Here is a 57,671-nt window from a genome sequence, read left to right as displayed (position 1 = left end):
TGTGTTTCAGGCCCCTTCGGTGCGATTCTGCCAGCCGTGTTTGGCGAGAATGAATCGATTTCAAACTGCATTGTCGTTCAATCGGACCCTGCGCTTCAAAGCGTGTCTTCCAGCCGACAATTGACCAGCAGTTCCGCGATTGCCGCAGTGTTGGGCAAAGCAATCACGGTACAGATCAGTTCGGCCAGATCACCGGGCGCGATCATTTCATCGCGGGACACTTTGGTGACCTCCGAGGTCAGGTCGGTTTCGACGAAGCCGGGGCAGACGACGGTGGCGCGCACGCCATGATCCCAACCCGCCCGACGCGTCGCCTGATTCAGCGCCATCATCGCGAATTTCGTTGCGCCATAGGCGATGTTGTCATTCCGGATCCGCTTGCCCGACAACGACGACAGATTGACGATCCGCCCCGAACCCGAGGCTTTCAGATGCGGCAGGCAGGCGCGGGTCATGAACAGCGGGCCCTTGAAGTTGATCGCCCAAAGCGCATCCAGATCGGCCTCGTCCCCGTGTTCGATGGAAAAGCTGTTCGAGGCCCCGGCATTGTTGACCAAGCCGTCAATCCGCCCAAAGCGTTCGGCGGTCGCCTCGACCCAGGCAGAGTGGCTGGCCCGGTCTGCCGCATCATAGCGGGCGCACAACAGCCGGTCACCGGCCAGATCACCCAGATCGCTTGCCAGCGCCTCGGCGTCCCGCGCAGCGGCGCTGATTGAATATCCCTTCTTGTGCAAAAGCCGCGTCACTGCGCGTCCAATGCCACGGTTGGCGCCAGAAACCATGATCACCCGGCCTGTCGGATCAAGCATTTTGAACGTCCTTCCATTTTGCGCGACAGCGTAAGCGCCAGAGCGCTGCCCACAAGGCCACCGCCGACGATAACGACACCCGGCACGGACTCGGGCGCGCTCATGTCGCAAAACGCGACAGCGCGAAGGGCGCGGTATCGACGATGGGATTGCGCCCTGTGGCCAGTTCGGCCACCACCCGCCCGACGCCCGGGCCGATCCCGAACCCGTGCCCCGACAGCCCTGTCGCCACCCACAGCCCGGCGCATCCGGGCATCTCGTCGATGATCGGCAATTCATCCGGTGTCACGTCGATCATTCCCGCCCATGTCCCCGCGATTTGGATATTGCCCAGTTGCGGATGCAGCGCCTTGGCCGAGGTCAACATATTTCGGGCCAGCGCGGTGTTCGGGCCGGGATCAAGGACGCGGGTCCGCTCGAACGGCGATTCCTGATCCAGCGACCAGCGCCCATGCCCGAGATCGCCGAAAAACTCGGTTCCTGCGCGCAGTTGCATCGTATTCCAGCGCAGTTTCATCTGTGGGATATAGGCCCGGAAATGGCGAAACGCCGCCGGAATCAGATCAAAGCGCGCCGCATGGGTGCGCCCGATGGTATAGCCCCCATCGCCCCGTCGGCGCAGCGAAGCTGAGGTCGCACCCAGCCCGCCGGGGTGGATTTCCGGCCCCGGCGTGGTGCGCAGAACGGTCGAGCGGACGCCTAGTTGCGGAATGAAAATGCCCATGTTTTCAAGAAAGGTGCGCGACCAGGCGCCCCCGCCCAGGATCACCGAGTCACAGGCGATTGGACCGCGTTCAGTCACCACATGAGAGACCCGCCCGCCGCTGTGCTCGACACCGCGCGCCGCACAGCCTTCGATCACAATGGCTCCGGCTTCGCGCGCCAGACGCCCAAGGGCCGGCACCGCAAGGCCCGGTTCGGCGGTCATGTCCGAAGCGGTGTGGATCGCGCCCTTGAACCGCCTGTCGTCTCGTCCAAGCAGAGCGTCCGTTTCGGCCGACCCAAGCACTTTGCAGTCCAGCTGAAACCCGCGCGCGCTTTCGACCCAGTCGCGGCGCGCGGCGAATTCGGCATCGTCCATGGCAAGGTAAGTGGTGCCGACCACGGCCATTCGGATTTCTTTGGCGATCGGGGCGGCGATCGATTTCCACTCCCGCTCGCTCTCGATCATCAGGGGCAGTTCGATGGGGTCACGCCCCTGTTTGCGGATCCAGCCCCAGTTGCGCGAGGATTGTTCCGCAGCCACCCGGCCCTTTTCGACCAGAACCACCGACACTCCGGCGCGTGCCAGAAACAGCGCCGCCGTAACGCCGACAACGCCGCCGCCGATCACGACGACATCGGCTCTGGCGGGAAATGTGGCGTCAGGGTCTTGGGTTAGCAACATTCCGGCGGCTCCTTGGATGGTGTCGGCGCAGCGTGTTTCAGCGCCGACACCAAGTCAAGCGGCGGGTGTCAGTAGCCCCGCGCAGCGTCGGCCATATCCGGACAGGTGCCGGTTTCCGCAAAGATCTTGAGGTTGGCCGCAATCAGCCGACCACCCGTGGCGGCGTCGATCTGCGACGCAACGTGGGGGGTGACGGTGATAGCGGAATTCGCCCAGAACGCGTTGTCGGCCGGCAGCGGCTCTTGATGGAAAACGTCCAGCGTCGCCTGTTTGATCTGGCCTGACTCCAGTGCTGCAATCAAATCGCCGTCGACGAGATGGCCGCCGCGGGCGCAGTTGATGACGCAGGCACCCTTGGGCAGCTTGCCAAAAAGGTCGGCGTTCAGGATGCCCTTGGTCGAATCCGTCAAGGGCAGCAGGTTCACGAGGATTTCACAGCCCGACAGAAACGCATCCATTCCGTCGGCCCCGGCAAAGGTTTCGACGCCTTCAATGTCCTTGCCCGATTTCGACCAACCGCGCGCAGCAAACCCCAGCCCTGCCAGCGTCTTTGCCGCCGCAGCACCCAGATTGCCCAAGCCCATGACGCCGACCACACGGTTTGGCGCCACCGGCACAACGATAGCGTGCCAGTCCTTTTCGGCCTGCGCCTGCAACTGGCGCGGCATGTCGCGGTGATGGCGCAGCACATGCAGCGCCACATATTCGCGCATCCGCTGTGTCAGGTCGTCGCCCACGGTGCGGATGATCGGCACGCCTTTGGGCAGTTCCGGATCGGCCAGCACGTGGTCGATACCCGCGCCAATCGAAACAATCACCTCGAGATTCGGGAATCGGGCCATGTCGCCCGCGCGCGGACGCCAGACGACGGCGTGCTTGACAGCCGACGGATCTTCGATTTCATCAATCGCGGCAATATCCCAGCCGGGCAGAAGGCCTTGCAGCATTTCCACCCACCATTGGGTCTTATCTTGGGCGGGCAGGTAGACAGCGACGGTCATAAGTGATCCTTTAACTCGTGGTATTGGTGGAATTACGATGAATTTCAAACAGCTTGAAGCGTTCTATTGGCTCAGTCAGATCCAGAACTACCGCAGGACTGCTGAACGGCTGGGATTGACCCAACCGGCTGTTTCGGCGCGCATTCAGGGACTTGAAACCGATCTTGGCAAGACGCTGATCGACCGGGATGCGCCAGAATTTCGCCTGACCGACCAGGGGGTCGAGGTGGCGGAGTTTGCGCTCAGTTTTCTGCACCTGCGCGAGGCGATGACCGCCCGGCTTCAGGACAAGAAAAAGCGGCGCATTTCCATCGGTGTGGCGGGAATGGCGACGATCACATGGGGACCGGCGCTGCGCGACAGGGTAATGGCCGAACATCCTGACATCCTGCTGGATTTCTATTCCGCGTCCGATTTGCAACTTGGAAAGTTCATCGAGGCCGGCACATTGGATCTGGCCTTTACCGCCGGTGGCGAGCGCGCAAGGAACGCCCACTTTTCCGTGATTTACGATGTCGGATGGGTGGCGCGGCCCGATCTGATCGAGGGACAGATCCTGCCGATGACACCCGAAACCCTGCGCGATCTGCCGCTGGTGCTCTATCCGAAATCCTCGCCGTTGTTCAATCCGGTGGCCGAATACGTCGATGAAATGTCGACACGCCCCGCGCCCCGTCATTATGGCAACTCGTTGACAACCATCTGCGAGATGCTGCGCCTGGGCTATGGCGCCTCGGCGCTGTCCAAGGTCGCGCTGGAAGAAGACCTGTTGGCGGGCCGGTTGGTGGAGATTCCGGTGACCCGCCCGATCGCGCCGCTGAAAGTCACATGCAGCTATGTCAACCGGGCGCGGCGCAAGCAGGTGGGCACGATCCTTGAGATCGCCCAAGAGGTGGCGCAGGAGTGGTGCAAAGCCCACAGTCGCTACAGCACGTTCACCCACCTGCCCTGATCCTCAGCCGTTCAGCTTGGCGTTGACCATCTTTGTCGCGCCGGAGAGTTCGCCCAGATGGGTGCCCGCGCTGACTTTGGCCTCGGAGATGCGACCCCGTTCGGTCCTCGGCTCACCTTCGGCCAGAACCGCGTCCAGATCTTCTGGTGCGATAAACAGAACGCCGGAATCGTCGGCCAGAACCGCATAGCCGGGCAGAACCGCCGCGCCACCGATACTGACTGGCACGTTGAACCCACCGCCCGAGTTGTAAAGCCGCGTCGTCACCGGCGAAGGCCCGCGCGACCACATCGCGAAGCCCTGTTCTTCGACCTCAAGCGTGTCGGTGTGCGGGCCGTCGATGCAGGCGCCTTCCAGTCCCATCATCGCCGCCATCCGCGTGACACCCCCGCCCCAGCAGGCGTATTTGGTATCGCCCAGCCGGTCGACCGCCATGAAATAGCCCGGGCCGACCTCACTCAGACAGTGATGCAGCAGCGTGGAATCAAGTCCCGGAATCGCCAGTGTCACCACAGTGCCGGTAACCACCTTGCCCTTCAGCACCGGCTGAATCGCGGGTGCCGTAAAGCCGAAGTGATAAAAGTGACCGATGGTCGCGGTTTCCAGCTTTGCCAGACGATCCAGTTTGCTCTGGTCGATCTTCGGCGGCATCGGGTTCATTTTGTAAAAAAGATTGGTCATTATCAGTCCTATTGTTTTCCAAGAACGAGATCGGGAAGGAAGGTGGACACCGCTGGCACATAGGTCAGCAGGATCAGCACCACGATCAGCGGCACCAGCATCGGCAGAACCGCCATTGTCACTTTTTCAAACGGCACCCGGCCAACTTCGGACACGATGTACAGTCCGATGCCCATGGGCGGTGTCGCAATACCGATCAGCAGGCCCAGTTGGATGATGATGCCGAAATGCACCCGGTCGATACCATAGGCATCGATCAGCGGCAAAAGCGTCGGCACCAGGATCAGCTTGGCCGGCACACCTTCGACGACACAGCCGACGAGGATGATGAAAACCAGCAGCAGCCCAAGGAACACGTTGCGGTTGTCGGTCATCGAGAATGTCCACTCGGCCAGCTTTTGCGGCGTCTGGTCAATCGCCAGCAACCACCCCATCGCAATCGAGAAGGCGATGATGATCATGATAACCGCCGTCACCATGGCGGTATCGCTGAGCGCGTCGAAGAACCCCTTCCACGTCAGCTCCTTGTACCAGATGCCAAGGATGATGCAGTAAAGACAGGCCAGAACGCCCGCTTCGGTTGCCGTGACGAAACCAAACATGATCGACCCGAGGATGATCGCGGGTGCCATCAGGGCGGCAAAGCCGTGGCGTGCGGTATGGGTCACCTCTTGCACCGTGGCGCGTTTCTGGGTCGGGAAATCGCGGAACTCGGCAAGGATGCGCACATAGATCATCAGCGCCAGACCGACGATGAGACCGGGGATCAGCCCCGCCAGAAACATCCGTTCGATCGATTGCTGCGCAAGAAACGCATAGATCACCAGACCGATGGAGGGCGGAATAAGCGGCCCGATGACCGAGGACGCAACCGTGATCGCGGCGGCAAAGGCGGGTTTGTATCCGGCCTCGCGCATGGCCTTGATCTCGATCGCGCCAAGACCGGCGCAATCGGCGACGGCGGCCCCGGAAATGCCCGCAAAGATCATCGACGACAGCACGTTCACCTGTGCCAGCCCGGCCTTGAGATGTCCGACAAGCGCGTTGGCAAAGGCAAAGATGCGCCCGGTCACCCCGGTCACGTTCATCAGGTTGCCGGCCATGATAAAGAACGGCACGGCGGTCAGCGACGCCTTGTTCACCCCTTCCAGCATCTGCTGCGGGATAATCTGCAATGCGTTCGAGAAATCGGACGTCAGAAAGGTAAGAACAACAGCGGTACCGATCGCAATCGAGATCGGTACGCGCATCAGAATCAAGACAAGAAAGCTGCCGAACAGAATCCACGCCATCAATCAGGCCTCCGGGAGGTGGTCGGTGATGTTCTCGGGCATTCCGGCGGCCATCTTGGCCAAGTCCAGAATGGCGGTCCAGGCAACCAGAACCGTCGAGATCATCAAGGGAATAGAAAGCGCCAGACGCGGCAGTTCAAGGCCTTGGGGCAGGATCGCACCGTCGAACACACCGCGCGACGTGGCGATGACCGTGGGGACCTGTGAAATAAGAACACCGGTGACAAGAAGCGTGGCAGCATCGGTCAGAATACGGGTCAGGGCAAAACCCTTTGGGCCCAGCTTGTTGGCCAGAAAATCGACGCGCACGTCTTTCAGCCGGGCGTAGAGCGCGAAGAACCCAAAGAACGATAGCCAGACGAAGAATACCATCGTCCAGGGCCACATCCAGTAGAACGAAATGTCAAACGGACGAAGGACAATCGTCGCGGTGGTCAGCCCCAGCATCGCCAGCAGGCAGATATTCGAAAGCCACATGAACGCGCCACCCAACGACCAGTTGAACCGGTCAATCGCGTTGAGGGCCCGCGTGAGCGGACCCTCCGGCTGATATTCGTGCGGAGTCAATTCGGCGCTCGCGAGGATTCAATTGCCTCGACAAAGCCTTCGGGAAGTTCGCCCTTGGCGGCCATGTCATCGTAATAGACGCGCATCTTTTCAACCAGCGGGGCGGTGTCGATCACGGTATAGGTCGTGCCCGCAGCCTTCATCCGCTCGATCCCCTCGTCGGCAACCTTGAACATCAGGTCCTCGGAAAAGTCGCCGGTCTCGTCATAGGCTTTCATCAGGCCCGCGAGGGTGGCCTCGTCCAACTCGCCCAGCGCCTGTTCGTTGACCATAAAGCCGATCGACTGCCAGTATTCGTCATGGCGCGCGATATAGGGTGCGACCTCGTTGAAACGCATGGATTCAACCAGGGCGATGGGTGAATTCACCGCCTCGACGATGCCCTTGGAGATACCCTGATACACTTCGGTCCAAGGCAGCGTGATCACTTCGGCACCCAGAGTATCCCAGGTTTCGATGGCGACCTTGTTCTCATGCATCCGCAGTTTGATGTTCTTCATGTCGTCGGCCGAATTGACCGGCTTGTTCGACACCATCACCCGGAACGGCCCGCGCAACACGCGCGTCGGATCGCCCAGCGGGCGCACGCCTGCCTGTTCGGCTGCATGATCGAACCAGCCAGTGACGGTGTCCGACGCCATGAACCGCTTCCAATGATCGATATCGTCGAAGGCAAAAGCGGCAGAGGTCCAGGCCAGCGCCGGCTCCCATTTCTTCATATATCCGAAACCTTCGGCATAGATCTGGATGATATTGGCCTGCAGCTGCTCCAGAACCGCGTCTTCCTTGCCCAGCTGTTCGTTGGGAAAGACGTCGATCGTCAGTTCGCCGTTGGTGTATTCGTTGGTCAACTCGGAAAATTTATCGAACACTTTGCCTTCAGGGCTGTCCACCGGCATCTTGGTGGCCATGCGCCAGGTCGTTTCGGCCTGACCGGCGGCGGCAAAGGCAAACACCATGGCAGTGGCCAGGCTGAGTCTTGCAATCGTCTTCATGTCGTCTCTCCCCAGTAGGTTGTTGTAACTGCTTCAATACCTGCGCGACACCGCCGCGCCCTGTAAGTCATGCAAGCCCTGCGCGACGCCCATCTTCAATCAGGCAGAAATCAGGCAGGGCGCGCATTGTCAGTCGTGCAAGCCGCGCGCAACATGGTCGCGCACAAGACCCGCACCGATCTCGGCCAGCCGGGCAACCAGCTTTTCGCCGGTTTCGGCGCTGCTCAGGTTCGGATCACAATTATACGCGCCGGTTTCGGTGGCTTCCAGAGCCTCGATCGGCGCCTGAATGTTCACCCCATCATAGCGCAGAGTTGAAAAGCCGGACACTTCAAGCCCTTTGACCTTTGCTCCGGTCGGCGCCGGGCGGATCAAATCTGCACGCAGCAGATCAGGGTAAAAATGCAGCCCGACAGAGGTCAGCGGATCGCCACCGTGGCCGGACGATTTCTTTGCCTTCTCAGCACCGATCAGATCGGGCAGCAGCCCATAGGCGACCTGCCACAGATACATCGACGGAACGAACAACCCCGCCTTGTGACGCCAGCGCAGCGCGACCTCGGTGATCACCGGCACGTTGCCGCCATGACCGTTGACGATCATGATCTTGCGGATGCCGTGGCGGGTCAGACAGGCGAACATGTCGTCGATGATACCGGCCAGCGTGGCGTGGCTGATCGAGATACCGCCATGGCTCGAGTCGAAATAGTCGCGACCCCCGAACGGGATGACCGGTGCGACGAAAGTGGCGACACCATCGGCGCGGGCGGTTTTGGCGATTTCCAGCGCCACCAGATCGGCCGCAAGGTAATCCCCCATCGGCGCGTGGATGCCCTGATCCTCGAGCGATCCCATGGGAAGAAGCACGACGGCATCTTCCGTCAGGTTCTGGCGGGCTTCTTCAGATGTCAGTTCGGCCATGCGGATCTTGTCGATCATGGGTACGCTCCTGTTTGTTGTGCGTGAACGTTGGGGCATTGAAACGGTCGCGGGGGGTCCCCGTCCAATTCAAAAGCCTTGTCGAACGATAGATAAATTTATGCCGGCTCGGCTATCTTGACCGGCCCGGCCTTGATACAGGCCGCGCGCCAGCCATCCTCCTGGGGCGTCAGCGGCGGGACCGCCTGCGCACAAGCGGGTTCGGCAATCGGGCAGCGGGTACGGAATGGACAGCCGGATGGCGGGTTCATCGGGCTGGGCAGTTCGCCGGGCAACACCCGATCACCCAGTGCCGCATGACGCGGTTCCAGCGAGGGCGTCGATTCCAGCAGGGCGCGGGTATAGGGATGCGCGGGCGTGCCAAACACCTTGGCGGCCGGTCCTTCCTCGACGATGCGGCCAAGGTACATCACGACGATCCGGTTACACAGGTGGCGCACCACATGCAGGTCGTGACTGATGAACAGCATGGCAAGATCAAGATCCTGCCGCAGATCCATCAACAGGTTCACCACCTGCGCCTGAATCGACACGTCCAGCGCCGACACGGGTTCATCGGCGACAATGAAATCGGGACGTGTGGCAAGGGCACGGGCGATGGCAACACGCTGGCGCTGACCGCCGGAAAATTCGTGCGGACGACGGCGCACAGACTCGGGCGAGAGGCCCACCTGCTCGGTCAGGCGCAGCACCTCTTCGGCGATCTTGTCACTTGGGACGATATTGTGGATCCGCAAGCCGTCGGCGATCTGCGCGCCAACACTGCGGCGCGGATCAAGCGATCCGAACGGATCCTGAAACACCATCTGCATCCGACGCGCCAGCCTGCGCCGCTCGCCCCCCTTCACGTCGGCCAGATCGCGCCCGTCAAATTCAACCGAGCCGGTCGTGGGTGCATCAAGCCCCATCATCATCCGCCCCAGAGTGGATTTGCCGCAGCCCGACTCTCCGACCACGCCGAGGGTTTCGCCCCGCGCCACGGTCAGGTCGACATCGCGCACTGCCCAGACATCGCGCGGCCGGCCCAAGAGCCCCTGACGCATGGGGAAATTTCGGCCCAACCCGTGGGCCTGTACCAATGGTCCGGTCATCAGGTCACCTCCTCCCAGCGAATACAGCGGGTGCGCCGGTCGGGTGCCGGGCGTTCAATGTCGGGCATGGCGGCGGAACAGGCGGCGATCGCATGGTCACATCGGGGTGCAAAGCGGCAGCCCGGCGGCATGTTGTGCGGCGTCGGCACCGTGCCCGGAATCGCCACCAGCCGGTCGGCGCCGCCTTCGGGAACCGAAGCGATCAGCGCGGCGGTATAGGGGTGGCGCGGACGGGCAAACACCTGATCCACCGGCCCCTCTTCGACCACTTCACCGGCATACATCACCGTCACCTGATCGGCGATCTCGGCCACAACCGCCAGATCATGGGTGACAAAGATCAGCCCCATGCCTTCGGTTTCATCCTTCAGCGTCTGGAACAGGGTCAGGATCTGCGCCTGAATCGTCGGGTCAAGCGCGGTTGTCGGCTCGTCAGCGATCAGAAGACGGGGTTCATTCGCCACAGCCACCGCGATCATCGCCCGCTGCCGTTGCCCGCCCGAAAGCTCGTGCGGATAGGAACGAACCCGGCTTTCGGGATCGGGCAGACCGACCTGCCGCAGCAGGGCAACGACCCGCTTATTCAGCGCGGCATCGTCGATGTCATTATGCGCACGGATCGCCTCGCCCAACTGTTCACCGATACGCAAAACCGGGTTCAGCGCGGCAGCGGCATCCTGAAACACCATCGACACCTCGCGGCCCCGCAGGGTGCGGAACGCGTCTTCGTCCAGTTTGGACAGATCCACCTGTGTGCCATCGCGGGTGTTGAACAGAGCCCGCCCACCGCTGATGCTCAGAACGTCGGGCAACAGCCCGGTCAAGGCGAGACCCGTCAGCGTCTTGCCCGATCCGCTTTCGCCGACGATGGCGCGGGTTTCCCCCGGCATCACGGTAAAGGACACGCCGCGCACCAGTTCGATCATGCCGGTTTCGGCGTGCAGCCGGATCGACATGTCCTCGACCCGCAACAGGGCGTCAGCCTCGGCGGCGACCTTGGCAACAGGTGTCGGGGCCGGAGCATTGCGCCCACGACGCAGCCACAGCGCGCCACCGCCGGTCACTCCGCGGGGATCAAGTGCCGATTGCAGCCGGTCGCACAACAGATTGAAGGTCAGGATCGTGCCCGCCAGCGCCAGCGACGGCCAGACCAGCAACAGCCACTGCTGCTCCATCGCGCCCCGTGCGGCCCGGATCATCAACCCCCAGGACGGTGTCGGCGGCACAACCCCAAGTCCCAGAAAGCTGAGCCCGCTTTCGATCACCATCGCCGATGCAACGACCAGCGACATCTGCACCAGAAGCGGCGGCAGTATGTTGGGCAGCACGGTCCGCGCCAGAATCTGCACCGGATGGGCACCCATGGCGGTCTGCGCCGTGACAAAATCAAGCGACCGAACCTGCAAGGTCGCAGCATAGACCACCCGCGCATAGTTTGGCGTATAAAGCAGCGTCAGCGCCAGGATCAGCGGCCATGTCCCCGCCCCCAGAATCGTAACCACGAGCAGCGCCAGAAGCAGCGGCGGCAGGCACAGGATCACTTCGGAAAACCGGACGGTGATAACCTCGACGAAGCCACGAAAAAACCCGCCCAAAAGACCCAGCGTGGTGCCGATGACGGCAGCGGCCAGTGCCGAGCCGATGGCGATGAACAACGATGCCCGTCCGCCCCAGATCAGCCGCGACAACACGTCCCGCCCGAATTCATCCTGTCCAAGCCAATGTTCCGACGAGGGCGCCGAAAATCGCCCGGGGATGTCCATCAACCGGACATCGGCCAGCGGCAGGAACGGTGCCAGCAACACCAGCGCGGCGATGATGGCCGCAATTGCGGTCGGCAGGATCAGCTTGCGTTGCGCCCGGTTCATCGGCGCACCAGGCTGATGCGCGGATCAAGGGCTGCATTGATCACATCGACCAGCAGGTTCAGGAACACGAAAAGAATGGAAATAGTCATTACGATACCTACGACTTCGGGGTAATCCCGTGCATCGACCGCCGCGACAAGATACCCGGACAGGCCGGGCCAGTTGAACACGAACTCAACCAGAACCGTGCCACCGATCAGCGTGCCCATCTCAAGGCCCAGGATCGTCAGAACGGGGATCATCGCGTTGCGCACCACATGGCGGCGCAGAATACGCTTACGCGGCAGCCCCTTGGCGCGGGCGGTGCGCACATAGTCCCGTTGCAACACCTCCAGCACCGAAGCCCGGCTCATCCGCGTGATCACCGCCAGCAGCGACAGCGCGACGGTGCCCGCAGGCAAAAGCAACAACCGGATATGGCCGACAGGATCTTCGGAAAACGGAATAAAGCCCCCCGCCGGCATGATTTTCAGCTTTTGCGCGAAGATCAGGATCACCACCGTGCCCACCACGAAAACCGGTGTCGACAGTGCCGCCGAGGCGAAGAACGAAATCGCACCGTCGGCCCGGCCATTGGCATGGATCGCCGCATAGGTGCCAAGCGGCACGCCAATGCCCGTGGCGATCAGGGCGGCTGTCACGATCACCTCAAGGGTGCGGGGAAGCCGCTTGGCGATCTGTTCGACCACCGGCGCGCCGTCACGAAACGACACGCCGAGATCACCGGTGAGCACTCCGCCCAGATGGTCGATATATTGCTGCCAGATGGGCGCGTTCAGGCCCATCTTTTCTCGCAGCGCCGCAACTGCCGCCGGATCGGCGGCAATCGAACCCTGAGACAGCAGAAGTTCAGCCGGATCCCCGGGGATGAGGTGCAGCAGCAAAAACACTGCTGTCACCACCACCCAGACGAGAAACAGCGCGACGACGCTGCGATAAGCGATATATCTCAACATGATCCCCGATCAGCCCAGCATCGCGTCTTCCAGCGTGATGCCGGAATAGAAGGTCAGTTGCCCGGGCATGTTCGCAAAACCCGAAACCGAATTCCGCATCGCATAGCCCTGCGAACGCCAGGCCAACCCGACAATAGGAACCGTCTCGATTGCCGTTTCTTCAAGCCCGCGATAGATTTCCTTGCGGGTTTCATAATCAAACTCGGCCTGACCACGGGCAAAGGCTTCGGTGATTTCCGGAGTCTCCATACCAAAGCTCCGCACAAAGCTGTTGGGCAGTGATCCATCCAGAATATTGCTCAGACCGGCAGGATCGTTGTTGTTTGCCGTGGTGCCCATAACCGCCAGATCATAGGAACCTTCGTTGCCCTTCTGCACCCGGGATGACCATTCCGGCAGATCAAGTTGCGCATTGATGCCGATCATCGACAGATAGGCTTGGCAGACTTCGGCGGTCGACTGGTGCATTCCGTATTGCGCGGTCGACAGCATGGTGCAATCAAACCCATCCGGATAACCGGCTTCGGTCAGCAGTGCCTTGGCCTTTTCCGGGTCATAATCCCAGGCGTTGGCAAATTCGGGGTTATAGAACTCGGACTGTTCGGCAATCGGCAAATGCGCCAAGGGGCCACCACGTTCGAAGAATGCAGCGGCGACAATGTCTTCCCGCTTGATCGCATGGGCGACGGCGCGGCGCACCAATGGATTGTCAAAGGGCGCGCGGGTCGCGTTAAACGTCAGATACATGAAGGGACCGTCGCGGGTGTCCAGTTTAAGCTCTGGGTTTTCCTCGATCCGGGTCATCGACTGCCATGGGACATATTCGATCAGATCAACGTCTCCGGCCTCAAGCGCCGCAACCCGCAGGTTTTCATCGGCGTAAACCGTGGCCTCGATACCGTCGAGTTTCGGAAGGCCTTCTTTATAGTAATCCGGATTGGCAACCAGCGAGAGCGACACACCCCGGTCTTGCCCGGACAATTTGAAAGGACCGGCGCCGATCATCGTATCGCGCGGTTCACCCTTTTTGATCATCGGCATGTTGTAATGCGCGAACCAGCCGGGAAGAATGGCAAGAGGTTCAGCAGTGATCATCCGCACAGTCTTTGCATCCGGCGTTTCGACCGTGAGGATCTGAACCAGCTGCCCCTGAAAATAGGCCGCAGAATCGGCTTTCTGCCCTTCGGTCACGTTCCATGCGATATCTTCGGCGGTGACAGGCGATCCGTCGTGCCATTTGGCATCACGCAGCTTGAAGATCCATGCGCCGCTGTCATCCACTTCCCAGCTTTCGGCCAGTTCGCCGCGCATCTTGCCCTCGGCGTCATAGCTCAGAAGACCCCGGTGCATCAGCAGCTTGATCGTGCCCGCCGCCGTGCCGCTGGACGCCCAAGCATCAAAGCTGGGCGGATATGTGGACAGCGCAAAGCGCAATGTGCCGCCCTCTTGCGCGAAAAGCGCGCTTGGAGAGACAAAGGCAAGTCCCCCGGCAACGGCACCACTTGCGGCAAGAAATCCGCGGCGGTTCAGGTCATGTGTCATATGTGGTTCTCCTTGTTGAAGGCGGAACATTGTCTCTGTCCCATCCGGTTTTTTCGCGTTCTTTATTGACGCTGTGTCAGGTCATTCGGCGGCGATCTTCGCATCCTGAAGCGGCGCGCGCCCATGGCCCCCGCCACCGGGCGTCATGACCTCAAGCCATTCACCCGCCCGCAACGTCCCGCAACCGCGCTCAAAGGGTTGGGTTTCCGGGCCGGTGGAAAAGGCCCCGTGTCCGCCTTCGCCGCCGCCATCAAGCCCCCACGACCGGGACTGGGTGCGCGAGATATCGACGCGGACCATGCAGTCCTCGGTCGCGCGGTAAACCCGGCGCAGCCCCATACCGCCCCGGTGTCGCCCTTCTCCGCCCGACCCGTCGATCAGCTCGTAACGTTCAAGGATCAGGGGATATTCAAGTTCAAGCGCCTCGATCGGCAGGTTCGACGTATTGGTGACATGGACATGGATTCCGTCCAGCCCGTCACCGTCGGCCCGCGCCCCGCCACCACCGCCGATGGTTTCAAGGTAAACCCAGTAATTGCCTGCTTCAGGGCCGGTCTGGCGGGTGCCGGAAAACACAGCGACCGTGCAGGCCGAATTGGTGCAGGCCGAAACCCGGGTGGGTGCCGCCTGTGCCAGAGCGCCCAGAATAAGGTCTGCAACCCGTTGGCAGGTTTGCACCCGCCCATTCACCGCCGCCGGATGGGCACAGCTGACCACCGAACCCTGTGGCGCATTCACCGTGATCGCCCGCGCCAGCCCCGCATTGGGCAGGACCGTGGGATCAACCACCGATTTCACAATGTAGTATACGGTCGCAAGCAGCGCGGTGCGGGTCATGTTGATGCCCGAACGGACCTGCGGCGGCGCTTCGAAGTCCAGCGTGATATCGCCACCCTTGATGGTGATTTCCACCGCCAGTTGCAGCGGGTCGTCGAAATCCAGACTGTCGAACACATCTTCGAACCGCCAGCGCCCATCGGGCAGCGCCGACAGCCCGGCGCGCATCTTGCGCTCGGCATAGTCGAGCAGCGCCTCGCCCGAGGCAAGCACCGTATCGACTCCGTAACGGGCACAGAGATCGGTGAACCGCTGCACGCCCACCCGGTTTGCCGCCATCTGGGCGCGCAGATCAGACAGACGTTCGCGCGGCACCTGACAGTTCAGCAGGATCATGTCCTGCACGTCTTTTTGCAGCTCTGCGGCCCGGTACAGGCGGATCGGCGGAATCCGCAAACCCTCCTGATAGATATGCGCATGACCGCGATCCACGAAATCAGAGTGATGCGCGAGGTTCACCGTCCAGGCGACCAGCGTGCCGTCGATAAAGATCGGTTGCGCCAGAACGATATCGGGCAGGTGCGTTCCGCCGCCCTGATAGGCGTCATTGCCGACGAACACGTCACCCGGCCGCATTTCAGCCGGATCATGGGCAGCCAGAACCATCGGGATAAAATCAAGGAAGCTGCCCAGATGGATCGGGATATGTTCGGCCTGACACAGCGTGCGCCCCGCGCGGTCGAACAGCGCGGTGGAACAGTCGCGCCGCTCCTTGATGTTGGTGGAATAGGAGGCGCGCACCAGGGCCTCGCCGGTTTCCTCGACAATCGAGGACAGTGCCGCGCCGATCACTTCGACGGTAATGGGATCGAGGGTCATGCTCATTTGCCAAGCTCCAGGATCAGGTTGTCAAGCGTGTCGACCCGCACCGAGACTCCGGGTGGGATCAGCGTGGTGGTGTCCATCTGCTCGACGATGGCCGGGCCATTGAACGCCATGCCAGCGTGCAGCCTGTCTCGGGCATAGAGGGCGGTTTCGGTAAAAGCCCCGGTCTCGGGATACCACACTTCGCGGGCACCTGTCACGGCGCCCGAGGCATCGGCCGGGCCTTCCGCCACTTCGGGCAGCGCCGCCTTTTGCACCACGCCGGTTGCCTCAAGGCGGAAGGTGACGCAGTTGATCCGCTCGCCCTCGACCGCGAAACCGTAGCGGCGGGTATGGACCTCGTCAAAGGCACGTTTGAGTTGATCCAGAGCGGCCCCGTCCAGCGGGCCATCAGGCACTGCAATGGCCAGTTCGTGGTTCTGTCCTTCGTATCGCATGTCGATGCGGCGGGCCGTGCGCCGATCCTCGGGCGCGATTTCCTCATCCTCGAACCACGCCGCGCCTTCGGCATCGACAGCGTCCAGGGATGCAGCAATTCGGCTCAGCGCCTCGGGTTCAAGCGGCAAAAGCCGCGTCGTCGCGAAATCGGCGCGCAGGTCGGTCAGCAACAGACCCATGGCGCACAGGATGCCGGGGTTGCGCGGCACGATCACCTTTGCCATCCCCAATTCCTGCGCCAGACGCACCGCATGCAACGGCCCTGCCCCACCAAAGGCCATCAGCGCATAGGCCCGCGGATCATGGCCGCGCTGGACTGAAACGACCCTGATTGCCTTGGCCATATTGGCGCTGACCACTGACAGAATGCCCTGCGCGGTCTGCTCCAGCCCCATGCCCAGCTTCTCGGCCATCTGACCAATCGCCTCGACCGCCAGATCGCGGCGCACCTTCATCCGGCCATCCAGAAGATGGGTCGGGTTGAGGATTTGCAAAACGATATTGGCATCCGTCACCGTGGGCCGGGTGGCACCGCGCCCGTAACAGACCGGCCCGGGATCGGCACCGGCGCTTTCCGGCCCCACCTTGAGCAATCCGCCCGAGTCGATCGACGCGATCGAACCGCCGCCAGCCCCGACCGTGTGAATGTCCAGCATCGGCGCCTTGATCGGATAGCCGTGAACCGTGCTCTCGTTGGTCTGGGCGACATCGCCCCCGGCCATCAGCGCCACATCCGAAGACGTGCCGCCCATGTCGAAGGTGATGATATCGTCAAACCCGGCCCGCGTGCCGATGGCCCGGGCCGCCACCACGCCGGTGGATGGTCCGGACAACACCGCGCGCACCGGCGATTCAGCCGCCGCGTCAAACCGCACAACGCCGCCGTTCGACTGGGTCAGATGCGGTGCGACCGTCACCCCCATATCGACGAACCGGGGGGACAAGCGCGAGATATAGCGGCTCATGATCGGGCCGAGATAGGCGTTGACCGTGGCGGTCGAAAGCCGCTCGAACTCGCGGAACTCGGGCGCGATTTCGTGACTGGCGCAGATGAAGGCGTCGGGCATTTCCTGTGCAACGATGGCGCGGGCGGCCTTTTCGTGCGCCGGATTGACGAAGGAATAGAGAAAGCAGATCGCGACCGACCCGACACCCTTTTCGCGCATTTCCCGCGCCGCGGCGCGTACCGCATCTTCGTCCAGTTCGGTCGCGACTTCGCCGGTGTGCAACACCCGCTCGGCGACTCCAAACCGCAACTCGCGCGGCACCAGAGTGGTTGGCTTGCCCGCAAACAGATCATACAGGTCAGGGCGTTTCTGACGTCCGATCTCAAGCAAATCACGGAATCCGTCGGTGGTGATCAGACCCAGCTTGGCCCCCGCCCCGGTGATCAGCGCATTCGTTGCGACCGTTGTGCCATGCCCCAGATAGGCAACGGCGGCGGTGCGGTCTTCTTGCGCCAAACCACGGTTGGTCAGCCCTTCGTCGACCCCTTGGGCGATACCGCGTGATGGATCATCCGGGGTTGACGCGACCTTCCAGACCGAGATTTCACCGCTTGCCTCGTCGAAAAGACAGACATCTGTGAATGTCCCACCCGAATCGACACCGACACGCCATGAATTTCCCCGGCCTTGCGACGAACCGGACGATTGAGCCACATCCTTCATCGCGTTTTCCCCATATTGCAGGTCGAAATCGGATCGATTGATGGCATGGCCTACGTCTCCTTGCTTTCGCACCCAGAAGTTGACCCAGAGGACACTCTGTCACAGTATCGGGTCCAATCTAAAAGTTTTTTTTCCAACAAGAACTTTCTGATTTGTCCCGCAGGTCCCGCTTCAGGCAGGCTGCGCCCTGAATTCGCGCGAAAGGCAGCAATGCAATGACAGACCTTCCCTTCACCTGCGAAAAGTCGCCTGCCTCGGGCAAAGGCGGCATGGTGGTGACGAACCATCCGCGCGCCTCGGCTGCGGGGTACGAGATTCTGGCCGCTGGCGGCAATGCCGTTGATGCCGCCGTCGGATCTCTGCTGGCGCTTTGCGTAGTCGAGCCGATGATGGTGGGCATCGCCGGGGGCGGGTTGGCCCATGTGCGGATGGCTGATGGACAGCATGTGGTTTACGACGGAATGGCCCATGGCCCCGCCGCAACCCACCCCGAAATATATCAACCCGTATCCGACGTGCCGCCAGACCACATGGAAACGGTCGGCCGACGCTCGGCTTTGGGGCCGTCAGCCGTGGCCGTTCCGGGAAACCTTGCCGCCTGGTGCCGGATGCAGGCCGATCACGGCGCGTTGCCGTTCGCCGACGTGATCGCCCCGGCGATCAATCTGGCAAGACGCGGATTCGCTGTCACGCCCTATCTGTCGGGCGCGATCAGTGACGCCGCCAAAGACATGTCGCAGGACCGCACGATTGCCGATCTGTTGTTGCCCGATGGCACACCGCTGGCCACCGGCGACCGTCTGGTGCAGGGCGATTTTGCCGAGGCCCTGCGCGAGATCGAAACCGGCGGCGCCGCAGCCCTGCACGGTGGCCCTCTGGGTGCTGCGATGGCCGACAGGATCGCCACAGGGGACGATGACGCCGGTTGGCTGACCCTTGCCGATCTGCGCGATTACAAGGTTCAACTGCGTGAGCCGATCACCGGAACCTATCGCGGTTATGACGTCATCGGCCCGCCGCCGCCCGCATCGTCGGGGGTGCATATCGCTCAGATGCTGAACATCCTAGAATCCTTCGACGTAAAGGGCCTCGGGTTTGGCAGCGCCGAGGGGCTGCATCTGATGGCCGAGGTGATCCGCATCGGCTTTGAAGACCGGCGCGCGGCCAGCGGTGATCCGGATTTCATCGATGTCCCGGTGGCGAAACTGATCTCCAAGGAATACGGTGCCGAGTGTCTGGCCCGCCTGCGCGATGTGGCCACCCCTGCCCGCGTTCAGGGCGGATATGAAAGCCGCGACACCACGCATATTACTGTCGCCGACCGGCACGGCAACGTAGTGGCGGCCACCCATACGATCAACGGCATCTTTGGTGCCCGCTTCATGGTGCCCGGCACCGGGATCATCCCCAACAACTATATGATGAACTTTGACCCCCATCCCGGACGTGCGCTGTCGGTGGCTCCGGGCAAGCGGGTGCCGACATCCATGGCCCCGATGATCGTGATGCAGGACGGCGCGTTGCGCTGGGCCTTGGGTCTGCCCGGGGGGTTGCGGATCTTCCCCTCGGCGTTGCAGTCCATCGTCAACCTGATCGATCATGGCATGACGCTGCAACAGGCGATCGAGGCACCGCGGATCTGGACCGAGGGGTATCACATGGAGATAGAAAAAGCGTTTGCGCCAAAAGAACCAGCATTGGTCGCCAAGGGCCATGAGGTGCGCCAGATGCCCCATGTCGGCGGCGGGATGAACGCCATCGCCTTTCACAAGGACGGCACTTTGGAGGGCGCGGCCTGCTGGCGCGCCGATGGCACGGTCGCAGCACTTGGCGGCGGACAGGCACGTCCCGGCATCCGGTTCTGGCCCGACCGTGCGCCTGAAACTCCGAAAACCGACAAGGCATGAGTGGGCAGCGTCGCTGCGCCAACGCCGCCCGGCCGGTCCGTTTTGCCGTGGTCTCCGCGCCGTCGGGGGCTGCCCCTTGATTCCCCGCACCACGAGTGGTCTGAACACCCGAAATCACCCTCTCGCAACATGCAGGGCCCCATGAACGCCCCACTTCGCCCGTCGCCCGAAACCGCTACTGCCGCCTTTGTCGCTGGCCTGAACGCCGTCGGCTGGAACGGCACGATCCGCACCGACCGCGCGGCGCGCGTTGTGCTTTCGACCGATAACAGCATCTATCAGCGCTTACCCCAGGCAGTGATAGAACCGCGCGACATCGCCGCGATGGCCGTCGCCATGACGCTTGCCGCTAAGCACGGCGTCGCGATCACGGCGCGGGGCGGCGGCACCGGCACCAACGGGCAATCCCTGACCGACGCGGTGGTGATGGACTGTTCGCGCCACCTGAACCGGATCATTGAAATTGACGCCGAAACCGGGGTGGCCGTGATCGAGCCGGGTGTCGTGCTGGACCAGTTGAACGCCGTCGCAAGGCCGCTGGGCTGGATGTGTGGCCCGACCGTTTCCACCGCGACCCGGGCAACATTGGGTGGCATGGTATCGACCGATGCTTCGGGCAAGGGATCGCGCCGGTTCGGGCGCACATCGGATCATCTGGAGTGCGCCGAGGTGATCTGGTCGGACGGCAGCCGCGACACCCTGCGCGATCTGCGCCCCGATGAATTGGACGCGGTGGCGAACAAAGGTGGCACTCTGGGCCGCCTTATCACGCTGCTGCGCGATGATCTGCCCGCTCATTCCGATGAAATCGACCGGGTGTTTCCGGCGATGAACCGGGGGCTGACCGGGTTCAACCTGAAACAGGTGCAGCGGGCCGATGGCGGGCTTGCGCTGACCCGGCTTCTGGCAGGCTCCGAAGGCACATTGGCGCTGATCGGCCGGATCACCCTGCGCCTGTCACGAGTGCCGCTTCATAAGGGGGCGGCGGTAATCGGTTACAGCGATTGCGACGCCGCGTTGCGTGCGGTGCCCGATCTTCTGGTGGCCGACCCGGATGCGATTGAATTTCTGGATGATAAAGTGCTGCGTCTCGGGCGCGGCGCGGCAGTCTGGGAGGCCGTCGCGCCGATTCTGGGTGATCTTGCGAACGCTGGCGGGCTGCTGTTCGCCGAAGTATCGGGCGAAACCCCCGAAGATGTGACGACGGCGCTGGATGCAGTGGCGGCGGCAGCGCGGGCTTCGCGGATTACTGCGCTTGGAGTGTTGCCCACTCAGGACAGCGCCGGGATGGCCGCTCTGGCGACCCTGCGCAGCGAGGCGGTGGGCCTGCTTGCCTCGGGCGACGGACCGCGCCGGGGTGTGCCCTTTGTCGAAGACGCCGCCGTGCCGCCTGAACATCTGGTGGAATTCGTGCGTGAATTCAGCGCGCTTCTGGATGCTCAGGGGCTGGAATACGGTATGTTCGGCCATGCCGATGTAGGCTGTGTGCATGTGCGCCCGATGCTCGACATGTTAAGCGATGCCGACCGGGCGCGCATTCGCCCGATCTCGGATGCGGTCGCCGCACTGACCCAACGCCATGGCGGGCTGATCTGGGGCGAACACGGCAAGGGTGTGCGCGGTGAATACCTTGAGGGGCGGGTCGGCCCGGTGCTGTTTTCCCTGATGGGCCGGATCAAGACGGCATGCGACCCGGCCAACCTGCTAAACCCCGGCAAGCTGGTTCAGGCTGACGGGGCCACTGGCCCCCTGCTGAAAATCGACACGACGCCGTTTCGTGGCGAAGCGGATGCCAAGATCCCTGCCGATGCACGGCGCGATTTTGCCCCTGCCATCGCTTGCAATGGCAATGGCGCCTGTTTCGACTGGTCGCCCGCGCGCACCATGTGCCCGTCCTTCAAGGCCACAGGTGACCGTCTTCAGTCGCCCAAAGGCCGGGCCGCGCTGATCCGCGACTGGCAGCGCCATCTGGCCGATGATCCGGGCGGTGCCCCGGCGCGTGCGGCGGCGGATGCGCTGGCGACAACTCTGGACACCTGCCTGTCCTGTAAGTCCTGCACGTCGCTTTGTCCGATCAGGGTGGATATCCCCGAGATGAAAGCGCAGTTCCTGCACCGTCATCACGCCACGACGCACCGGCCCCGGCGCGATCATCTGGTCCGTTGGATGGAGCGTCTGACCCTGCTGGCCCGCCACCTGCCCCGCCTGTCGAACCTTGCGATGTCAGTGATGCCCTGGCGGATCGCGGCGCTGTGCGACCTGCCTTCGCTGACGCCGATCCCGGCGGAACGGGCTTTGCGCCAGGCGGGCGCGGTGATCATCGCGCCGGATCGCCCACGCCTGTCGGCCCCCGCCGGACAGTCCGCGATTCTGATCACCGACAGCTTTCTTGGCGTGTTCGACACCGGCCCCCTGCTGGCCGCCGCCCGGATCATCGCGATGATGGGAGTTACGGTGCATGCCACCCCGCCGATTGCCATGGGCAAGGCGTTGCAGGTCCGCGGTTTTCTTGATGCTTTTCACCGGGTCCGCGACACGGCATTGCTGCAGCTCAAGGCGCTTGCCGCGACCGGAGCGCCGCTTGTGGTGGTTGAACCCGCGGTCCTTATGGCGCTGCGTCAGGAATGGCCGCTTGCGGACCACGGGGTCGAGATCCTGTCGCTGGAACAGTTTCTGCACGGGCGGCGCGGTGATCTGCCTGCATCGCGGGCCACCGCCGCGCTGACGCTTTTGCCCCACTGCACGCAGGCCTCGGGCGACCCCGGCCATACCCGCCTCTGGCAGGAAATATTTGCCCACTGCGGGCTGAAGCTGACGGTTGAAAGTGTGGGATGCTGCGGAATGGCGGGTCTGTTCGGACATGAGGCCGAACACAAGGACATGTCGCGCGACATTTTCGATCTGTCATGGCGCGGGCCGGTCACAGATAAAGACCGAACGGTTGTGGCGACCGGATTTTCCTGCCGCTGTCAGACCGCGCGCTTTGCCGGACATCGCCCCGATCACCCGGTCGAAGCCCTTGCCAAGGCGCTGACCGGCTGAGCCTGCGGACCTTGGGTTACCCGAAGCAAAAGGGGGCGGATCGCTCCGCCCCCGGTCTTAAAGCATGTGGCGGGTTCAGAACCCGTAGACGAGCGAAACGCCCAGCGTGTTGTCGGTGCTCTTGAAGCCCGGCTGCGGGTCGCTGTTGTATTCGGTGCGGTATCCGACGCGGGTGGCCAAGGCATCGGACATCTTGAACGTCACGCCAAGGTCGTTGGTCACAAGAGTGTCCACGTCCGAGTAAAGCACGTCAGTGTCATTCGACAAAAAGGCAGCATCGCTGAATTTATAGAAGAACCGCGAAGATGCGATCGCTGCCAATTCGGTTTCAGAGTTGTGGTTCTGGTCACGGATATACCGCACGCCCGGGCCAGCCTGAACGCGCCAGGTCATCTGTTCGGTGTTGATGATCCGGTAACCGGGGCCAAAGCCCAGAAAGGCATCAAGTTCGTTGCTGGCGAAACCGTCATAGCGCACGCTGCCCAACCCGAAGACATAGAACGAGTCGTTGAAATAGCGGTTGGCTTCGTAGACAGCGAAAATCTCTTCTTTGTTGCGGACGCTGTTGTCTTCGGCAATCTCTCCGGCAAAGCCCAGAGTGTGGTTCCAGACGCCGGCGCCATAGCGGAACCGACCGCCGAACGACAGATCACCGGTATCGGTGTTGCCCGAAGTGGCCGACAGACCCAGCGAAACCGACCCGGACCAGCCCTGTGCAAAGCGGTTGTCGCCAAAGCGCGATGCATCATCGCCTCTTTCGATCTCTTCGGTCACGTCATCCTGAATGTCGTCGATACGATCATCCAGCGTCCTGTTTGAGACCAGCCCACCCTGCGCGAACACGGGTGCAGCCAACATCAGAGCCAAAGTCGAAACGGAAGCCAGTTTTGCAATCTTATTCATGGGTCAAGCCTTCCCAACAAGGTGACCCGCTCTGTCTCAAGAGACGGGAGCATTTCTGCTGTGACGGCATCTATCGCTAGGGATGACTTAAGAGAAATTCAAAATACTCAGGGTTGAACCGAGTTTTACTCACGTTGGATATCCGGAGTTTCGCCCAGCACCTCGATTTCGTCATTTTCGCTGATCTCGCGCAGTGTGGCGATGATCGCCTCTTGGTTGGCATCTGCCTGTTCAACCACCAGTGCAAGGGTGTCGCGAGCGATCTCGGCAAGCTCCGGATCAAGATCATCGCGCCAGACCACCCAGACCGGAAAGGGAAACACCGGGGCGTCAGGCACCAGATGCAATCGCCCTTCCTTGAGATCGCGGGAAATATACCGCGCAGGCAGATAGGCGGCACATTCACGATTGACCACATATTCCGCCGCTTGCGCGCCCAGATTATGAGTCAGGCCGGGATTGGTCAGATGCGGCAGAGCGATGGCGTGGGCGTGGACGAACTCGGGGCCCCAATCGACAAAGACATAACGTCCGGTCAGATCCAGCGTCGGATCGGCCCATGAGGCGACAAGGACCAATTCATCCTCCATCAGCTTTTCCACGGTCAGGCCGGGGCGCAACTGTGGCGTGTACATCAGCCCGACCTGAATCGACCCCTCGATCAGATATCGCATCAGCCGGTCGGGCAGCCCGGATTCGGTGCGGATGCTGAGATCGGGCATGTTGGCGCGCAAGCCGTCCAACCAGCGAAACCCAAGGCGCGGCCACAGGGAATACTGCGCCCCGATCGACAGACTCTTGCTGAACCCTTCGGGAATGGCGATCTGTTGGCGGGCTTCCTCCCACAGTTTTATCAGCGAAAGCGCATATTTTTCAAACTCGCGCCCCGCGCTCGTCAGTTCGGCCCCTGCCTTTGACCGGGTGAACAGCCGCTTGCCCAAGGACTGTTCAATCCGCTGTATCCGCAGCGACACGGCAGACTGGGTGACAAACAACCGCTCGGAGGCCGACACAAACGATCCTGTGGCCGAAACTTCGAGAAACGTCCTGATCAGAGTAATGTCCATTCGCCAAGTATAAATAAAACTCGGGTGACTGACAATTTTTACTCATTCTCGTTCATCGAAATCCGGAGTATAGACAGAGCTGCGGAGATGAGAGCGGTCAGACATGACCGTGCGGCAGTTCGATGGGGTAACGGGCCCCAACGCCTTTGGCCCCGGTCTTATCTTCGCACATCCTGACAAGTTGCGCGCCCCCGGCCGTCATCCCAGAGCATCGCGGATCGCGACCAGATGGTTGTCAAAGGCAAGATCGTGCCGCGCCAGCAGCGACAAGCGATCTGCAATGCGGTGTACGCCGCCCAACCCATCGGTGGCCAGACCGCCCGTAGCCGTCGCGGCGACACCACAAAGATCGGCCTGCTTCATCTCGCTCTCAAACCTGCCCGCACTGTCAAATATCTGCGCCACTCCGCCAACGGGCGACGATAGCGCGATGCGGTTGTCGCCCAGAACCGCCACCGATCCGGCATATCCGGCCATGTTGCGCATTGCGGAGTCCGGCATCGAGGCAAAGCGCAGCCCCGAGTCGGTGGAACACAGCGCCAGCAGCGGCGGCGCGTCATAGATATCGCCCTGCCACTGAAACGCACAGGCGATCGTGCCATCGGACGCCGCCGCGATATGGCGCAGCGAGTTGTGATGCAGGTCGGGCGGCAGGTCCCACTGGGCGATCTGCTCTCCATCTTCCGACAGGCAGGTCAGGTTCGGGCGCATCTCGTTCAGGTTCAGTTTTTCCCGACCCGTTTCGGGCCGGGTCAGGATACCGCCATTAGCAACCGCAAGGGTCCGGGTGCCCGGAATGCGCAACAACTCGTGCGGGCCGATCCCCCCCGATGAGGTTTCGCCAATGCGCGTATAGCCGCCCTGACGCGACCAGATGCCGATACGCCCCTGCCCGCTTTCGATATGGTTCTCGGTGGTGAACAGCCGCGCGCCATCAGCCGAAAACGCGCCGTGACCGTAAAAGTGATGCCCGCGTGGCGCGACGATTTCATGGGCCACCCGCCCCCGCGCGCAATCGATGACCATCGCAAAAGTGCCGGGGCGGCGGGCAAAGGCGACCGCCTCGGCAAATTGGGGATGGGCGGCGGCGGCATGGCCACGGGCGGGCAGCGGCAGTTGGAAGGCAAGGCTGCCGTCGTCACGCAACCCGGTCAGAACGAAATCGCCCGAAGGCGTCTTGGCCGCGCTCAGGTGGGTCGGCCCGCCAACATCCGCCCAGCCAAGGCCGGGTGCGGCCCCGCTGGCCAGCAGTCCGGCCAGAAATCCGCGTCGCGTCGCCATCAGTCGCCATCCATCGCGTTGAAACCGGCCTGCACGCCCAGCGCCGCACCGATTTCGGTGGCGATGGCGGCTTGAATCCCCACGACCTGCTGTTGCAATGCCTCGACCCGGAACCGCTCGCCCGGGTCGGCGACCCCTTGCAGCGCCGGGTCGTCAAGCGTTTGCGCCGAGGCCAGCGCCCGGTCAAACGCTGCCGTGGTGTCGGGAATGTCGCCCTCGGCCAGCGCCACGGCCATGGCGCGCAATGCGCTCAGGCCCAGCGCGACGTTGCGCAGGCTGCGCTCTGAACGATAAGCCTCGGCCCGGGTGGGACGGGGGCGCTCAAACGTGCCCAAGGGGCGGCCAATGCGTTGATCCTTGATGAACTCCAGCCCCGATGTCAGCGATGTATAGAGCACGCGCAGGGCTTCGGCGGGCGATTGCCAAGGGCTGCCGTCCTGCCCGGGGTTGCGCAGCAGCCCAGCCAGATCGCCCCGCCATTCATCGTTCAGGGTGGCGGCGGCACTGGCCAGATGCAGGGCGATGGCGCGGGTAAAGGCGCAGGTATATTCCGTCGGTTCCGGCGTATCGAACAGCAGACGCTCAAGAGCAAAAAACCCCTGTGCGGCCACCGATACCTCGTTGAAAGCAGCGGGATTTTCCACCGCCGGATCATTGGCGCCGATCAGCCGCGCCACCGCCCGCCCGGTCTGATCCTTTGGGTCCGGCCAATAGGCGATTGCCAGCGACCTGCCATTCTCCTCGACCGGGCCGAACTGGATATGGCTGATCGCCAGCCAGGCATCAAAGGCCGCGTGATAGGCTGGCTTCAGATCAGGGCTGTCACAGGTCTGCACGACCTCGGCAAGGTCCTGCGTTGCATCGGCAAAACTGGCGTAACCGGGCAGGATATGGGCATCGACAACGGCTTCGACCCCCGCATCGGCCAGCGTTGGCAGGGCGAAAATCAGCGAAAGTGCAAATATCTTCATGTCAGAGGCTTTCCAGAAATCGGATCAGGGCATTGCGGTCGGGCGGAGGCATGTCGATCACCCGGTTCTTCGCCGGTTCAGCTTCACCACCGTGCCAAAGAACCGCCTCAAGCAAGGATCGCGCCCGCCCGTCATGCAGGAAAAAACTGTGCCCTGAAACCTGCTGCGTCAAGCCAATTCCCCACAGGGGCGGCGTGCGCCATTCACGCCCCGTTGCACGCGCTTCGGGGCGGTTGTCGGCCAATCCTTCGCCCATGTCGTGCAGCAGCATGTCGGTATAGGGCCAGATCAGTTGGAAACTCTGCTCGGGCTGATCGTCTAACCGGTGAGTGACAAATTTCGGCGTGTGGCAGGCGATACAGCCAGTGTCATGGAACACCTGCTTGCCGCGCAGCACTTCGCCGTCGGCCACATCGCGCCGCGCGGGCACCCCAAGGTTTGAGGCATAGAAGGCGACCAGATCCAACGCCTCTTCGCTGATTTCAGCGTTGTCGTGGATGTCGGTGTTGCCGTCCGGCGCGGCGCGGCAGGCAACCTGCGCCTTGGTGCAGTCGCCGTATCCATCCGGGTGCAGGCTGGTGGAAATGCCGATATCTCCGTGAAAGGCGGCGGCGGATTGCTCAAGGATGCTGGGTTGCCCCGCCTTCAGCCCGAACCGGCCCAGCATCGGTGTGCCGCTGACCTGCGACAACACGATCTGCGCCCGCCCCGATACGCCGTCGCCATCGGCATCATCGGGGTCGGCATTTGCCAGAATATCGCCAACCGGGATCGCATCCAGCAGGCCCAGCCCGATCATCTGCGGCGCGATCCGCGCGCTGAGCATCAGGTCAGGGTCCAGCGGGCCATAGCCCGGATCCTCAAGCGAAAGCAGGGGTGCGCGCAGGGATACGGATTGCCCGCCCGACAGTGGAACTGTGGTTTCGTCATAGCGGATCACCACGCGCGCCTCGGCCCCATGGCCGGGAATTCCGAAGTCCTGAATCTGTTCGCCATAGGTGGGTTCGGGCAATGTATCGAGATAATCCTGTATCTCGCCTTGGGTGAATTCGCCGTTTCCGGGTACCGAAATCCGCACCAACATCGACACCGCGCTGTCATCCGGCCCCTCGGGCGGATGGCCGCGCCCATCCTTCAGGTGACACCGCTGGCAGGACCGCGCGTTGTAAATCGGGCCCAGCCCGTCCGACGCAAGGGTCGAGGACGGCGATGACACCCACAGCTTGCGAAACAACCCATTGCCCAGCTTGAAATCCAGTTCGCGGGCAAAGTCGATATTGGCCGATGCGCCGCTGAATGCGTCTGCGGTATCGCTTGCCCGCACGGTGGCCGCCCCGGCAGAATTTGCCTCAAACCGTTCGGGCTTGGTGAAATCTTTGGTCGGCGCAGTGATGGCGGCGACCCGCGCGTCTTCCTTGGCGGTGCGCTCGATGACCTTTAAATGCGTATCCTGCAAATCTTGCGCCTGCGCCCCGAGGGACGAAAGAAGACAGGCCAAACCGCCGGTGATCACAATGTTGCGCAAGACTGGTTTACCCCGATTGCCCGCTGCTTTTAATCCAGATAGTTATAGTCAGGATTAGCCGGAGTGCCAGCGAATTGACACGATCGGTCACCAAAAAAGTCAGAAGCGACCCTGCCATGATGCCACTGCAACTGCGCACCGAGAATGATGCTCGCTCTGTCGGGGAGCTTCGTCTGAACGATCTGGCGCCCGGCGCCCGGCATCTTTTGAACCATCTGCGCATGATATCGCTGCGCTGTCGCGCCGCCGCCCAAACCGATCTTTATGAGGCGTGCCGGGTTCTTTCTCCCTGCCCCGGTGTCGCGCGGAACGCCCATGCGGAAACCCTGATGAAATGTCTGGCGCAGGCGCTGGGAAAACTGCCGGTGCTGTTCCGCCCGGGGGTGGAGCAGGTGTCATTCGATGAATCATGGCTGCTTAGTGCCACTGCCGCAGTAGCGCGCAAGGACTGGGACAGCTTTCAGTTCCTGCTGGCGTCGCGTGTTCCGCTGAACGTCCGTCGCAATCTTGGATCACTGATCATCGGCGTTTCCGAGAGTCTCCATCAAGTTTAGAATAATTCTAAATCGGTCTTGGCATTCTCTCACTTGTGGTTATCTTTGGTTCATCGTTGGCCAGATTGCTGCCAGCCACCCATTTTTCAATCCGGAGATATTCACATGACACAGACCGCTGCCGCGCTTTCGACAGATGCGCAAACTGAAATCGTCGAGGCCCTGAACCAGTCGGTTGCCGAAACCGCCGTCGCCACCATGCTGGCACAGAATTTCCATTGGAATGTTACCGGAATGGGCTTTGGCCCGCTGCATGCATTGTTTCAGACGATCTATGAAGACCACTTTGTCGCACAGGACGATCTGGCCGAACGGGTCAAGGCGCTGAACGGACATGCCGAGGGCACTTTGGCCGGAATGCTGAAACGCTCGAAGGTCAGCGAACATGACGGACAAGCCGATGCCAAGGATATGATCGCCGCCCTTTTGGCCGCGCAAGAGGTCATCGCCAAGACGCTGGCCGGATGTGGTGAACTGGCGGCCGGCCACGGCGATACGCTGACCGAGGATCTTTGCATCGCACGCGGCCAGATCCACGAAAAGTTCGCCTGGATCCTGCGCGCTCACCTGCGCTGATCCATCGATCGACACACTTAACGCCGCCCCCTCACCCCGGGGCGGCGTTTTCCGTTGCGGGGCGGAGTGCTTGGGGATTGCATCAGCCCGGGTCGGTCAGGAAATCCATCGGCGGGACATTCTTCTTGCGCAACTTGCGCAGATAGGCGGGCTGCCAATGGCTGTATTTGCCCATGACACTCTGCTGCGCGACCAGCATTTCCACGAACGCCGCCCGGTGCGAGGTCTTTTTTAACCCTTTGAACATTGATTTCTGCGTCTTGGTCATCGAGCAGCCGAGACAATGGCCGTTGCGTTTAAACTTGCAGACGTCGATGCAGGGGCTGGGAATCTTGCTCATCGGGTGGCCTTGAAAACGGGGATGCCGGTCTGGCACTCCCCGTCATCTGGGTATTGCATTGGCCTATTGGAATACGGCGTCGGGATCGTCCAAGCTGTCTGATCCTTCAAATGAGATCTGCGCCACGCCCAACACGTCGACCGCCCGTTCAATCGACCGGGTCTGGTCGATCAAGGCATCTACCGCAGTCATGATCAGCGCCTCACCCCCGGCGTTGCCGCGTTCCAGCATCATGTCATAGGCAAATCCAGCCTCGGCTGCGGCCTTCAACCGAACCATTTCGAGCATCGTCGCGTTTAGTTTCCCGGTCAGTTCGGCGTCGACACCGGCGTCCGCAGCGGCAACCAGCGACGACAGGCTTTCGCCCGAAGTCACCATGCCGTCGATGCCGGTATAGCTGCCCAGATACACGTTGCGGATGCCCATCGCGTCATAGAAATGACTGTTGTGGGTGTTGTCCGAGAAACAGTCATGCTCTTCCTCGGGGTCGTTCAGCATGACGCCAAGACGCATCCGCTCTCCGGCCTGTTCGCCATAGGAAAGGCTGCCCATGCCGGTCAGGATGGCCGAGATTCCCGCATCTTCATTCTCTAACAAACTGGCCCGCGCAGCACCGTCATCGGCCCATTGCGCGCTCATCCATTCCAGATCCGACACCAGAAGATCAGTCGCCGCCTTCAGGTAATCGCCACGCCGGTCACAGTTGCCGTTGGTGCAATCGTCACCCGTGCCATAATCCGACCAAGAGCGGTTTCCAGCGCCTTTGCCGTGACCGTTAAGATCCTGCCCCCACAGCAGGAATTCGATGGCGTGGTATCCGGTTGCAACATTGCTTTCCACCTCATCCGCCTCGTGCAGCGCACCTTGCAGCAGATCGGGATTGATCGAGGTTGCATCGATTTCCCGGCCCGACAGGGTAAAGGTCGGGTTGGCGATCACGTTCAGCGCGGCATATTCGTTTTCGTCCGTCGCCCCGCCATAGGCGGCATCCACATAGTCAATCAGCCCCTCGTCCAGCGGCCAGGCGTTCACGCGCCCCTCCCAATCATCGACGATCGCATTGCCAAAGCGGTAAACCTCGGTCTGCTGATACGGGACGCGGGCGTTCAGCCATGCCTGTTTTGCCAGCTGCAACGCCTCGGCGGAAGGAGTCGCGATCAGCGCATTCACCGCGTCCTGCAACGCCTGCGCCGTGGTCAGACTGTCACCGTAAGCGGCACCTGCGATATCGGCATAGTTGTCCAGAACGGCTGCCTTGTCCGCAAGGGCCGGTGCCGCGATCATCATCGTGGTGCCAAGGGCGGCTGCAAGAGTGGTCTTCATGGATGATTGTCCTTTGATAGAATGCAACTTCAACAGCGCAATGAATTCAATATGATCGGACGCCGTCGGCGCGGGATGGCAACAAATGCCGCAACACGTCAGGCACCGTCCGAAACAGCGCTTACCGCCGCATGTCGGGCAACATATTTAAACCTGACTAAAAGAGTCAACTCAAAATTCCACGCGCCATGAACGGCTCTTGCCGCCGCTCGCTAGGCCGAACGCAAAACAACCGCTTCCTCCCTTTGGTGCGGCACCTCGCGCAAAACCTGTTACACCCCGCGCGAAAACCGGCCATAACCCGGGCCACGACCGATTCAGAGGACACAGAGCCATGCACGACATCCGCACGATCCGCGACGCCCCCGAGTCTTTCGACACCGCCATGGCGCGACGCGGGCTGTCGGGGATATCAACACAGGTGCTTGCGCTGGACAACGAACGGCGCGCAGCGATTCAGCGCGCCGAGACCGCCAAGGCCGATCAAAACGCTGCCAGCAAACAGGTTGGCGCGGCCAAGGCGGCGGGGGACGAAGCGCTGTTCGAAAGCCTGCGCGCAACCGTGGCCGCCAAAAAAGCCGAAGTCGCCGAGATGGAGGTGCAGGCCAAATCGCTGGACCAACAGCTTACCGATCTGCTGCTGACACTGCCCAATGTAATGGACGACGTGGTGCCCTCGGGGCGCGACGAGGCGGACAACACCGAAATCCACCGCTGGGGCACCCCCGCCAGTTTTGATTTCACTCCGCTTGAACATTATCAACTGCCGGCAGCGCGCGGGCTAGACTTTGCGACAGCAGGGAAACTATCCGGCAGCCGTTTCGTTGTTCTGCGTGGTGCGATGGCACGATTGCACCGGGCGTTGGCGCAGTTCATGCTTGATATTCATGTGACCGAACATGGGCTTGAGGAAACCAACGCTCCGGTTCTGGTGCGCGAAGAGGCGATGTATGGCACCAACCAGCTCCCAAAATTTGCGGAAGACAGCTATCAGACCACGAACGGCTGGTGGCTGATCCCCACATCCGAGGTCACGCTGACCAATTCAGTGCGCGAATCCGTGATTGACGAGGGCGATCTGCCGATCCGACTGACGGCCCATTCGCTGTGTTTCCGCAGCGAAGCGGGCAGCGCGGGCAAGGACACTTCGGGAATGTTGCGCCAGCACCAGTTCGAAAAAGTCGAAATGGTCAGCATTACAAAACCCGAGGACAGCGGCGCCGAACATGACCGCATGACCGGCTGCGCGCAGAACATCCTTGAACGGCTGGACCTGCCGTACCGCGTGATGCTTCTGTGTGAGGGGGACACGGGTTTTGGCGCGCGACGCACCCATGATCTTGAGGTGTGGCTGCCGGGACAGAACAGCTACCGCGAGATTTCATCGGTCTCGAACACCGGTGATTTTCAGGCCCGGCGGATGAATGCCCGGTTTCGCTCCGAAGGCGCCAAGCCGGAGTTCGTCCATACGCTGAACGGTTCCGGGCTGGCTGTCGGGCGTTGTCTGATCGCGGTGCTTGAAAATGGTCAGCAGGCCGACGGGTCGGTCGCGCTGCCCGCCGCGCTGTCGCCCTGGATCGGCGGAAAAACCGTGATCACGGCAAACGGAGAGCTTGCCTGATCGCCGGCGATTCGCAACTTTCAGGTATGATTCCCGGTGCGGGTGAATGCGATCAGGCAGGATGATCGTGAGACTTGAAAATTAAATCGTTTACTATCAGAGGGTAGGGAGAAGTCGCCAGAGCAGGGAAAAGTCTTCACCATCTCTTAACCATTCCGGCACCAATGTGGTCTTGCAAGCAGACGAAGACAGGTTGACCGGTGGATTATTTCCCTTCCCTCACCCCCCTCACCCCACCCCACTCCGAGGAAGAACGGTTAAGTTGGCTTCGTCTCTTGCGCTCACGCCGGGTTGGCGTGGCGACATTTTACCGCCTGATGGCGGAACACGGATCGGCGCAGGCAGCACTGGCTGCGCTTCCCGGTGTGGCAGCCGCAGCAGGTGTTGCAGGCTATGAGGTTTGCCCCGTTGGCGTGGTAATGGCCGAAATGAAGGCCGGGCGGCTGGCGGGTGCGCAGCTGCTTTGTGCCGGTGCAGCCGACTATCCCGCAGCCTTGTCTGATCTCGCCGATTCTCCGCCTTTGCTCTGGGCCATCGGTGATCTCTCGATCCTGGAACGCCCCTCGGTCGCTCTGGTCGGGGCGCGCAATGCGTCGTCGCTTGGCACGCGCATGGCGCGGAAGATGGCCGATGAACTGGGTCAGGCGGGCAACGTTGTCGTCTCGGGGCTGGCCCGGGGGATCGACACCGCAGCCCATATTGGCGCGCTGCCGCACGGGACGATCGCGGTGATGGCGGGCGGGGTCGATGCAATCTATCCCGCAGAAAATGCCGTTCTGGCGCAGGAAATCATCGAAAACGGGCTGCGAATTTCGGAGCAGCCGATGGGCCTGCAACCTCAAGCACGGCATTTCCCCCGCCGCAACCGCATCATTTCCGGCATCGTGCGCGGTGTTGTCGTGGTCGAGGCGGCGACAAAGTCAGGCAGTCTGATCACTGCCCGCGATGCTCTGGATCAGGGGCGCGAGGTGCTGGCGGTTCCCGGCCATCCATTCGACGCCCGAGCAGCCGGGTGCAATATGCTGATCCGTGACGGCGCAACCTTGGTGCGGAGCGCCGCAGATGTGATTGCAGCACTTGGCGTCGTTTCAAAGACAGCTGAAGGTCATTCTGCACCGATTGATGGAGATACCGACCGAACCGCCGCAAAGACGACTGACAAACGCAAAACTCCGGTGGCCAGCAACACACCCAAGCCAAGCCGCCCGACCGTCGGCGATGCAGCCGGCAAGGCAGAGCTTCGTCTCAGCCTGCGTGGGGCGCATTCTCTCCATCTGCGGATTCTGGATCGTCTGGGCCCCAGCCCCCTTGCCGAAGATCAGTTGATCCGCGATCTGGCGCTCTCGGCGAAAGACGTGACGCCAGAGCTTGTCACACTGGAGCTTGACGGCAAGATCGCCCGTCAGCCCGGAGGCTTGCTTACGAAATTGTGATCCGAAGGGACCGCGCGACAATTCTCGCGACACGCCGTTCCGCCTGAAGCGCGGCGCACCGGCCATGGAATACCGCTCCGCCAAAACCGAAGCTCAGGCACCATTGGCGCAGATACCACCCCGCTCGTGAACCCCGGCCATTTGCCAGTTCGATGCGATCAATCTGCCGTGACGCTGTCGGCCCGGGGAATGTCTGGCTCCAGCAACGCCGCCTGCGCCGGCCATATGAGCACGCGGCACAGGCAACAGCCACTTGGCCCCCAACGACATCTGTCAGACCCGTCGCACAAACCACCGACCGAACAGGCGACCAATGGCACCAGCAATCCTCGGTCCAAGCCGCTCGGTCTGTCCGACAACCGGGTACGCGAGCCACGAGATTGGCCGTTAACGCGGACAATCCAGCTATTTAAACGCCAGTCGATTGAGCGAATGGCCCATCTTTCCCGCAGCCCGATTGACAAGACCGGTTCTGCACCCACATCTAGCGCCGTCGCCCGTGATGCCCGAGTCGGAAGGAATTCAATGCCCGTTGTCGTCGTAGAATCGCCAGCCAAGGCCAAGACAATCAACAAATATCTTGGCCCTGGCTATACCGTTCTGGCGTCTTATGGCCATGTGCGTGACTTGCCGCCCAAGGACGGATCTGTCGATACCGAGCATGATTTCGACATGAAATGGGAGGTCGCAAGCACCAGCAAGAAGCATGTTAAGGCAATTGCCGACGCTCTGGCCCTCGACAATTCACTGATCCTCGCGACCGACCCCGACCGCGAAGGCGAGGCGATCAGCTGGCACCTGGAGGAAACCCTCAGGAATCGGAAATCCATCAAGAAGGACACGCCGGTCAGCCGCGTGGTGTTCAACGCCATCACCAAATCCGCGGTGACCGAGGCGATGAAGAACCCCCGTCAAGTCGATATCGCGTTGGTGCATGCCTATCTTGCACGCCGAGCGCTGGATTATCTGGTGGGCTTTAACCTGTCCCCGGTGTTGTGGCGCAAATTGCCCGGCGCGAAATCCGCAGGGCGCGTGCAGTCGGTCTGTCTGCGTCTGATTGTCGAACGCGAGATGGAGGTCGAGGCTTTCCGTGCCCGCGAATACTGGTCGGTCAAGGCAATGCTGGCCACCCCGAGAAATCAGAACTATGAGGCGCGGCTGACCATGCTGGGCGGCCACAAGCTCGATCGGTTCAGTTTGGAAAACGCCGCCGCCGCCGATCTTGCAGTCAAGGCGCTGACCTCTGGCCAGTTCAAAATTGCCAGCGTCGAGGCGAAACCAGGCTCGCGCAATCCCAGCCCGCCGTTCATGACATCGACGCTGCAACAGGAAGCCTCGCGCAAATTCGGCATGGGTGCCCGCCAGACGATGAGCGCGGCACAACGCCTCTATGAGGCGGGTCACATCACTTATATGCGGACCGACGGGATCGACATGGCGCCCGAGGCGATCGTCGCCGTCCGTGATGCCATCGCCGCACGCTATGGCGATGCCTATGTCCCGGGCAAGCAGCGGATTTACAAGAACAAAGCGAAGAACGCGCAGGAAGCACACGAGTGTATCCGCCCGACGGAATTGTCGCAGTCGGCCGAAGATCTCCGCATTTCCGACTCGGATCAGCGCAAACTGTACGATCTGATCTGGAAACGCACACTGGCCAGTCAGATGGAGGCGGCGCGTCTGGAACGCACAACCGTCGAGATTCTGAGCGAAGATTCCCAGGTTGGTCTGCGCGCCACAGGTCAGCGGATTCTGTTCGATGGCTTCCTGAAAATTTATGTCGAAGGCCGCGACGACGTCACGACTGACGACGACGACCGCATCCTGCCCGAAATCCGTCAGGGCGAACCGGCGAGCTTTGCCAAAGTGTCGCTGGCATCCGAGTTCCGCAAGGCAGGTGGCGACGACAGCGCGATCATCGATGATGCAGCCAAGGGTGTGCAATCCAACGGCGCTGCGATCCTGTCGGCCAACGAGGCAGCACTGGCAATTCAGCATTTCACCCAGCCCCCGCCGCGATACACCGAGGCGACTCTGGTGAAACGGATGGAAGAGTTGGGCATTGGCCGTCCCTCGACCTATGCGTCCATCGTGACCACGATTCAGGACCGCGAATATGTCCGCAAAGAGGGCAACCGTCTGTTTCCCGAGGACAAGGGGCGACTGGTCACAGCTTTCCTGTCGAACTATTTCAGCCGCTATGTGGAATATGATTTCACCGCCGATCTTGAGGCCCAGTTGGACGACGTGTCGGCGGGCAGCCGGGATTACAAGGAAGTTCTGGGCCGTTTCTGGGCCGATTTCTCGGCCGCCATCGCCGAAACCGCCGACCTGCGCATCGGCGAGGTTCTGGACAAGATCAACGAGGTGCTGGAGCCCCATCTGTTCCCGGCCAAGGAAGACGGCAGCGATCCACGCCTGTGCCCCCATTGCGGTGCCGGGCGGCTGAGCATGCGCACAGCGCGCTCCGGCGGCGCGTTTATCGGCTGTTCCAACTATCCCGAATGCCGTTTCACCCGGCCCTTTGGCCCCCCGGGCGATGACGACGCCGATCCAAGCGGCATCCCCCCCGAGGGCAAATTGCTGGGTCAGGATGCGGGAGACAATATCCATGCGTTCAAAGGCCGCTTCGGCCCCTATGTCCAGCGCGGAGAGATCACCGAAGACAACAAGAAACCGCCGCGCCAGTCGGTCCCTAAGGAATGGCCGCCCGAACAGGTGGATCTGGAACAGGCCGTGCGCCTGCTGTCCCTGCCCCGGCCGATCGGCCCGCACCCCGAAGACGGCGTGATGGTCTGGGCCAATATCGGGCGTTATGGCCCCTATATCAAACACGCGGAATCGACCAGTGACCGGGGCGGTACCAACGCCAATCTGGAAAACAACGAAGAGGTTTTCAGCGTCGGCATGAACCGCGCGGTTCAGCTTTTGGCGGAAAAGGTTGCGTCGCGCGGCGGGCGGGGCGCCTCGGCCAAAGTGCTGCGCAGTCTTGGTGAACACCCGGACGAAGGTGGGGCAATCGACATCGTCGAGGGAAAATACGGTGCTTATGTCAAATGGGAAAAGGTGAATGCGACCCTGCCCAAGGAAAGTGACGTCGAACAGGTCACCGTCACTCAGGCCTTGGAGTTGATCGCCGAAAAGATCGCCAAGTCCGGCAAGGGCAAGCCGAAAAAGCCCGCCGCCAAGAAACCGGCGGCAAAGAAGGCTCCGGCAAAAACGGCAACCGCAAAAACGGCGGCTGCAAAGACGGCGACCGCAAAGAAAGCCGCGCCGAAGAAACCTGCAGCAAAAAAACCGGCGGCAAAAAAGGCCGCAGCGCAACCCGAAACGGATGACGACGATGTCATCGATGGCTGAAAGCGCCGGTCAGATTGACTTGGGGCTGCGTGGGCCGCAGAACGGTTGTAACGCGAAAGACTGCAATCCGATCAAACGGAGACTGACGGAATGAAAAAGGTTTACGGTTCTGCCGCCGAGGCACTGGATGGAATTCTGTTCGACGGTATGTTCATCGCCGCTGGCGGGTTCGGGCTCTGCGGTATTCCCGAACTGTTGCTCGAGGCGATCAAACAGGCGGGAACGAAGGATCTGACCTTCGCGTCCAACAATGCCGGCGTCGACGATTTCGGCATCGGCATCCTGTTGCAGACCCGGCAGGTAAAAAAGATGATTTCGTCCTATGTGGGCGAAAACGCCGAATTCATGCGCCAGTATCTGTCCGGCGAACTGGAACTGGAATTCAATCCGCAGGGCACGCTGGCCGAACGGATGCGCGCCGGGGGCTGCGGAATTCCCGGCTTTTACACCAAGACCGGCGTCGGCACGGTGATCGCCGAGGGCAAGGAAGTTAAGAACTTCGATGGTCAGGATTACATCCTTGAACGGGCCCTCGTCGCCGATCTGTCGATCATCAAGGCGTGGAAAGCCGATGACACCGGCAACCTCATATTCCGCAAGACGGCGCGCAACTTTAACCCCCCCGCCGCAATGTGCGGCAAGATCTGCGTTGCCGAAGTCGAAGAAATCGTACCACAAGGATCTCTTGATCCCGATCTAATCCACCTGCCCGGCATCTTTGTTCACCGGATCGTTCAGGGGACGCATGAAAAGCGGATCGAACAGCGCACGACGCGCAAGAAGGAGTCCGTGTAATGCCTTGGGATCGCAATCAGATGGCGGCACGGGCCGCTGAGGAACTGGAAGACGGCTGGTATGTCAATCTTGGCATCGGGATTCCGACACTGGTCGCCAACTATGTCGGCGACAAGGATATCACGCTGCAATCCGAAAACGGCATGCTGGGCATGGGCCCTTTCCCGTTCGAGGGTGAAGAAGACGCCGATCTGATCAACGCGGGCAAGCAGACCATCACCGAATTGCCGCGCACCGCGTATTTCGACAGCGCCACCAGTTTCGGCATGATCCGCGGCGGCAAGATCGCCGCTGCAATCCTGGGCGCCATGGAAGTGGCAGAGAACGGCGATCTGGCAAACTGGATGATTCCCGGCAAGCTGGTCAAAGGGATGGGCGGCGCGATGGATCTGGTCGCGGGCGTTGGACGCGTGATCGTCGTCATGGATCACACGTCGAAACACGGCGACAGCAAGCTGTTGAAAGAATGCACCTTGCCGCTGACCGGCAAGGGCGTGGTGGACCGGATCATCACCAATCTGGGCGTTCTGGATGTGGTTGAAGGCGGGCTGAAGATCGTCGAATGCGCCGATGGCGTGTCCGAGGAAGAACTGCGCGCCGCGACCGAAGCCACGATCGTCTGAGCGACCCGATAGAACAGGCCGCCACCGTCATACCGGGCAGTGGTGGCCTTTTTTCGATCGCCTCGTTGTCCCGTTTCAATCGATTGGCGTTAATTCGATGTCGCGGCACGGGGGATGAAGCAGTCTGCACTCTCGTCGCCGAACTGTCAGAAATTGTCCCCATTTTAGAAACGATACCATAGTATTGCCGTATTCCGTTGCTAATCGCCGGGCAATGACGATGGCCGATTCCCATATTCCGCGTCGCTTGCGCGACCGGTTGATCCTGATGGGTCTGCTGGCCCTGCTTTTGCTGGGTCTGATCGGGTTGATTGCGGGCACCGGTTGGCAAGACCTCGCGAACCAGATCGCCCGGATCAAAGCATGGCAGATCGCCGCTCTTCTGGGGCTCAGCCTTGTGAATTATGGTTTTCGCGCCTTGCGTTGGCATGTGTTCGCGCGGCGGTTGGGGCTGTCGATTTCACTATCGCGTAATGTCCTACATTTTATGGGTGGTTTTGCCATGTCCGTCACCCCCGGACGGGTTGGCGAATTGGTGCGGATGCGCTGGATCGCCCGTGAAACCGGGTGGAGCTTCGAGCGCACCGCGCCTCTGGCGCTGCTCGACCGGGCGTCTGATCTGGCCGCGATGGGCGTTCTTCTGGCAATTGCCCTGTCTCTTTCGACGACCGGGATTGCCGGTGGCGTACCGGTGACCCTGCTGGCTCTGGGCGCGGCTTTTGCCGCCACCCGCCCGGCGCTTTTGTCGACGCTGGCGGGATCTGCGTTTCGTCTCACCGGGCGCTGGCCCCGTCTCTGCGCGCGGCTGCGCGGCGCGGCGCGATCTTTGGCGCGGTTCTCCAATCCGGCGCTGATCGCTGGGGCAACCGGGCTGGGCCTGATCGGCTGGTTGGCCGAAGGCGTTGCATTTCATCTGCTTCTGGTCTGGATGGGCCACGACATCGGCGTCGCAAGCGCCGTTGGGATTTTCCTGTTTGCCACATTGGCGGGCGGGCTGACCGGTGCGCCCGGCGGTGTCGGTGGCGCCGAAGCGGCGATGATCGCGCTTTTATCGTTGCAGGGCGTGCCTTTGGCCGTATCGGTGCCCGCCACTGCCATCATTCGCCTGACGACGCTGTGGTTCGCCATCGCCGTCGGGCTGGTCGCCCTCCCTTTGGCAGAGCGACTGTCGAGAAAGGAAGCCAATGCGCTGGAAACCCGCTGAATATGCCGGATGGGGTCGCGCGCTGCGTGCCTCTGGCGATCTGGCCCGACCGGAGCGGCAATCGACACTCACCGCGCTGATGGGCGACGAACCAGCGCCAGCGATTGGCAACTGTCGCAGCTATGGTGATGCCTGTCTGAACAACGGCGGGCGCGCGGTGCAGATGCTGCGACTGGACCGGATGCTGAGTTTCGACGCCGCCAACGGCATTGTCCATGTCGAGGCGGGGATGCAGCTGGGCGAGTTGGCGCGGATCTTCGCGCCGCGCGGCTGGTTGCCTGCGGTGATGCCGGGCACAGGGTTTGCCACCGTCGGCGGGGCGATTGCCCATGACGTACACGGCAAGAACCATCACGGCGCGGGATCGTTCGGCCAGCACGTAGAGGCGTTTACACTAATCACGCCACAGGGCGATAACCGGCGGATCACCCGGGACGATCCGCTGTTTCGGGTCACCGTCGGCGGTCTGGGCCAGACCGGTGTGATCGCCAGCGCCGAGTTGCAATTGTTGAAATGCAAGGGCGACGTGATTGTTGTGACAGAACGCCGGATTGACGGATGGGACGATTTCCTGACCTATCTGGACGCATCTGACGCCACCTATTCCGTCGGCTGGATCGACGCGACGGCAACGGGTGAAAACCTGGGCCGCGGCATTCTGGAAGAGGCCGAGACAGGATCGGGGCTGGTTACCGCACGCGGGCGCGCGCGGTCGGTGCCTTTTGATGCGCCGGGGTTCGCGCTGTCGCCGCCGGTTGTGCGGATGTTCAACCGCGCATATTTTCGCCGGGTGCCGGAACAGGGCCGCACGCTGGTCAAACCGATCCGGGATTTCTTTTTCCCGCTCGACAAGATCCGCGACTGGAACCGGCTTTATGGCCGCGAAGGGTTTCACCAGTTTCAATGTGTCGTGCCTTTGGAACAGGCCTCTGCCCTGCGCGCCATGCTGGAAAAGGTCGCGAAATCCGGCCTTGCATCGCCCTTGGCCGTGTTGAAACGCATGGGATCGGGACGCGCCGGCATGATGTCCTTTCCGACCGAGGGTTACACTTTGGCCGTCGATTTCCGCAACCGCGCCCACGCCGTTCGTCTGATCAGCGAGCTGGAATCCGATACGTTGAATGCGGGCGGGCGCATCTATCTGGCCAAGGACGCACTGGCGCGCGGGGCGGCAATGCGGGCGATGTATCCCGAACACGGGGCATGGGCCGCGGCGGTGCGCGAAGCTGATCCGGCAGGTGCAATGACCACCGATCTTATCCGCCGACTTGACCTGAGGAGCCTGTGATGGCCGACACCGGAGAAACCTGGATCCTGCTGGGCGCGACTTCGGCCATGGCTCGGGCCATGGCGCGCGGGCTGGCGGAACGGGGCGATGGGTTGATCCTTGCGGGACGCGATATGGCGGATATGGAAACGACCGCCGCCGATTGCCTGCTGCGCGGCGCTCCGACGGCCCGGGCCATGCGGTTCGATGCCCGCGACGCCCATGGATTTGCCGCGATTATCGATGCGGTGCCGGGCGGTGTGGTGAACTGTGCGGTCTTTGTCGGTTCGATGCCGCCGCAAGGCGAGATCGACTTGGACCCGGCATTGATCGACGGCACAGTGACCGACAGCTTCACCGGTCCCGCGCGATTTTTGCAGATGCTGGCCCCCGAGATCGAGGCACGCGGCGCAGGCTGCGTCGTAGGCGTCGGATCAGTGGCGGGGGATCGCGGGCGGATCGGTAACTATGTTTACGGCGCTGCAAAGGCGGGTTTCCACACCTATCTGTCGGGGCTGCGCAACCGGCTGACCCGTGCAGGCGGGCATGTGGTGACGGTCAAACCCGGCTTCGTGGACACCCCGATGACCTGGGGGATACCCGGCATGTTTCTGGTGGCGAGCCCCGACGATGTGGCGCAGGATATCCTCAAGGCGGTGACGAAACGCCGCGACGTGATTTATACCCCGTTCTTCTGGCGCGCAATCATGGGTATCATCAAGGCGATACCCGAGCGGATCTTCAAGAAGATGTCGGTGTGACGGCAGGCTCTTCGGTCCTGATGTCCCTCCTCGCCCCGCGCCACGCTGCAATGGGGCCCGCGATAAGGGCGTTCAGGACCGAAGAGCGTCCGGCTTAACCAAACACGCGGTCATCCGAACCATTGCGCCCACAGCCCCGCCGCCCAGAGCATCAGCGAAAAGATCATCAGCAGGATACCGATTCCGATACGGTCACGCAGGGCGAAAACGATGGGGTCGTAATCCTGTTTGCCGTGAAACCCGAGTGCCACCATGCGGATCAGCCAGATCGTGATCGGAACCATTGTAAGCCAGAGAATCCAGACGGTCGGGTACAGCGCCCGCCCCTGTTCGCTGACCGAATACAGCGCAAAGATCGTCAGTGCGCCGGCAATCCCCAGCCCCGACATGTTCAGCAGATCGCCGCGATCGCGACGCCCGTATCCCCGCCCCGGCAAAGGTTCGTCCCCTGTCGCAAGCGCCAGTTCGGTCATCCGTTTGACGCAGCCCAGTGTGACGAAGACCGGGAAGATGAAAATCAGCATATAGATCGACACATCCACCCGGCTGGCTGCCGCCCCTGCCACCACGCGAATGGTATAGAGGGCCGCCAGAGTGAACACATCGACCCAGCGCATCCGCTTGAATTTCAGCGAATAGGCCAGCGAAATCGCCATATAAAGCAGGACAACACCAAAGAACGCGCCGCCGAGCGCTGCACCCAGACTCAATGCGACTGCAGCCAGCACCACAGAGGTCAACATGCCGATCCGTATGGGAACCGCCCCCGTGGCGAATGGGCGGCGGCATTTTGTCGGATGCAGGCGATCCGCCTCCAGATCGAGCAGATCGTTAACGATATAGATCGATGACGCCGCAGCCGAAAACGCGACAATCCCGGCGAGAACCAGCCAGAGGGTCGAGAGGGTGAAATCATGCGCGGCGATCATCGGCAGGATCAGCAGACTGTTCTTGACCCATTGATGGGGCCTCAGCGCGCGTTTCAGATCGCGCCACGCCCAGCCCTCCTGAACTTCGCTCACCGGATGTCCTTCGGCGCGCAGCTCAGCGGCGGCCTTTGGGTGATTGCCGACGATGATCGCGCGGTCGCCCTTGGACCAGACCGCGCAATCCGACTTGTCGTTTCCGGCATAGTCGAACCCGCCAGCGCCATAGGCCTCGATCAAAGCCCGTGACTTGGCCTCGCCCTTGAGGTTGCAGGTGCCATCGCTGGCAAAAACCCGTTCGATTCCGTGGTGGGCGGCAAGGCGCGTTACCGGAGCACTGTCCGAAGCCGAGGCAAACGCGACCGCGCGCCCCTCATCCTGCGCCGCCCGGGCCAGCGCCAGAACCTCGGGTTGGACGGGCAGCAAATCGGTGCGCAGATCCACGACCCCGGCCAGCCGCGCCTTGAGAACTGCCGGTTCACGCAGATGCCGCAGCGCCAACCCGATCACACGGACCGGGTCGCGCCCCAGCCCGGCCCAGAATGTCTCATACAACATATCAGTGCGCAGGAACGTGCCATCCACGTCCAGCACCAGCGGTTTCGTCTCATCCATAGTCGTCAGCCATTCGTCGCAGTGCGGTTGCCGACGAAGACGCAGCCATCGGTGATCAGTTCGGGTGGCGTCAGGCACAGTCCCTTGGCCACCGACCAGGCGGCCAGCACCTTGGGCACATAGCCCCGGGTTTCGGCATAGGGGGGAACGCCGCCATGTTTGTCGACCGCCCCTTCACCGGCGTTATACCCGGCCAGCGCCAGCAGCGGGTCACCCCCGAACCGGCCCATCAGCCAGTCAAGATAGGTGACACCGCCGCGGATGTTCTCGGACGCGACAGTGCGGTCCATGACGCCGAAACGCTCGGCCGTGGCCGGCATCAGCTGCATCAACCCCTGTGCGCCAGCGCGTGACAGGATATCGGTACGACCGCCCGATTCGACCGAGATCACCGCCAGTGCAAAGGCGGGCGAAACCCGGGTGCCGATCGTCGCCTTCAGGATGTCGGTGCCGTGCCGGTCGGCGATGTCGCGCAGATTTTGCAATCGCGGCGCGGCCACCTGCCCCGACTGCAACGCGATCATCGCTGATGCAACGCGCGTGGCCGGCGAACCGCCCTCCACCCTGCCCCAGAACCAATCCAGCGCGTCACTGGCCGGAGCCTTGATGCCCGGAGGCGCGTCGGGCGTCACCGGGCGTGTCACCAGCGCGACACGGGGCGCCTGCGGCTCTACCTGGACGGTGATCCGTTTCACCTCTCCGGCTTTGGGCGGCTTGATCCGCTTGAAAGTAAACTCGGGGAACGGCTGTGGCCCTTCAGCCATGGCCGGTGAAACGCTCAGGCAAGCCGCAAGCGTGATCGACGTGATGAAATTCTGCCTCATAGGGTCGCTGCTCCGCCCTGTATTGGTTTTTTCAATTGTTGCAAGAAAACGTCGGGCGGGCCAGCCGGAGCGCAGTTTGCGCGTCCGAATCGTGCCCGACTATGGTTTTTCAGGAACGCATGGCGCGACGCAAAGAAATTTTTCTAAAATTATTTCAATTAAATTTCAGCCGGTTATGAACCGATTCAGCGCCAACATGCATGCGGGCCAGGAATGCCCCAACGACGCCCAATTCCTGCCCGAATCCACAGGCTTTATAGGATCATTCCGAACGCAAACACGGGTCAAACGCAGACCGGTCCAAAGCGAAATCGGATCGGGACTGAAACTGAAACTGAAACTGAAACACGAAACCAAAAGGAACACTAAAATGAAATTCTTCAAAATCGCCAAGAAATTCCGCAACGACGAAGACGGCGCTGTCACCGTTGACTGGGTCGTACTGACCGCCGCCATCGTAGGCTTGGGCATCGCCGTGCTGACCACCGTCAAGAGCGGCACCGAAACGGTAACCAAAGCCATCTCGACCCAACTGAACGGAACGACAATCGAGACCGACTGGGCTCCATCGAGCTAAAAAAGAATTCCGGGGGCGCATTCAAAGGGCGCCCCCGGAGCACTGACTTCCCAAGACCTAAGGGTTCAACCGCACGTAAAATTTATGGCAACAATTACCACGTGGGTTAGGACGCGCCAGATACAGAACTGACAACGGTAAAAAAACAATATTGCGAGTCTGACAATGGAATCACGTTCTACAAGTTTTCTGTCCGACGAATCCGGCGCAATTACTGTGGATTGGGTGCTGTTGACCGCTCTGTTGATGGCATTGACACTTGCGGTCATGGGCACAATCGCAACTGGTAGCAAAAACGCCACTGAAACCATGAGCTCGAATATGGCATCACGCGCGATGATCACCACATTCTAAGCAACCATCCGGCGGAACGACGAGTCTGGGACGCAAGAGCGTCCCCGCCCGCATTTTCGTCCGTGTCGCAATACAAAGTCGGGCCACCTTCTGAACCCGACTGGCGGACAGACCTTTTCCAGAACCGCAACAAACACTCAGAAACAGCATCGTTTCGCCCCATTGCACGCGCAAAACGAACCCACACCGAAACACGTGCCCCCCGCTCACTCGGGGTGGGCGCAATATCTGGAAAGGAAATCCCATGCGTATGGTATTCGGATTCGTACTGATCCTCGGCCTGGGACTGGCCGGGTTTGCGGTCTACATGGCAAATGGCTATTTCGCCGAACAAAAGGCCGCTCTTGAGCTTGAACGCTCCCGTCAGGGCGTCGCGGTGCCCACTCAACAGGTCTTCGTGGTGAACCGGACCGTCCGCTATGGGGAACGACTGGCCGCCGAAGACGTGCGCGCAGTCAACTGGCCGCAGGACGCGATCCCTGAAGGTGTGTTTCAGGATGGGGCCGCACTTTTCCCCGACGAAGGACGCAAACCCCGCGCGGTACTGCGCACGATGGAAAAAGACGAAGCGATTCTGGCCAGCAAAGTGACCGAACCCGGAATGGATGCCGGCGTATCATCGCGCCTGACAAACGGAATGCGGGCCTTTGCAATTGGGGTCAATGTTTCGTCCGGCGTGTCGGGGTTTTTGCGCCCCGGTGACCGGGTCGACGTGTTCTGGAGTGGCAACCAGCCCACCCAGCGCGGCGGTAGTCAGGAAGTGACAAAGTTGATCGAAACCGGCGTGCGCCTCGTTGCAATCGACCAGTCCGCTGACGAAGATCGCTCCAGTCCCTCGGTGGCGCGTACCGTCACGGTTGAGGCGACATCGCGGCAAGTGGCTTCGCTGGCGCAGGCGCAATCCACGGGTCGTCTGTCGCTTGCCCTTGTTGGCGCCGAAGACACCAGCGTTTCAGCCGCTGTCGAGATCGACCAGCGCGATCTGCTTGGTATCGCCGACGAAATGATTGTCGAGGTCGAGAAAGAGCGCGTCTGCACGATCAGAACCCGCAGGGGCGCGGACGTGGTCGAGATTCCCGTAGCCTGCACCAATTGATCGATTTCTAGAATCGGGCGCTGCGACCCCACATCGGGTGTGCGCGGCGCATCGGTGACGCAAGACCTGTCGTGTGTTGCCACTTGTCCACAACATATGTGTGCTACAATCCCTTGATTCTTGCATGAAAAGTACATTTGCCGCATGGTATCGCGAAATCCGGGCGTAAAGATCCGGACCAAACCGTGATCAGAGAGGCAGATCACATGCAGATTGACAGATTTCTGAGGGCCGTGCTGTTGGGGTTTTCTGTGGCAGTGGCGTCGGTTCCGGCTGCGCAAGCCGAAACCCTGAGGGTGATGAACGGGTCAACCTCAAGCGCATTGAACGTGCCGATGAACCGTGCGGTGGTGGTCGAATCAGATCAGCCATTTGCAGAACTATCCATTGCCAACCCATCCATCGCCGACATTTCCACATTGTCGGACCGGACCATCTATGTGCTGGGCAAGGCGCCCGGGCGAACCACGCTGACTTTGCTGAATGCCGAAGGCCGGCTGATCACCAACGTCGAAGTTCAGGTCTCTCCCGATATCGCCGAGTTCAAGGAACGCTTGCGCCAGATCCTGCCCGGCGAACCGATCGAAGTGCGCACGGCGAACGACGGGATCGTCCTGTCGGGCGTCGTCAGCTCGATCACCCGGCTGGACCGTGCGCTGGACCTGGCCAACCGATATGCCCCTGAACGGGTCAGTAATTTGATGTCGGTCGGCGGCACCCAGCAGGTCATGCTGAAGGTGCGGTTTGCCGAAATGCAGCGGTCGGTCCGCAAATCGCTGTCGTCCTCGCTTGCGATTGGCGGCATGGCAGGTGGCACCGGGGTCACCCTTGGCACCGGGTCACTCCAGGGGGCCAACACGACAAGCGTCCTGACCGGCCAAGGTTATAACTCGAGCAAAGAAAGCGAAGGCGCGCTTGCCCTTGGTTTTGGCGCCGGCAGCCTGCAATTTGCCGTGCTGCTTGAGGCTCTGGAGTCGAAAGGCGTCGTGCGCACCCTGGCCGAGCCGAACCTAACCGCCCTTTCGGGGCAGGAGGCATCGTTTCTGGCAGGTGGCGAATACCCGGTTCCAATTGTCGACGGAGACGGCGGCGTCAGCATCAGCTACAAACCCTTCGGGGTCGAACTGACCTTTACACCGCGCGTCGTGGACAAGGATCTGATCAACCTGCAACTGAAGGCGGCGGTGTCGGGGCTGGACAATACCGTGACATTCCAGGCCAACGGCTTTTCGGTCAACTCGTTCCGGCGGCGTGAAACCAGCACGGTGGTGGAAATGCGCGATGGCGAAAGCTTCGCGATCGCCGGTCTGCTTGAGGACGATTTTCAGGATCTCGCCGGTCAGGTGCCTTGGCTGGGCGATATACCGGTTCTCGGATCACTGTTTCGCAGCGCCGAATATGAACGAAAGCAATCGGAGCTGGTCATCATCATCACGCCCCATCTCGTCACCCCCGTCCGGGGCGAGGCTCTGGTCCTGCCGACCGACCGGATAACGCCGCCGACCGAATCGGATCTGTTTTTGTTCGGCAAGACCGCCGGCAATACCAACCGTCCGACACGGGGCGCAGCGGGTGAAGTCGCCAAACAAGACTTCGGCGGCTCTTACGGCTATGTGATGGAGTGAAAATCATGACAAAACATCTCAGATCGCTTGTCTTGATCGGCGCAATTTCCGGTCTTTCCGCCTGTGCGGACAGCTGGAATCAACAGGCCGGCGCCTTCATCGACGAAGGCGGGTTCGGCAATCCGACGATGCATAACACACAAGCGATGAGTTGCCGCGGAAAGGCCAAGGGATATATCCTGCCCGAGCCTGTCGTCGTCCTGAACCCCGACAGTCCGAAAAGCCCGCAAGTGGGCATACCAGCGGGCTATAGTAAGGGGCGTGTCCAGTGTTCGGGTGATCTGAACGGCAAATACGCGCAGGTCATCTTTGAAGAATATGTCGAAAGCGCGACCGAATTGCCGCCAGGAGGCGCGGGCGGACTTGCCGAAATCGCCTCCGCCGGAGGCTGAAACAAACCAAAGCGCGGGCCATGGTCCCGCGCTTTGTCGTTTCCGGCATCACAAAAATGTCTCCGCAAAGCGGGTAATGACGTTGTTTTAGCCTCAATGTCGCCAACATTTCCCAGCAATGTCTTCTTGACGGGCAACCAGCGCGAATCTTGACGCGCCCATGCTCCAGGGAGACGGCATCCGGCAACCCATTTGCGGTTGCGCCGATCCCGCATGGGTGTGGTAACCGAAGGATACAGGCGATGACGAACACAGCTGCAAAACAGGTTGAGCCTGAACCGATCCTTGCCTGCACGATCTGCCGCGACGTCCAGAACTTCGATCTCTTGATCGAGGACATGGAGGCCGAGATGGGCGAGCGATGGGGCGACCTGAGCTTTGCAGACGCCACGGTTTTCCTCGGCCAGCCCGAAGCGAACGCGATGGAATTCATCGCGATTGCCATCGACGAGGACGACGAAGCCAACATCAACACCATTGCCGATCTGATCAAGACCGCGGTCGAACGGCACATCCGCGTGATCGTGATCGCCGAAGAGGTCAGCCCGATGGTGCTGCACCAGCTTCTGAAACTGGGCGCAAAGGAATTCGTGCCCTACCCGCTTCCCGAAGGGGCGCTGCACGACGCAATCGAGCGTATTCGCGCGCCCGAACCCGCCTTGATCGAAGAAATCCCCGCCGCTCCGAATCTGCGCAAGTCCAGTGGCGGACGCGAGGGTGTTGTTCTGCCGGTGCACGGGCTGTCCGGTGGTGTCGGCGCCACGACCTTTGCGGTCAATCTGGCCTGGGAACTGGCAACCCTTTCAAAAGACGACGCCCCCCGGGTCTGTCTGCTGGATTTCGATCTGCAATATGGCGCGGTGTCGACATATCTTGATCTTACGCGCCGCGAAGCGGTGTTCGAAATGCTGACCAACACCGACACCATGGACAGCGAAAGCTTTCTTCAGGCGCTGCTGCCCTTCAACGACAAGCTGCATGTTCTGACCGCACCGATTGATATGCTCCCCCTCGATCTGATCGGGGCAGAAGATGTCGCGCGGATCATTGATCAGGCGCGGTCCAACTTTGATTATGTTGTGATCGACATGCCCTCAACCGTCGTGCAGTGGACGGAAACTGTGCTGAACGCCGCCCATGTCTATTTCCTGCTGCTTGAGATGGACATGCGCAGCGCGCAAAACGCCCTGCGTCTAATCCGTGCATTGAAGGCCGAAGATCTTCCGGTTGAACGGCTGCGGTATATCCTGAACCGTGGGCCGAAATTCACCGATCTGGCTGGCAAGAGCCGGGTCAAGCGTCTGGCCGAAAACCTGGACATCAAGATCGAGGTGCAACTGCCCGACGGTGGCGAACAGGTAGTTCAGGCTTGCGATCATGGTCTGCCTCTGGCCGAAAACGCGCGCAAGAACCCCTTGCGCCGCGAAATTCAGAAAATTGCAAAATCCGCGCACGAACTGAATCGTTCGGCCGCGACCGCATCGAAGTAAGGAACGCCAGATGTTCTCCCGTTACAGAAAGCAGAATGCGGAAAAGGTTCTTGCCAACGCAGCGCCGAAACCGCTGGTGCAGGTCGCCAAGTCCGCAGCGTCAAAAGCGCCAGAATCCGCGCCCGTCCCGCCCCGGACCCCGGCCAAACCCGCGGCAAAACTGCGCTCGGTTCCGGCCCCGGTTGTGCCGGAGAGCAAGGAAAAGAAGCGTCGCGAACGTCTTGGCGAAATCAAGGTCGAGATGCACGCCCGCCTTCTGGACAACCTCAACCTTGCCGCGCTGGACAAGGCGAGCGAGGCCGATCTGAAATCCGAGATCATGGAGATCACATCCGAGGCGCTGGACGAAATCGGCATCGTTCTGAACCGTGACGAACGCATGACCCTGAACCAGGAGCTGTTCGACGAGGTCAAGGGGCTGGGCCCGCTGGAAACCCTGCTGAAGGACGACACCGTAAACGATATTCTGGTGAACGGTCCAAGGCAGATTTTCGTGGAACGCGACGGCAAGCTGACGCTGACCGATGTAACGTTCAAGGACGAACGCCATCTTCTGCGGATCATCGACAAGATCGTGTCGGCGGTGGGTCGGCGGGTGGACGAATCCAACCCCTATGTCGACGCCCGTCTGGCCGACGGCAGCCGTTTCAACGCCATGGTCCCGCCGATCGCGGTGGACGGGTCGCTGGTCTCGATCCGGAAGTTCAAAAAGGAAAAGCTGGCCATCGAGGATCTGGTGAGTTTCGGGGCGTTCAGCCCGGAAATGGCCCTCTATCTGGAGGCAGCGGTCAGTACCCGGCTGAACATCATCGTCTCTGGCGGTACCGGCTCAGGCAAGACAACCACGCTGAACGCCCTGTCGTCCTTCATTGCCCATGACGAACGCATCCTGACGATCGAGGACACAGCAGAACTACAACTGCAACAGATCCATGTGGGCCGGATGGAAAGCCGCCCCGCCAACGTCGAAGGTAAGGGTGCCGTATCGCAGCGCGACTGTCTGAAAAACGCTCTGCGGATGCGCCCCGACCGGATCATCGTCGGCGAAACCCGCGGCGAAGAAGTGATCGACATGCTGCAGGCGATGAATACCGGTCACGACGGCTCGATGACCACGATTCACGCCAACAGCGCGCGGGACGGTGTTTCGCGCCTTGAAAACATGATCGCCATGGCCGGTATTGAAATGCCGATCAAGGCAGTGCGCAGCCAGATCGCCAGCGCCGTCAATCTGATCGTACAGGCCAGCCGCCTGCAGGATGGTTCGCGTCGGATGACGTCGATCACCGAAATCACCGGCATGGAGGGCGATGTGATCTCGATGCAGGAGGTGTTCCGCTATCAGCGGGTCGGTCTGACGCCTGAAAACAAGATCATTGGCCACTTCACCGCGACCGGTGTGCGCTCGCACTTCTCGGAACGCTTCAAGATGTGGGGCATGCACCTGCCCACCGAAATCTTCGAACCATTCAAGGGATAATCCAAATGGTCATCAGTGCCGAACCGCTTATCTATGGATTGATCTTTGTCGCCGTGCTGGTTCTGGTCGAAGGCATCTATCTGACCGTTTTCGGCAAATCCATCAGCCTGAACAACCGGGTTAACCGGCGGCTGGATATGCTGGAAAAAGGCAAGAACCGCGAACAGGTTCTTGACCAGCTCCGCAAGGAGATGGGCCAGCATATGAAAAGCCAGAAGATTCCGCTGTACTCGATGCTGGCCAAGAAGGCGCAGCTGGCCAATATCGCCTTCACACCGACGCAGATGATCATGATGATGGGAGTTCTGGGCGTGGTCGCCTATATCGGGTTGACCTTGCAGACCAGCGCCAGCACCCCGATCCGGATCGCCGTGGCCATCGCGATGGGCGTCGGTGGAATCTATGTCTGGGTCAACGGCAAAGCCAAAAAACGCCTTTCCCTTATGGAAGAACAGCTTCCCGATGCGGTCGAGCTGATGGTCCGCTCGCTGCGCGTCGGCCACCCGTTCAACGCCGCCATCAACATCGTCGCCAAGGAAGTGCCCGACCCGCTGGGCACCGAAATGGGTGTGATCGCAGACGAAGCCGCCTATGGCCGCAACGTGGGTGAGGCACTGAAAGCTATGGCCGAGCGGATGGACATGCAGGATCTGCGCTTTCTCGCGGTTGCCGTCACCATCCAACAGACATCGGGCGGCAACCTGGCCGAGATTCTGGCGGGACTGGCGGCTGTGATCCGATCGCGTTTCAAGCTGTTTCGCCGGGTAAAAGCGATCACCGCCGAGGCAAAATGGTCGGGTATGTTCCTGTCGGTCTTCCCCTTGGGCGCGCTGGTGATGATCAACCTGATGTCGCCCGATTACTATGACGCGGTGAAAGAAACGTCATATTTCATTCCGGCCTGTCTGGTCGTCGCAGGTTTTCTTGTGGTCAACATCTTCGTGATGCGGACCCTTGTAGACATCAAGGTCTGAGGGGCCATCATGGAACAGATCAACGCAATCCTGACCGAGCATCTGGGGCCGCTGGGCCTGCTGTTGGCCGTGGGCGGTCTTGGCGTCCTGCTGATGCTGATCACCTTGCCAGTGCTGATGAAACGCAAGGCCGATCCGCTGGATAAACTGATCGCGCTGCGCAAGCAGACGAAATCCGGCGATGACAGCACCGGGCCATCCCTGCGCAACAGCTCGAAGAACGACAAGCTTGAGAAATACTCGAACTTCCTCGAACCGCAGAACGAAGAAGAATATTCTTCGATCCGCCTGAAACTGATGCAGGCCGGATACCGGTCAAAGGATGCGGTGCGCACATTTCACTTTGCGCAATTCGCGCTGGGAATCGGACTGCTGATTCTCGGGGTGCTTTATACCATCCTGACCAGCAAGACGGGCGAGCCATCGACGCAGGCGATCATCATGTCGACGCTGATTCCGGGGGGCGTCGGATATATGGCGCCGAAGTACTGGATCACCAAACGCCAGCAGCAACGCCGTGAGGAAATCACCAACGGCTTTCCTGACAGTCTTGATATGATGCTGGTCTGTGTCGAGGCGGGTCAATCGCTGGATCAGTCCATCGTCCGGGTGAGCAAGGAGATCCGCGCCGGTTTTCCCGCGCTGGCCGATGAATTCGAAATTGTCAGCCACGAGATCAAGGCCGGCAAGGACAAGGTCAACGTGCTGCGCGACATGTCCGAACGTGCGGGGGTGAACGATGTGGCGTCCTTTGTGACCGTATTGATCCAATCGGCGACCTTCGGTACCTCGGTGGCCGAGGCATTGCGTGTCTTTTCCGCCGAAATGCGTGATAAACGCGTGATGCGGGCCGAAGAAAAGGCAAACACCTTGCCCACCAAGATGACCCTTGCCACAATGATGCTCACCGTGCCTCCGCTGTTGATCATCCTTTTGGGGCCATCAATTTACAACATCGTCGAAACGCTCGGCAAATTCAAAATGTGAGGCGATGCGCCCCTTTCTGATCCTTTCGATCCTTGCTCTGGCCGCCTGTGGAAACACCGGCGGCCTTGGCCGTTCGAAAGACAGCCCCTACGCCCCACGGGTGTCGCAGCGCGAACACAGCGTCGATGGCCTGCTTGTCGGGCACCGTCTGATGGCGGCAGGGGAATATGAACTGGCGCTGAAAGCGTATTACCGCGCGGCGGGCCAGCATGGCACATCGGTCGATGTCCTGTCGGCGCTGGGATCGGCCAACCTGAAACTCGGGCGTCTTGGACAGGCCGAACGTATGCTGCGCCTGGCGGTCGAAAAGGACGAAAGTTTCGTGCCCGCCTGGAACAATCTGGGTGTCGTTCTGATGGAACGCGGAAAAACCGGCGAGGCGGAACGGGTTTTCCGCACCGCCTATGCGCTGGATAGTGGCGAAAGTGACGACATCAAGGCAAATCTGTCGCTCGCGCTCGCCAAACTTGAAAATCCAACTTATATTGAGCATGATAATAGCAACTTTGCGCTGGTTCGGCGGGGTGGGGGAAGTTACCTGATCCTGTCCAGAACCTGAACGCGAAGGCATTTCGAGCAGGAAAAAAGGACGCAGGCACATGCGCCACACTATCACTCTTGCGCTCTGCCTTGGCAGCGCGATTGCGCTGTCGGCTTGCGGCGATCGATCAGGCAAGGCAGAGGTCGAACGGGCGATCAAGAACGTCAACGTGATCGACGAAACCAACCTGAACGACATCATGCTGACGGTGGCCGATCCGAACGAAGCGGTCGATTATTTCCGCCGCTCCAGCGCCGAAAATCCCGACCGGATCGATCTGCAACGGGGGCTGGGCCAGTCGCTGGTGCGGTCCAAACGCAACACCGAAGCCGTGACGACATGGACCAAAATCGTCGCCCACCCTGAAGCGACCGATGACGACAGAATTGATCTGGCCGATGCGCTGATCCGCAACAATGAATGGCCGAAAGCCGAGGCCGCGCTGGACCGTATCCCCCCGACCTTTGAATCCTTCAAACGGTACAAACTGGAGGCGATGATCGCGGACTCCAACAAGGAATGGAATAAGGCCGACAGTTTCTATGAGACGGCCGCCGGACTGACAACGCAACCGTCGGGCGTGATGAACAACTGGGGTTATTCCAAACTGACCCGCGGCGACTATGCCGAGGCCGAGCGACTGTTCACTCAGGCAATCACCTATGACAACGATCTGTTCACCGCCAAGAACAATCTGGTTCTGGCCCGGGGCGCACAACGTAAATACGACATGCCCGTGGTTCCGATGACCCAATCGGAACAGGCGCAACTGATGCATACCATGGCGCTGACGGCGATCAAACAGGGCGATGTCGCCATCGGCAAGGGGCTGTTGCAACAGGCCATCGACACCCATCCGCAGCATTTCGAAGCGGCCGTGCGATCGCTTCGTGCTCTGGAATCCAACGTGCAGAACTGATCCGATGATAACTTTGCCTGCCGCTGCGGCTCTTTGGTTTCTGCCGTTCGTTGTGCCGATCTGCCTTTGGGTCGCCTGGAACGACATGGCCTTTATGAAAATCCCGAACAAGGCCGTTCTGGCCCTGATTGCGGTGTTCCTGCTGATCGGTCCCATAGCGCTGCCCCTGAACGTCTGGGCATGGCAATGGGTCCATCTTGTCGTGGTTCTGGCCTTCGGGTTCGTGATGAACATGGCTGGCGGACTTGGGGCCGGCGATGCGAAATTCGCCGCCGCCGCCGCGCCCTTCGTGCTGATCGACGATGCCCCTACCCTGTTGGTCCTGCTTGCGGCAGTCACACTGGGTGCCTTTGCGACCCACCGCGCGGCAAAGCATATTCCTGCGATCCGCAATCGTGTGCCCAATTGGGAAAGCTGGACCCACGGTAAATTTCCGATGGGTCTGCCATTGGGCGGTGCCTTGATGTTCTATCTGCTGTTGGCGGCCTTTGGGAGTTAGACCTTTTCCAGCAACACGAACAACGGATCGCGATACACCTCTTTCAGTGTGATCCCCCGGGACTCGATGGCCTTCAGGATCTCACGGCGCGCAGCCAGGTTGATCGCGCACAGCGGCACCAGAACATACGCGGCGCTGTCGATTCCGGGTGCGCCGCCGTAACGCCAAGGCGCGCCGCCCTCGACCCATTCTATTCCTTCGGAAAACAGCGGCAGGTTCGACATTAGATCGGCTACCATGATCCGCTTGCCTGTGGTGTAACCGGCAGCTTCAAGTGCCTCGACAGTCGCTTCGGATGTTGCGACCAAGCCACTTTGGACCCCACAATCTGGCAGCGTCTCGTCCAACAGAATGGTCGGATCGCCACGTTCGGCCAGATCGGCGTATTTCTCTAACCCGCCCGCGCGCGCCTCCCCGGCGATATGTATGTTCACCTGATAGGCCCGCTTGCTTGAATTGAAAATATCGTCGTGCTGAACGGAACGCGGAAACATGTGCACATATTCGCTTGGATCATCGCTAAAGTGGCGAAACGGCGAATAGACCATGTTCATAAATGAAGGCGAGGTAATGGCCAGCATCGCGCACGCAATGGCTCCAACTCCCTGACGCAGATCCCAACCCCAGGCGTTGCGGATTCCGGCGTCCGGGCGCACCATAAGCAACATCAGAGAAACGATCATTAACCATTGGGGATCGTTGCCAAAATTCTGATAGGTGATGTATACCAGCCCCGGAAACAGCACCAACAGCGACAGACCAGCGGCTGGACGCCCCCCTTGACGCAGCAACACCACCGCCAACAGCATCAACAGATGCGCACCCAGAAGCATTGGCGCAGTCAGCAACTGATCGAGCGGGCGGCCGGGATGGGCACGCGTTTCGGATGTGGCTGTGGCGATCAAGTCGCCAACATAGGCCGGCCAAAACGACCAGCCGAGGATCAGTGTCGCAAGCGCCAGTGTCACCGTGCCCACACCCAACGCGACCAAAAGGCTGCGCCCTGCCCCGCGCAGCACCAGCGCAACGATCAAACCCGACGCCAGCGCGACCACAAAGGTCACCTTGATCAGGATGACCAATGCCATGCAGATACCGATCAGCGCCCCATCCAGCGCCGCCTTGTTGCGCCCCAAAGGCGGCAGAAATGCCAGCGCCAGCGCGACAAAGCTGAACCCCCAAGCCCAGCGATTATAATGCATGGAAATCGAGACATGCGGGTCAGCTTCGCCATAGACCAGTGCCAATACCAAAACCATGCAGAAGATCGCGAACAAATGCGCGAATACGCCCGAAAATCGCGAAACGGCAGTCCAGATCACCGCGGGGGCCAACACCAGCGCCACAGCAATCTGTGCCCAATGAACCGACATGCCGATTCCAAATCCGGCCTTGACGAAAACCGCGATCGGCCAAGTGGCCAGAATACCGATAGGGGTCATGAAATCCTGATGCGGGCGCTGTCCTTCTGCCATCCGCACCACAATCTCAACAAGGTGCAGGACATCGCCTTCATAGCGGTCGATATACAGCCCACCGCGTGCCAGACTCAGCCCGCCCAGAACTGCAATCGCCACCACACAGGTCAGCGCTGGTCCGAACCCCTTCATTCTCTGCATTGCTGCCCCATTTTCATCATTTGGCCACATTGGCATGGCAATTCCATTGACCACAAACTGACCCGTATTGGTGTCCAAAATCGGGCAACAGGATGGAATTGTCGGAAAACACGCAACAATATCCGAGGCGCCTCAGATGAACATGCAACCGAGCAACGTCATGGCCCCGCCGCCGCCACGCACGCTGGACCAGATGCAACTGCCTATCGTGATGATGCGCGACATCCTGTTGAAAACGATTTTCCGGATGAACCTGGAACATGTCACAGCCATCGCCCGCGAAATTTGCCTGCCCGTCAACGTGACGCAGGAATTGGTGGATCAGGCGCGCGGCCAGAAACTGATCGAGG

General features: G+C 61.0%; 50 protein-coding genes (1 of these 50 cut by a window edge). 26 read left to right on the top strand and 24 right to left on the bottom strand.

Annotated elements, in window-relative coordinates; all coding sequences use genetic code 11:
• Positions 1–95: 95 nt before the first annotated feature.
• From FQ320_RS05060 to FQ320_RS05050, 3 genes are all read right to left on the bottom strand, one after another.
• Entirely contained in the window at positions 96–809 is a 714-nt protein-coding gene (locus FQ320_RS05060) for an SDR family NAD(P)-dependent oxidoreductase (protein WP_148470511.1), read from the bottom strand.
• Between the two features lie 100 nt (positions 810–909).
• On the bottom strand, positions 910–2,196 hold the full coding sequence (locus FQ320_RS05055; protein WP_148470510.1) for an FAD-binding oxidoreductase: 1,287 nt from the start codon (positions 2,194–2,196) through the stop codon (positions 910–912).
• Positions 2,197–2,264: 68 nt separating this feature from the next.
• On the bottom strand, positions 2,265–3,197 hold the full coding sequence (locus FQ320_RS05050) for a glyoxylate/hydroxypyruvate reductase A (RefSeq protein ID WP_148470509.1): 933 nt from the start codon (positions 3,195–3,197) through the stop codon (positions 2,265–2,267).
• A 37-nt stretch (positions 3,198–3,234) separates the two neighbouring features.
• On the opposite strand from FQ320_RS05050, the gene FQ320_RS05045 reads away from it, so the two are divergent.
• Complete coding sequence (locus FQ320_RS05045) at positions 3,235–4,149, top strand: LysR family transcriptional regulator (RefSeq protein ID WP_148470508.1); 915 nt, start codon at positions 3,235–3,237, stop codon at positions 4,147–4,149.
• Between the two features lie 3 nt (positions 4,150–4,152).
• Here FQ320_RS05045 and FQ320_RS05040 read toward each other — a convergent pair whose 3' ends face one another.
• The 11 genes from FQ320_RS05040 to FQ320_RS04990 form a co-directional block, all read right to left on the bottom strand.
• On the bottom strand, positions 4,153–4,830 hold the full coding sequence (locus tag FQ320_RS05040; protein ID WP_148470507.1) for an RraA family protein: 678 nt from the start codon (positions 4,828–4,830) through the stop codon (positions 4,153–4,155).
• An 8-nt stretch (positions 4,831–4,838) separates the two neighbouring features.
• The gene (locus FQ320_RS05035; RefSeq protein WP_148470506.1) at positions 4,839–6,122 is read right to left on the bottom strand and encodes a TRAP transporter large permease; all 1,284 of its coding nucleotides are present in this window, start codon (positions 6,120–6,122) and stop codon (positions 4,839–4,841) included.
• A gap of 3 nt (positions 6,123–6,125) precedes the next feature.
• Positions 6,126–6,689, bottom strand: coding sequence for a TRAP transporter small permease (locus tag FQ320_RS05030; protein ID WP_148470505.1), 564 nt, complete (start codon positions 6,687–6,689; stop codon positions 6,126–6,128).
• Positions 6,686–7,684 carry a TRAP transporter substrate-binding protein gene (locus FQ320_RS05025; protein ID WP_148470504.1) on the bottom strand — a complete coding sequence of 333 codons (999 nt, stop codon included), beginning with the start codon at positions 7,682–7,684 and terminating at the stop codon, positions 6,686–6,688. Before FQ320_RS05025 ends, FQ320_RS05030 begins: the two co-directional genes overlap by 4 nt.
• A gap of 129 nt (positions 7,685–7,813) precedes the next feature.
• On the bottom strand, positions 7,814–8,623 hold the full coding sequence (locus FQ320_RS05020; RefSeq protein ID WP_148470503.1) for a creatininase family protein: 810 nt from the start codon (positions 8,621–8,623) through the stop codon (positions 7,814–7,816).
• 98 nt (positions 8,624–8,721) lie between these two features.
• The gene (locus tag FQ320_RS05015) at positions 8,722–9,714 is read right to left on the bottom strand and encodes an ABC transporter ATP-binding protein (protein ID WP_148470502.1); all 993 of its coding nucleotides are present in this window, start codon (positions 9,712–9,714) and stop codon (positions 8,722–8,724) included.
• Entirely contained in the window at positions 9,714–11,582 is a 1,869-nt protein-coding gene (locus FQ320_RS05010) for a dipeptide/oligopeptide/nickel ABC transporter permease/ATP-binding protein (RefSeq protein WP_148470501.1), read from the bottom strand. The genes FQ320_RS05015 and FQ320_RS05010 overlap by 1 nt, the downstream gene beginning before the upstream one ends.
• Positions 11,579–12,538: an ABC transporter permease gene (locus FQ320_RS05005; protein WP_148470500.1), complete on the bottom strand. Its 960-nt coding sequence runs from the start codon at positions 12,536–12,538 to the stop codon at positions 11,579–11,581. Before FQ320_RS05005 ends, FQ320_RS05010 begins: the two co-directional genes overlap by 4 nt.
• Positions 12,539–12,547: 9 nt before the next feature.
• Positions 12,548–14,080: an ABC transporter substrate-binding protein gene (locus FQ320_RS05000; protein WP_148470499.1), complete on the bottom strand. Its 1,533-nt coding sequence runs from the start codon at positions 14,078–14,080 to the stop codon at positions 12,548–12,550.
• An 81-nt stretch (positions 14,081–14,161) separates the two neighbouring features.
• The gene (locus FQ320_RS04995) at positions 14,162–15,742 is read right to left on the bottom strand and encodes a hydantoinase B/oxoprolinase family protein (RefSeq protein ID WP_148470498.1); all 1,581 of its coding nucleotides are present in this window, start codon (positions 15,740–15,742) and stop codon (positions 14,162–14,164) included.
• Positions 15,739–17,850 (bottom strand): hydantoinase/oxoprolinase family protein, encoded by a 2,112-nt coding sequence (locus tag FQ320_RS04990; RefSeq protein WP_148470497.1) that lies wholly within the window; start codon positions 17,848–17,850, stop codon positions 15,739–15,741. Before FQ320_RS04990 ends, FQ320_RS04995 begins: the two co-directional genes overlap by 4 nt.
• Positions 17,851–18,065: 215 nt before the next feature.
• On the opposite strand from FQ320_RS04990, the gene ggt reads away from it, so the two are divergent.
• Together ggt and FQ320_RS04980 are read left to right on the top strand one after the other, a co-directional pair.
• A complete protein-coding gene (gene ggt, locus FQ320_RS04985; RefSeq protein ID WP_148470496.1) occupies positions 18,066–19,757 on the top strand; it encodes a gamma-glutamyltransferase in 1,692 nt (563 codons plus the stop codon).
• A 141-nt stretch (positions 19,758–19,898) separates the two neighbouring features.
• Positions 19,899–22,799, top strand: coding sequence for an FAD-binding and (Fe-S)-binding domain-containing protein (locus tag FQ320_RS04980; RefSeq protein ID WP_187393776.1), 2,901 nt, complete (start codon positions 19,899–19,901; stop codon positions 22,797–22,799).
• A 75-nt stretch (positions 22,800–22,874) separates the two neighbouring features.
• Here FQ320_RS04980 and FQ320_RS04975 read toward each other — a convergent pair whose 3' ends face one another.
• From FQ320_RS04975 to FQ320_RS04955, 5 genes are all read right to left on the bottom strand, one after another.
• Positions 22,875–23,702 (bottom strand): YdiY family protein, encoded by an 828-nt coding sequence (locus tag FQ320_RS04975; RefSeq protein ID WP_148470494.1) that lies wholly within the window; start codon positions 23,700–23,702, stop codon positions 22,875–22,877.
• Between the two features lie 125 nt (positions 23,703–23,827).
• Positions 23,828–24,715, bottom strand: a complete 888-nt coding sequence (locus FQ320_RS04970; RefSeq protein ID WP_370513016.1) for a LysR family transcriptional regulator — start codon at positions 24,713–24,715, stop codon at positions 23,828–23,830.
• Positions 24,716–24,967: 252 nt separating this feature from the next.
• On the bottom strand, positions 24,968–26,050 hold the full coding sequence (locus FQ320_RS04965) for a DUF1513 domain-containing protein (RefSeq protein WP_148470492.1): 1,083 nt from the start codon (positions 26,048–26,050) through the stop codon (positions 24,968–24,970).
• Entirely contained in the window at positions 26,050–27,021 is a 972-nt protein-coding gene (locus FQ320_RS04960) for an imelysin family protein (RefSeq protein WP_148470491.1), read from the bottom strand. Before FQ320_RS04960 ends, FQ320_RS04965 begins: the two co-directional genes overlap by 1 nt.
• Before the next feature lies 1 nt (position 27,022).
• Complete coding sequence (locus tag FQ320_RS04955) at positions 27,023–28,537, bottom strand: di-heme oxidoredictase family protein (RefSeq protein WP_255509382.1); 1,515 nt, start codon at positions 28,535–28,537, stop codon at positions 27,023–27,025.
• Between the two features lie 125 nt (positions 28,538–28,662).
• On the opposite strand from FQ320_RS04955, the gene FQ320_RS04950 reads away from it, so the two are divergent.
• Both FQ320_RS04950 and FQ320_RS04945 read left to right on the top strand, forming a co-directional pair.
• Positions 28,663–29,100 (top strand): hypothetical protein, encoded by a 438-nt coding sequence (locus tag FQ320_RS04950; RefSeq protein WP_148470490.1) that lies wholly within the window; start codon positions 28,663–28,665, stop codon positions 29,098–29,100.
• A 105-nt stretch (positions 29,101–29,205) separates the two neighbouring features.
• Positions 29,206–29,676, top strand: coding sequence for a Dps family protein (locus FQ320_RS04945; RefSeq protein ID WP_148470489.1), 471 nt, complete (start codon positions 29,206–29,208; stop codon positions 29,674–29,676).
• An 82-nt stretch (positions 29,677–29,758) separates the two neighbouring features.
• Here the strand turns inward: FQ320_RS04945 and FQ320_RS04940 are convergent, their stop codons facing one another.
• On the bottom strand, positions 29,759–30,016 hold the full coding sequence (locus FQ320_RS04940; RefSeq protein ID WP_148470488.1) for a DUF1289 domain-containing protein: 258 nt from the start codon (positions 30,014–30,016) through the stop codon (positions 29,759–29,761).
• Positions 30,017–30,079: 63 nt separating this feature from the next.
• A complete protein-coding gene (locus FQ320_RS04935) occupies positions 30,080–31,339 on the bottom strand; it encodes an imelysin family protein (protein ID WP_148470487.1) in 1,260 nt (419 codons plus the stop codon).
• Positions 31,340–31,673: 334 nt separating this feature from the next.
• Here FQ320_RS04935 and serS point away from each other — a divergent pair, with 334 nt between their 5' ends.
• From serS to FQ320_RS04895, 8 genes are all read left to right on the top strand, one after another.
• Positions 31,674–32,960: a serine--tRNA ligase gene (gene serS, locus FQ320_RS04930; protein WP_148470486.1), complete on the top strand. Its 1,287-nt coding sequence runs from the start codon at positions 31,674–31,676 to the stop codon at positions 32,958–32,960.
• Between the two features lie 200 nt (positions 32,961–33,160).
• Positions 33,161–34,393, top strand: coding sequence for a DNA-processing protein DprA (gene dprA, locus FQ320_RS04925; RefSeq protein ID WP_370513015.1), 1,233 nt, complete (start codon positions 33,161–33,163; stop codon positions 34,391–34,393).
• A 525-nt stretch (positions 34,394–34,918) separates the two neighbouring features.
• Entirely contained in the window at positions 34,919–37,753 is a 2,835-nt protein-coding gene (topA, locus tag FQ320_RS04920; RefSeq protein WP_148470485.1) for a type I DNA topoisomerase, read from the top strand.
• Positions 37,754–37,843: 90 nt separating this feature from the next.
• The gene (locus tag FQ320_RS04915) at positions 37,844–38,548 is read left to right on the top strand and encodes a CoA transferase subunit A (protein ID WP_148470484.1); all 705 of its coding nucleotides are present in this window, start codon (positions 37,844–37,846) and stop codon (positions 38,546–38,548) included.
• Complete coding sequence (locus FQ320_RS04910) at positions 38,548–39,171, top strand: CoA transferase subunit B (RefSeq protein ID WP_148470483.1); 624 nt, start codon at positions 38,548–38,550, stop codon at positions 39,169–39,171. Before FQ320_RS04915 ends, FQ320_RS04910 begins: the two co-directional genes overlap by 1 nt.
• A 220-nt stretch (positions 39,172–39,391) precedes the next feature.
• Positions 39,392–40,375, top strand: coding sequence for a lysylphosphatidylglycerol synthase transmembrane domain-containing protein (locus FQ320_RS04905; RefSeq protein ID WP_255509370.1), 984 nt, complete (start codon positions 39,392–39,394; stop codon positions 40,373–40,375).
• Complete coding sequence (locus tag FQ320_RS04900) at positions 40,356–41,663, top strand: FAD-binding oxidoreductase (RefSeq protein ID WP_148470481.1); 1,308 nt, start codon at positions 40,356–40,358, stop codon at positions 41,661–41,663. The genes FQ320_RS04905 and FQ320_RS04900 overlap by 20 nt, the downstream gene beginning before the upstream one ends.
• Complete coding sequence (locus FQ320_RS04895) at positions 41,663–42,403, top strand: SDR family NAD(P)-dependent oxidoreductase (protein ID WP_148470480.1); 741 nt, start codon at positions 41,663–41,665, stop codon at positions 42,401–42,403. The genes FQ320_RS04900 and FQ320_RS04895 overlap by 1 nt, the downstream gene beginning before the upstream one ends.
• 110 nt (positions 42,404–42,513) lie before the next feature.
• Here the strand turns inward: FQ320_RS04895 and FQ320_RS04890 are convergent, their stop codons facing one another.
• Both FQ320_RS04890 and FQ320_RS04885 read right to left on the bottom strand, forming a co-directional pair.
• Entirely contained in the window at positions 42,514–43,944 is a 1,431-nt protein-coding gene (locus FQ320_RS04890; protein WP_148470479.1) for a UbiA family prenyltransferase, read from the bottom strand.
• Positions 43,945–43,949: 5 nt separating this feature from the next.
• Positions 43,950–44,768 carry a lytic transglycosylase domain-containing protein gene (locus FQ320_RS04885; RefSeq protein ID WP_148470478.1) on the bottom strand — a complete coding sequence of 273 codons (819 nt, stop codon included), beginning with the start codon at positions 44,766–44,768 and terminating at the stop codon, positions 43,950–43,952.
• 370 nt (positions 44,769–45,138) lie between these two features.
• Here FQ320_RS04885 and FQ320_RS04880 point away from each other — a divergent pair, with 370 nt between their 5' ends.
• From FQ320_RS04880 to FQ320_RS04825, 12 genes are all read left to right on the top strand, one after another.
• Positions 45,139–45,345 carry a Flp family type IVb pilin gene (locus FQ320_RS04880; RefSeq protein WP_148470686.1) on the top strand — a complete coding sequence of 69 codons (207 nt, stop codon included), beginning with the start codon at positions 45,139–45,141 and terminating at the stop codon, positions 45,343–45,345.
• A 165-nt stretch (positions 45,346–45,510) separates the two neighbouring features.
• The gene (locus FQ320_RS04875; RefSeq protein WP_148470477.1) at positions 45,511–45,699 is read left to right on the top strand and encodes a hypothetical protein; all 189 of its coding nucleotides are present in this window, start codon (positions 45,511–45,513) and stop codon (positions 45,697–45,699) included.
• Positions 45,700–45,943: 244 nt separating this feature from the next.
• Positions 45,944–46,795 (top strand): Flp pilus assembly protein CpaB, encoded by an 852-nt coding sequence (cpaB, locus tag FQ320_RS04870; protein WP_148470476.1) that lies wholly within the window; start codon positions 45,944–45,946, stop codon positions 46,793–46,795.
• Between the two features lie 206 nt (positions 46,796–47,001).
• Complete coding sequence (locus FQ320_RS04865; protein ID WP_148470475.1) at positions 47,002–48,420, top strand: type II and III secretion system protein family protein; 1,419 nt, start codon at positions 47,002–47,004, stop codon at positions 48,418–48,420.
• 5 nt (positions 48,421–48,425) lie between these two features.
• A complete protein-coding gene (locus FQ320_RS25520; protein WP_187393775.1) occupies positions 48,426–48,812 on the top strand; it encodes a hypothetical protein in 387 nt (128 codons plus the stop codon).
• 242 nt (positions 48,813–49,054) lie between these two features.
• Entirely contained in the window at positions 49,055–50,302 is a 1,248-nt protein-coding gene (locus tag FQ320_RS04855) for an AAA family ATPase (protein WP_148470474.1), read from the top strand.
• Between the two features lie 10 nt (positions 50,303–50,312).
• Positions 50,313–51,782 carry a CpaF family protein gene (locus FQ320_RS04850; protein WP_148470473.1) on the top strand — a complete coding sequence of 490 codons (1,470 nt, stop codon included), beginning with the start codon at positions 50,313–50,315 and terminating at the stop codon, positions 51,780–51,782.
• Positions 51,783–51,787: 5 nt separating this feature from the next.
• Positions 51,788–52,756, top strand: coding sequence for a type II secretion system F family protein (locus tag FQ320_RS04845; protein WP_187393774.1), 969 nt, complete (start codon positions 51,788–51,790; stop codon positions 52,754–52,756).
• A gap of 9 nt (positions 52,757–52,765) precedes the next feature.
• The gene (locus FQ320_RS04840; protein ID WP_148470472.1) at positions 52,766–53,743 is read left to right on the top strand and encodes a type II secretion system F family protein; all 978 of its coding nucleotides are present in this window, start codon (positions 52,766–52,768) and stop codon (positions 53,741–53,743) included.
• 4 nt (positions 53,744–53,747) lie between these two features.
• Complete coding sequence (locus tag FQ320_RS04835) at positions 53,748–54,302, top strand: tetratricopeptide repeat protein (RefSeq protein WP_148470471.1); 555 nt, start codon at positions 53,748–53,750, stop codon at positions 54,300–54,302.
• Between the two features lie 40 nt (positions 54,303–54,342).
• Positions 54,343–55,203, top strand: a complete 861-nt coding sequence (locus FQ320_RS04830; RefSeq protein WP_148470470.1) for a lipopolysaccharide assembly protein LapB — start codon at positions 54,343–54,345, stop codon at positions 55,201–55,203.
• A gap of 4 nt (positions 55,204–55,207) precedes the next feature.
• Positions 55,208–55,702, top strand: coding sequence for a prepilin peptidase (locus FQ320_RS04825; protein ID WP_148470469.1), 495 nt, complete (start codon positions 55,208–55,210; stop codon positions 55,700–55,702).
• Here FQ320_RS04825 and FQ320_RS04820 read toward each other — a convergent pair.
• Complete coding sequence (locus tag FQ320_RS04820) at positions 55,699–57,321, bottom strand: glycosyltransferase family 87 protein (protein WP_148470468.1); 1,623 nt, start codon at positions 57,319–57,321, stop codon at positions 55,699–55,701. The genes FQ320_RS04825 and FQ320_RS04820 overlap by 4 nt on opposite strands.
• Positions 57,322–57,457: 136 nt before the next feature.
• Here FQ320_RS04820 and FQ320_RS04815 point away from each other — a divergent pair, with 136 nt between their 5' ends.
• On the top strand, positions 57,458–57,671 hold the beginning of the coding sequence (locus FQ320_RS04815) for an ATPase (protein WP_148470467.1). Its footprint extends 1,094 nt past the window's final position; 214 of the gene's 1,308 nt are visible here — the first part of the coding sequence; its start codon is at positions 57,458–57,460; its stop codon lies off the right edge, out of view.

The organism is Oceaniovalibus sp. ACAM 378 (genome assembly GCF_008085915.1).
GTDB lineage: Bacteria > Pseudomonadota > Alphaproteobacteria > Rhodobacterales > Rhodobacteraceae > Oceaniglobus.
This window is presented reverse-complemented; position numbering and strand designations above follow the sequence as displayed.

Bases quoted from the DNA above. Each gene is read 5' to 3' on its own strand.
- FQ320_RS05060 (WP_148470511.1), bottom strand. From the start codon at position 809: ATGCTTGATCCGACAGGCCGGGTGATCATGGTTTCTGGCGCCAACCGT.
- FQ320_RS05055 (WP_148470510.1), bottom strand. From the start codon at position 2,196: ATGTTGCTAACCCAAGACCCTGACGCCACATTTCCCGCCAGAGCCGAT.
- FQ320_RS05050 (WP_148470509.1), bottom strand. From the start codon at position 3,197: ATGACCGTCGCTGTCTACCTGCCCGCCCAAGATAAGACCCAATGGTGG.
- FQ320_RS05045 (WP_148470508.1), top strand. From the start codon at position 3,235: ATGAATTTCAAACAGCTTGAAGCGTTCTATTGGCTCAGTCAGATCCAG.
- FQ320_RS05040 (WP_148470507.1), bottom strand. From the start codon at position 4,830: ATGACCAATCTTTTTTACAAAATGAACCCGATGCCGCCGAAGATCGAC.
- FQ320_RS05035 (WP_148470506.1), bottom strand. From the start codon at position 6,122: ATGGCGTGGATTCTGTTCGGCAGCTTTCTTGTCTTGATTCTGATGCGC.
- FQ320_RS05025 (WP_148470504.1), bottom strand. From the start codon at position 7,684: ATGAAGACGATTGCAAGACTCAGCCTGGCCACTGCCATGGTGTTTGCC.
- FQ320_RS05020 (WP_148470503.1), bottom strand. From the start codon at position 8,623: ATGATCGACAAGATCCGCATGGCCGAACTGACATCTGAAGAAGCCCGC.
- FQ320_RS05015 (WP_148470502.1), bottom strand. From the start codon at position 9,714: ATGACCGGACCATTGGTACAGGCCCACGGGTTGGGCCGAAATTTCCCC.
- FQ320_RS05010 (WP_148470501.1), bottom strand. From the start codon at position 11,582: ATGAACCGGGCGCAACGCAAGCTGATCCTGCCGACCGCAATTGCGGCC.
- FQ320_RS05005 (WP_148470500.1), bottom strand. From the start codon at position 12,538: ATGTTGAGATATATCGCTTATCGCAGCGTCGTCGCGCTGTTTCTCGTC.
- FQ320_RS05000 (WP_148470499.1), bottom strand. From the start codon at position 14,080: ATGACACATGACCTGAACCGCCGCGGATTTCTTGCCGCAAGTGGTGCC.
- FQ320_RS04995 (WP_148470498.1), bottom strand. From the start codon at position 15,742: ATGAGCATGACCCTCGATCCCATTACCGTCGAAGTGATCGGCGCGGCA.
- FQ320_RS04990 (WP_148470497.1), bottom strand. From the start codon at position 17,850: ATGAAGGATGTGGCTCAATCGTCCGGTTCGTCGCAAGGCCGGGGAAAT.
- ggt (WP_148470496.1), top strand. From the start codon at position 18,066: ATGACAGACCTTCCCTTCACCTGCGAAAAGTCGCCTGCCTCGGGCAAA.
- FQ320_RS04980 (WP_187393776.1), top strand. From the start codon at position 19,899: ATGAACGCCCCACTTCGCCCGTCGCCCGAAACCGCTACTGCCGCCTTT.
- FQ320_RS04975 (WP_148470494.1), bottom strand. From the start codon at position 23,702: ATGAATAAGATTGCAAAACTGGCTTCCGTTTCGACTTTGGCTCTGATG.
- FQ320_RS04965 (WP_148470492.1), bottom strand. From the start codon at position 26,050: ATGGCGACGCGACGCGGATTTCTGGCCGGACTGCTGGCCAGCGGGGCC.
- FQ320_RS04960 (WP_148470491.1), bottom strand. From the start codon at position 27,021: ATGAAGATATTTGCACTTTCGCTGATTTTCGCCCTGCCAACGCTGGCC.
- FQ320_RS04950 (WP_148470490.1), top strand. From the start codon at position 28,663: ATGATGCCACTGCAACTGCGCACCGAGAATGATGCTCGCTCTGTCGGG.
- FQ320_RS04945 (WP_148470489.1), top strand. From the start codon at position 29,206: ATGACACAGACCGCTGCCGCGCTTTCGACAGATGCGCAAACTGAAATC.
- FQ320_RS04940 (WP_148470488.1), bottom strand. From the start codon at position 30,016: ATGAGCAAGATTCCCAGCCCCTGCATCGACGTCTGCAAGTTTAAACGC.
- FQ320_RS04935 (WP_148470487.1), bottom strand. From the start codon at position 31,339: ATGAAGACCACTCTTGCAGCCGCCCTTGGCACCACGATGATGATCGCG.
- serS (WP_148470486.1), top strand. From the start codon at position 31,674: ATGCACGACATCCGCACGATCCGCGACGCCCCCGAGTCTTTCGACACC.
- topA (WP_148470485.1), top strand. From the start codon at position 34,919: ATGCCCGTTGTCGTCGTAGAATCGCCAGCCAAGGCCAAGACAATCAAC.
- FQ320_RS04915 (WP_148470484.1), top strand. From the start codon at position 37,844: ATGAAAAAGGTTTACGGTTCTGCCGCCGAGGCACTGGATGGAATTCTG.
- FQ320_RS04910 (WP_148470483.1), top strand. From the start codon at position 38,548: ATGCCTTGGGATCGCAATCAGATGGCGGCACGGGCCGCTGAGGAACTG.
- FQ320_RS04905 (WP_255509370.1), top strand. From the start codon at position 39,392: ATGGCCGATTCCCATATTCCGCGTCGCTTGCGCGACCGGTTGATCCTG.
- FQ320_RS04900 (WP_148470481.1), top strand. From the start codon at position 40,356: ATGCGCTGGAAACCCGCTGAATATGCCGGATGGGGTCGCGCGCTGCGT.
- FQ320_RS04895 (WP_148470480.1), top strand. From the start codon at position 41,663: ATGGCCGACACCGGAGAAACCTGGATCCTGCTGGGCGCGACTTCGGCC.
- FQ320_RS04890 (WP_148470479.1), bottom strand. From the start codon at position 43,944: ATGGATGAGACGAAACCGCTGGTGCTGGACGTGGATGGCACGTTCCTG.
- FQ320_RS04885 (WP_148470478.1), bottom strand. From the start codon at position 44,768: ATGAGGCAGAATTTCATCACGTCGATCACGCTTGCGGCTTGCCTGAGC.
- FQ320_RS04880 (WP_148470686.1), top strand. From the start codon at position 45,139: ATGAAATTCTTCAAAATCGCCAAGAAATTCCGCAACGACGAAGACGGC.
- FQ320_RS04875 (WP_148470477.1), top strand. From the start codon at position 45,511: ATGGAATCACGTTCTACAAGTTTTCTGTCCGACGAATCCGGCGCAATT.
- cpaB (WP_148470476.1), top strand. From the start codon at position 45,944: ATGCGTATGGTATTCGGATTCGTACTGATCCTCGGCCTGGGACTGGCC.
- FQ320_RS04865 (WP_148470475.1), top strand. From the start codon at position 47,002: ATGCAGATTGACAGATTTCTGAGGGCCGTGCTGTTGGGGTTTTCTGTG.
- FQ320_RS25520 (WP_187393775.1), top strand. From the start codon at position 48,426: ATGACAAAACATCTCAGATCGCTTGTCTTGATCGGCGCAATTTCCGGT.
- FQ320_RS04855 (WP_148470474.1), top strand. From the start codon at position 49,055: ATGACGAACACAGCTGCAAAACAGGTTGAGCCTGAACCGATCCTTGCC.
- FQ320_RS04850 (WP_148470473.1), top strand. From the start codon at position 50,313: ATGTTCTCCCGTTACAGAAAGCAGAATGCGGAAAAGGTTCTTGCCAAC.
- FQ320_RS04845 (WP_187393774.1), top strand. From the start codon at position 51,788: ATGGTCATCAGTGCCGAACCGCTTATCTATGGATTGATCTTTGTCGCC.
- FQ320_RS04840 (WP_148470472.1), top strand. From the start codon at position 52,766: ATGGAACAGATCAACGCAATCCTGACCGAGCATCTGGGGCCGCTGGGC.
- FQ320_RS04835 (WP_148470471.1), top strand. From the start codon at position 53,748: ATGCGCCCCTTTCTGATCCTTTCGATCCTTGCTCTGGCCGCCTGTGGA.
- FQ320_RS04830 (WP_148470470.1), top strand. From the start codon at position 54,343: ATGCGCCACACTATCACTCTTGCGCTCTGCCTTGGCAGCGCGATTGCG.
- FQ320_RS04825 (WP_148470469.1), top strand. From the start codon at position 55,208: ATGATAACTTTGCCTGCCGCTGCGGCTCTTTGGTTTCTGCCGTTCGTT.
- FQ320_RS04820 (WP_148470468.1), bottom strand. From the start codon at position 57,321: ATGCAGAGAATGAAGGGGTTCGGACCAGCGCTGACCTGTGTGGTGGCG.